This is a genomic window from Rahnella ecdela, assembly GCF_019049625.1.
GTDB classification, from domain to species: Bacteria; Pseudomonadota; Gammaproteobacteria; order Enterobacterales; family Enterobacteriaceae; genus Rahnella; species Rahnella ecdela.
Genome location: NZ_JAFMOY010000108.1, coordinates 1 through 57,671, shown reverse-complemented (window position 1 = coordinate 57,671; position 57,671 = coordinate 1). Strand labels below are relative to the sequence as shown.

The following is a 57,671-nucleotide window of genomic DNA, read 5'->3' as shown; positions in this document are numbered from 1 at the left end:
AGGATGGTTATATGGTTTTCTCAAATCTATCTGACTTTGATATAAATCCTTCTGGTTCTATTCCTGATGATTATGTGGTTGATTATTCATTTACTAAAATATCCGATAGGGAGTTTTTGTTTAAAATGTACCCGGGGGGCCAGGTTCCCTCCTCTCCACAAAAAATGAGGGAGCGTGAAATATTAATAACCCATGAGGACTCTTGGCTTGAGAATAGCTTAAAAAAAAAATTGACTGAAACCATTAAAGCCATACCCTGAGTGAGAGTGATGGGCGCGACACCATCCGGGCAGAATACCTGTATGACGCTCTCGGGGGACGCATCGGAAAACGCACCAGAGGTGACGCAACAGCAGCATCAACTGGAGCAGGATCTGCGTTGAGTCTGCACAGTCAGCAATGGCTGGCGGTCTCACAACTGGCTGCAGAGCGTCTGCTGACACTGTTGAAGTCGCTACCGGAGCCGACAATCCCAACGGTTCACCTGTACCACTGTGACCACCTGGATACCCCGATTGCACTGATAAACGCACAGAGTGGCACCGACTGGCGGGCTGAGTTTGACCCGTGGGGCAGCCAGGTGGACGGCAGTAACCCGCAGCGCCTGTATCTGCCCATTCGCATGCAGGGGCAGCAATTTGATGAAGAATCGGGGCTGCATTACAACCGGCATCGTTATTACGACCCGCCGCAGGGACGGTATATTACGCAGGATCCGATTGGGTTGAGAGGGGGGTGGAATTTATATGCTTATTTAATGAATCCAGTACAAAAAGTTGATCCATTAGTACTGAGTGAGTGGGGTAAATGGGTTGGTTCATCATTTAATCTCCCAAATGATGAGATTGCAGCAGCAATAGAAGCATCAAATGGACCTTATTATGAGCCTCCTTCTGGTTCTATATCTTTTGATGGTGGAGGTTCGGCGGATATTTTTACAGGAGCAAGCAATGCTATAGGGGTGGGTTTGACTACAGATGAAAAATCACCAATCCATATGGATCTTTGTATCTACAACAATCTTTGTGAACATGAAGGAGTTGGGGCTGCAGTAGGGTATGGGGCAACAGGAACAATATCTGAAAGTGAAATGTCCTCTGGAAAATCGGACGCAGCAGGATATATGGCGACAGGTGGGATTTTAGGGAAGTTAACAATTTCAGGAACCAAAGATAGCAGTGGAAAAAAATCAGCTTCAATAGGAATTGACCCAGGTGAAGGAGCATTTGTTGGGGGAATTACGTGCCATCAATCAACTGTCTGTTTGTTTAATTAGAGGCAAAATTAAAAAGCTTAAAATAAATTGTTTATTTATTGTTTTTTTTGGATTTATGCTAGTTGTTGCAGGATGTGATAAAAAATCCGAAAAGCTGATTGTGGTTGAAAATAAAATGATAACTCTTCAGGATGAATATAACTCAGGGGAATATGAATTGATATACAATCAAGCGTCTGTGTCTTTTAAATAAGTAGCATCAAAAGACGGATTTGTTAAATTCATGGCGGAAAAATTTAATCAGTTAGGAAAGCATAAGAGTTCAAAGGTGTTGTTTAGCAAGGAGGTTAATGGGCTGATTGTTAATGTGACGTACATTTCAATATATGAAAAATATACGTTGGCGGAGGATGTAACTTTTAAAAATGAAAGCAATGGCCAGGGTATGAAACTATTCAAATATACAGTCGATACCGGCGGAAAGATAGTTCCTGTGACTAAGACTGAAAGTTCTGTGAGAGTGGATTTATCCCTCAGGTAATTATGATTGTCAAACCTCAGAATGCCCCGAAATAGGATTGCTTCTTTAATATATCATTTGTCTGAATAAGTGCGCATTCACCAGGGGTATATTTAAAATCATAATGTAGCATGTGTTTAAAAATTCATAACAGAGTTTTTAGTTTGTGAGTTTTTCAAATCTAATGGCCTACATTTCTCTTAGAATCGGTATATAAACAGGGAAATACACGCTTAACTATTGGTCAGCTAGAATGTAATAGAAATTAAAAAGGCTCACCGAAGTGAGCCTGACAATTCATACGTTTCTTATGCGGTCAGCAGATTAGGGCAGGCTTTGCCTTTCGCCAGTTGATCAATATTCATCAGCGTAGTTTCTGAAATGCTGGTCAGCGCATCGCTGGTCAGGAACGCCTGATGGCCGGTGAACAGCACGTTGTGACAGGATGAGAGGCGGCGGAACACGTCGTCGAGGATCACTTCGTTGGAGTTATCTTCGAAGAACAGGTCGCGTTCATTTTCGTAAACGTCCATGCCCAGTGCGCCGATTTTTTGCTTTTTCAACGCATCAATGGCAGCGGTGGCATCCAGCAAAGCGCCCCGGCTGGTATTCACGATCATTACGCCATCTTTCATCTTGGCAAAGGCACCGGCGTTGAGCATGTGATGGTTTTCCGGTGTCAGCGGACAGTGTAGCGAAATCACGTCAGATTCGGCATACAGCGTATCCAGATCGACATATTCCGCGCCAAGTTCCAGTGCCAGCGGGCTTGGATACGGATCAAACGCCAGAATGCGCATGCCGAAACCTTTCAGGATCCGCATCGCCGCCACACCGATTTTACCGGTTCCGATAATGCCGGCGGTACGCTGATACATATTAAAGCCGATCAGACCTTCGAGAGAGAAGTTGGCTTCTCGGGTGCGTTGATAAGCACGATGAATGTGACGGTTCAGACACATCATCATACCCACGGCATGTTCGGCTACCGCTTCCGGGGAGTAGGCCGGTACGCGCACCACGGAAATTCCTAACTCTTTCGCGGCGTCTAAGTCGACATTATTAAAGCCCGCACAACGTAGCGCGAGGGTTTTAATGCCGAGGGATGCCAGCTCCTGCAACACTTCGCGGCTGCCATCGTCATTAACGAAAATACAGACTGCATCGGCACCTATCGCTGTTTTCGCCGTTTGCGGGGTCAGCAGAAAATCGAAAAATTCCAGCTCATAGCCATAATGCTGATTGACCAGTTCCAGATATTTCCGGTCGTAATTTTTAGTACTGTAGACAGCCACTTTCATGGTGTTTCTCCGCAGTGAGTTTGAATCTCTGGCGAAACGGCTTCCGACTGTTTTATAAGGTATAAAAAGTTTCAGAAACAATTCGCAATATACGACCAAACTAGCAGAGCGCAGGGGCGCAGACAATTTATCCTGTGCTATTTGGCTCACGCGTTATGGCATTCCGGCCATCAGTTGTTACGCTAATTATGATATCTTGCGGGCGGTTAGGTCATTTAGTGAAGCATAAGACAAGGCAAGTCATGAGGAACGGACTGAAGAGAAGCGCGCAGATACTCCTGAGTATAGTGGTGATTGTCGCATTACTGATGTGGGTGTTATGGAAAACGGTGCCGCGCTGGCTGCCCGTGGTGGCCGGTCACTGGCTCCCGGCTGGAACGCAACTGACACTCAAAGGCGCACCGCGCTGGTCTGATGGTGTGTTGCAAGTGCCGGGCGTGGGTTATACCGCCGGAGACTGCCAGCTTGCCACCGCGCGCAATGCCCGCCTCAGCCGGACGGATGCGCACTGGGCTCTGAAATTGGATGCCCTTAGCGTCGACACTGCCTGTCTGGCTAAAATGCCTAAAAGCGACAATCAGCAGACGCTTTCACTGGCCGATATTCAGCAGATGTTGCCGCCCGGCGATATCAGCATCGATCATCTTTCCGTCACGCCCTGGCAGCGCTATGCCGGTCAATTGCAGATCACTAATTCTGATGGCACGCAGCATCTTTCCTTTAATGGCGAATCGCTGAAACTCGACGCGGTGCTTGACGGTAACCGCCAGCTGGCGATCCACTCTTTCAGCCTGACGCCGCCGGGAAGCGAACAGCCGGTGACGCTGAGCGGCAAACTGCTGTTGCCCGCGACATTTAATTCACTTCCGGAATCCGGCGAATTGCACGCCGAAATGCTGACCGCACAGGTGCCCAATCCGCTGGATATTCAGCTCAGCTGGCAGGCAACTGAAGGCGTGCTGACGTTGGCTGAAAAAGACGCTCAGCAGCCGCTGCTGATGCTGCCGTGGAAACTGAGCAACAATGTTTTACAGATCACACAGGGACAGTGGCGCTGGCCGTATGGCACGCAACCCTTGACCGGTGGCGTGAATCTGACGCTCAGCGACTGGACCCCGACGTTCGACCAAACCAATATCACAGCGCGTCTGAACGTGCTGACGCAGGGTCACAATGGTAAGGCGAACGTGGTGCTGACGATGGGGCCGGGGCGCGTCGGGTTGCTCGACAGTAATCTCGATTTCCGCCTGACCGGCCAGGCCAACTTACAGACCACCTCTCTCAGTGCTTCGCTTCCCGGCCAGCTTAGTGGCTCGGTTCTTAATCCTACGCTTTCACTTCACAGCGGTTCACTGCTGCGCGCGTGGGGGAAACCGACGCCGGAATTGACTATCAGCGATGCGCGCTGGCCGCTGGCAGGAGTAAAAGTGTCTGCAGAAGGCGTCAGCGGGCCTCTCCAGGCCATTCTTAAAGCGCGTCACAGTTTCTGGGGCGCGTTTGATTTACACCTCAGCGGCAAAGCGCTGGCGTTCTGGCCGGATATCGGACAGTGGAATTTCAACTACTGGGGCAATGGTCATCTGCCGCCGCTTAACGGACGCTGGGATATGTCCGGAAAAGGCCAGTGGCATGACAATCTGATCAGCATAAATTCGCTTTCCACCGGTTTTGACCGGTTGCATTACGGTCTGGTGGATGTTGAAGCGCCGCGCCTGACGCTGGAACATCCGTTGATGTGGAAACGTCCGCCGTCTTCCCGTTTTAAACCACAGTACCCTGACTCACCGACGGAATTTAAGGGTGATATCAAGCTGGTGGCGAAGAAAATTGCGCTGGAGAACGGCGGATATCTGCCACCGGCCACGCTGGTGTTGCAGCTCAGCGGTGACAGTCCGGATCGTTTCACGATGCGCGGATTGCTCGATGCTAAACCGATTGGCCCCATCAGGCTTAACGGGCGCTGGGACGGAGAGCGTCTGCGCGGTGAAGGCTGGTGGCCGAAGCAACAACTCACCGCCTTCCAGACGCTGCTGACGCCGGATCTGAACATCAAATTACGTGAAGGATCCTTCTATGCGCAGTCGGCGTTTTCGGCAGCGCGCGGGCAGGGATTTGTCGCGGGTGGCCACTGGGTGGTGAAAAACGGCGGTTTCTGGATGAAAGACGGCGACCTGAGCGGGCTGGATTTCAGTCTGCCTTATCGCCTGAAAAATGCCGTCTGGCAGCTCGGCGTGAAAAAACCGGTCACGCTGCGCATTGGGGAAGTGAATAATCTGGTCAAAATGCAGAACGTGACCGCCGATTTGCAGGGGCATTACCCGTGGAGCGAACAGACTCCGCTGACTCTGAGCAATCTTGGCGTGGACGTCCTGCGCGGGCATCTGAGCCTGTCGGCGCTCAGAATGCCGCAACATGATGCGGCGGTGCTTAAACTCGAAAAAATTAATCTCAGCGAATTGTTTACCGCTCTCAAACCAAAACAACTGGCGATGTCAGGCGTGATTTACGGTGAGCTGCCGCTGTACGTGGAGGATCCGCATTGGATCATTCACAATGGCTGGATCAGAAACGATGGCGGTCTGACGTTGCGCCTCGACCCCCAGTTCGCGGACGCGATGGCCAGCGGGAATTTCGCCAATAACATGGTGATTGGTCTGCTGCGCTATCTGGAAATCAGCCGTTCTGACGCACTTGTCAGCTTGGATAATCTCGGCGTGCTGACCATGAAAGCCAAAGTCGACGGAGTGAATTACACCGATACGACGCACGGCGGTGACAAAGAAAAAAGGGAAATCGTCCTCAATTATACCCACGAGGAAAATATCTATCAGCTTTGGCGCAGCTTGCGCTTTGGCGACAATCTTCAGGAATGGCTGCAACAGCAGATGTCTTTGCCTGCGAATGCGCTGTCGAAAAGCCCGGCGACTAACGGGCAGAAAAAAGATCCAACAGTGAGGAAGGAACAATGAAACTGCAACTTGCAGGGCTGTGCGTCGTTCTCTGCGCCGTGATGCTGAGCGGATGCGTTCCGCGCATCGAACTGGCTGCGCCGAAAGAGCCGATCACCATCAATATGAATGTGAAAATTGAACATGAAATTCATATTAAAGTGGATAAAGATGTCGAAGATCTGCTGAAAAATCAGAGCGACTTGTTTTAGGAGTCAGTATGTCCGGGATTTTTTTTAAAACTATCAGCATTAAAAGAATCAGTCTCTTGATGCTAGCCGGTGGTTTGCTGTTGTGCAGCCAGGCTTTCGCTTTAACACTCAATGAAGCGAAACAGCAGGGACGCGTGGGCGAAACGCTGTCTGGCTATCTGGCACCGTTAAAACAGGATGCTGACAGTCTCGCGCTGGCGAACCGTATAAATGATGCGAGAAAGCAGCAATATCAGCAGGTGGCGCAGGAAAATAACGTCAGCACAGACGACGTCGCAAAACTCGCCGGTCAGAAACTGGTCGCCAGAGCCGGAAAAGGCGAATTCGTGCGCGGTATTAACGGACAGTGGTTGCAGAAATAAAAGTGCGAATACTAGTTAATGGGGCAGGGAATTAATTCCGCCCCATGATTTATCCCTTCTGAATTTTCTTATTCTGATAGTCATATCGCTTTTTAAAAACAGTAAATAGCGCACCTCTTAATTCCCTGATATAAATATCATTAACAGAGTTAATATTCATTAGTGTGATGAATGATATTTCATAACTCAATTCATTAATCAATAAATTAGAAGGAATTTGAGAATGGCAAATCTAATCTACGTCAAGATAATCGGGCAGAAACAGGGTTTAATTTCCGCAGGATGTTCAACCTATGACTCCGTAGGAAACAGATTTCAGAGCGCTCACCGGGATGAAATTATTGTGCTTCATTTTGATCACGAAATTGTGCGAAGTCAGAATGTAAAACACAGACCGGTGAGCTTTATTAAGCTGATTGATAAGTCGACGCCATTAATAGGAATGGCCATCGCCAGTAATGAAAAAATGGATTTGTTTTTTGATTTTTTCAGAACGTCTTCCGTCGGTGCTCAGGAAAAGCATTTTACGGTAGAGGTCAGAGGGGCAACGATTGAACGACACAGCATCCGAGCGCCGCATTTACTGGATGCTCCGGATAAAGAGCCCGAAGAAATGATTTCAGTCGTGTATGAAACCGTCACCTGGAAGCACCACACAGCGGGAACGTCCGGCTACAGCATATGGAGCGACACGATTTAATTCGGAAAAACAGGGAGTGTATTTATGGATGTTGTGGAAAAACCACGGATGAGAGCACTGACCCGTGAAGGGGAGGTTAGAAGATTAACGATGGGCGAGATAGCACTCGCCCGGACAGTCTTTGGCAGTTATATCGACTATTCAAGAGTGTGGGTCCATTTAGGCAGTTATCTGCCATTCGGGTTGCAAAATGAATATGTAGCAATGACACCAGATGGTGAGCTCTATTTTCGAGGGGAGAATTATCAAGATGATTTTTCAACTGCAAGCCCTCCTCTCAGGCACCTATTCATCCATGAAATGACACATGTCTGGCAGTACCAAAATGGCATGTGGGTAAAGCTGAGAGGGAGCATGAGTTGGGCCGTTGATTATCATTATAATTTTGAAGGAAAAACAAGACTGAATGAATACTCAATGGAGCAACAAGCGTCCATAGTTGCCGATTATTTTTTCTGGTGAATTTTGGAGAGTCTAAATGGTATTACAATCCGCATCGAAATTATAAGGGTGATGAATTAGATAGCGTATTATCATATTACAAATTAATCTTAACCGATTTCCCAAGTTACTGAAGGACTCAATAATGATAAAAAAAACTGTTGTTGTTTATTTGGCACTATCACTTTCCGGATGTTTTTTAGGGGACCATTTCACTCCTTCAGCTGATGCGGAGGCATCTTTTGTTGGCGGGGATTTTTGTCTGACGACTCCAGGACGAACAGAAAAACAAAAATTAATCGGTATGTCCGTTGAAAAAGTGGGGGAGTCACCGGGTTCTTCAACGTTTTTTAAAAGCGAAGATGAATATATCACAATAAAAAAAGACACTTGCATACCTACGTTTGGATATAAATTTGAAGTCGGAAGTGCTTATAATGTATCTATATATTTAACTAAAGATCCGGAGCGGGATGAAAGTAATTTTTATACTAATAATTACACCACATCTTTTGTTATCTGGGAAACTACTAAGAAAGATAAACGGATTTCATATCTTTAAATTTGCGTGATGAATTCATCAAAGGAATTGATAATGTTAAGAGTATCATCACTTTTATTTCTCACTCTTTCACTGGTCGGGTGTTTTTCGGGTTACAGACCAATAATGCCAGCGCAAGCAGAAGCCTTTTTTGTGGGGGATACGCTTTGTCTGACGACGCCAGAAAGAACGGAAAAGCAAAAACTGATAGGAATATCTATGGAGAAAAGAGGGGAATCACCCGGATTCCGTAAGTTTTTTAAAAACCAGGATGAATATCTCACTGTAAAAAAAGATACCTGCATCCCTACCTTTGGCTATAAGTTTGAAACAGGAAGTGCTTACAACGTGGTTATATATTTCACCACGGATGCTGAAAGAGTTAAATCGGACGTTTCCCTAAAAAATTATTCAATTTCTTTTGTTATCTGGGAGAAAAGTGACAAGAGCAAACAAATTAGCGTTTATTGAATTTACAGAAACAAATAAAAAAGCGCGCCTCTCGGCGCGCAATCGTTTTATCACAACGTCATCTGAGCAGAACGGACAGATTCTTAAGTGAATGGTTGCTCAGATTGTGATAACTGCAATTATGCGGCAGCCAGTTCTTTGATAGCGGCATCGATTGCTGCTTTCGCATCAGTCTGAGCTTTAGTCGCCACTTCCGGACCGTATGCGATACCTTCAGCATAAACGAATTCTACGTCGCTCATCCCCAGGAAGCCCAGGAACAGAGACAGGTAAGGGGCAACCAGATCGCTTGGGGTGTCTTTATGGATACCACCACGGCTGGTCAGAACGATAACACGTTTGCCTTTCACCAGACCTTCAGGGCCTTTCTCGGTGTATTTGAAGGTCACGCCAGCACGGGCAACCAGGTCAAAATAGGTTTTCAGCTGAGTCGGGATGTTGAAGTTGTACATTGGTGCAGCGATGACGATCACGTCATGCGCCTGCAGTTCGTCGATCAGGGTGTTAGACAGCGCCAGTGCCTCTTCCTGACGTGGCGTGAGCGGAGCATCGGAAGGACGCAGTGCGCCAACCAGCTCGCCATCTAAAACAGGGATCGGGTTCGCAGCCAGGTCACGAACAGTCACGGTAGAACCGCTGTTTGCTGACTGATACTGTGCAACCAGGTAATCAGCCAGCTGGTTAGACTGAGAGAAGTTAGCCAGAATGCTTGATTTCAGAACGAGTACTTTGCTCATTAGTGAGTTCCTTAACTGTGTGGTACATAGGGTGTTGGTTTTTATAACCAGAACGTTCCCCGAATGGAACTTACTTTATTCAGAAAGCTTATACAGTGATAGCGCAATATTTAGAGACCTATCATCGATTTTTTTGAACAACTTGAAAATCCGGTCACTGAATCACCCGTTTTCAGCATCTTTAATACCTTGTGTTAACATAGACGCAAGCAGGCAAGGCATGAACCTTCCTCATCACCCATTCAGATTCAGCTGGCACAGAACGTTTGCCCTCCGGCTGACATGCAACAAGGAATTGTGAACGTGAAATCACCGCTCGCGGCATTATCAGCGCAATTAGACGGGCTGATGCTACGTGACCGGCAACGCCTGCAACGCCGTTTGCAGGGTGCCAGAAAGATTGATAAACCCGAAGCACTCGACGCGTTAAGTGCTGAAATCCAGACAGCCATCACCGAGAGCCTGAAAAAAGTCAGCGCCCGTGAAGCGTCACGGCCAAAAATCAGCTATCCGGTAAACCTGCCGGTCAGCCAGAAGAAAGAAGATATCTTCAACGCCATCCGCGACCACCAGGTGGTGATTGTGGCGGGTGAAACAGGCTCCGGTAAAACCACGCAGATCCCGAAAATCTGTATGGAGCTCGGTCGCGGTATTAAAGGTGTGATTGGTCATACCCAGCCTCGTCGTCTGGCCGCGCGTACCGTTGCCAACCGTATCGCCGATGAGTTGGATACCACGCTCGGTAACACGGTCGGGTATAAAGTCCGTTTTAACGATCAGGTCAGCGAGAACACGCTGGTTAAGCTGATGACCGACGGTATTCTGCTGGCGGAGATCCAGCAGGATCGCATGCTGATGCAGTACGACACGCTGATCATCGATGAAGCGCATGAACGCAGCCTGAATATCGACTTTATCCTCGGCTATTTACGTCAGCTGCTGCCAAAGCGTCCTGACCTGAAAGTCATTATTACCTCGGCGACTATCGATCCGCAGCGCTTCTCGCACCATTTCAATAATGCGCCAATTATCGAAGTATCCGGCCGGACGTATCCGGTTGACGTGCGTTATCGCCCGATTGTGGATGACGCAGATGATGTGGATCGCGATCAGTTGCAGGCGATTTTTGATGCGGTTGATGAACTCGGTCGCGAAAGCATGGGCGATATCCTGATTTTCATGAGCGGTGAGCGTGAAATTCGTGATACCGCCGATGCGCTGAACCGTCTGGATCTGCCGCACACCGAGATTTTGCCGCTGTACGCACGTCTTTCAAACAGCGAACAGAACCGTGTGTTCCAGTCGCATTCTGGCCGTCGTATTGTGCTGGCGACCAACGTTGCCGAAACCTCGCTGACCGTGCCGGGCATTAAATATGTAATTGACCCCGGTACCGCGCGCATAAGCCGTTACAGTTTCCGCACTAAAGTACAGCGTTTGCCGATTGAGCCGGTGTCTCAGGCGTCGGCTAACCAGCGTAAAGGGCGCTGCGGACGTGTGTCCGAAGGTATCTGTATCCGTCTTTATTCGGAACAGGATTTCCTGTCACGTCCGGAATTTACCGATCCTGAAATTCTGCGTACCAATCTGGCTTCCGTTATTTTGCAAATGACGTCACTGGGGCTGGGCGATATCGGCGCATTCCCGTTTGTGGAAGCGCCGGATAAACGTAATATTCAGGATGGCGTACGTCTGCTCGAAGAGCTGAATGCCATTAATAATGCCGTCGATGGGCGCTATACGCTGACGCCGCTGGGTCGTCAGCTGGCGCAGTTGCCGGTGGATCCGCGTCTGGCACGCATGGTGCTGGAAGCGCAGAAAAATGGCTGTGTGCGGGAAGTGATGATCATCACTTCCGCTCTGTCGATTCAGGATCCGCGCGAACGTCCGATGGATAAACAGCAGGCGTCCGATGAAAAACATCGCCGTTTTGCCGACAAAGATTCGGATTTTCTGGCGTTTGTAAACCTGTGGGATCACCTGAAAGTGCAGCAGAAAGAGCTGTCTTCGGCGCAGTTCCGCAAGTTATGCCGCAGTGATTACCTCAATTATCTGCGCGTGCGTGAATGGCAGGATATTTATACCCAGCTGCGTCAGGTGGTGAAAGAACTCGGTCTGCCGGTGAACAGCGAACCGGCTGAATATCGCGAAGTTCACTGCTCGCTGCTGACCGGTTTGCTTTCGCATATCGGCCAGAAAGATGTGGATAAACAGGAGTATACCGGCGCACGTAATGCGCGTTTTGCCGTATTCCCCGGTTCCGGTTTATTTAAAAAGCCGCCGAAATGGGTGATGGTTGCTGAACTGGTGGAAACCAGCCGCCTGTGGGGACGCATTGCCGCGCGTATCGAACCGGAATGGATTGAGCCGCTGGCACAGCATCTGGCGAAAAGCAGTTACAGCGAACCGCACTGGGAAAAAGCGCAGGGCGCCGTGATGGCGACGGAAAAAGTCACACTGTATGGCCTGCCGATTGTGGCGGCGCGTCGGGTCAACTACGGCACGATTGATCCGGTGGTTTCGCGTGAGCTGTTTATCCGCCATGCGCTGGTTGAAGGTGACTGGCAGACGCGCCACGCGTTCTTCCGCGCTAATTTACGTCTTCGTACCGAAGTCGAGGAGCTGGAACACAAATCCCGTCGCCGCGATATTCTGGTCGATGATGAAACGTTGTTCCTGTTCTACGAGCAGCGCATCGGGCAGGAAGTTGTTTCAGCACGTCACTTTGATACCTGGTGGAAAAATCAGCCGCAGGACAGCCTGAACTTTGAAAAAAGCATGCTGATCAAAGAGGGCGCGGGCAATATCAGCGCTCACGATTACCCGAATTTCTGGCACCAGGGCAATCTCAAACTGCGCGTAACTTACCAGTTTGAACCAGGTACCGATGCCGACGGCGTGACAGTGCATATTCCGTTGCCGTTGCTCAATCAGGTGACGGAAGAAGGTTTCGACTGGCAAATACCGGGCATTCGCCGCGAACTGATTATGGCGCTGATTAAATCGCTGCCAAAACCAGTTCGTCGCAATTTTGTGCCTGCGCCGAATTACGCCGATGCTTTACTCGGGCGAATCAAACCGTTCGATATGCCATTACTCGATGCGATGGAAAAAGAGCTGCGTAAAATGAGTGGCGTGACGGTGTCACGCGAAGACTGGCAGCTGGATCAGGTGCCCGATCATCTCAAAATGACCTTCCGTATTGTTGATGACAAAAACAAAACCCTGCGCGAAGGTAAAGACCTGCTGGTGCTGAAATCCGGCCTGAAAGAGCAGGTTCAGCAAACGCTTTCTGCGGTCGCAGATGATGGCATTGAGCAGCGCGATCTGCATGTCTGGAGTTTTGGTACGTTGCCTGAGCGCTACGAGCAAAAGCGCGGCGGCTATGAAGTAAAAGCGTATCCGGCGATTGTCGATGAGAAAGACAGCGTGGCGATCCGCCTGTTTGACAGCGAACTGGAACAACAGCAGGCGATGCTCGGCGGCATGCGGCGTTTGCTGTTGCTGAACATTCCTTCTCCGGTCAAATACCTGCACGAGAAGTTGCCGAATAAAGCCAAGCTGGGGCTGTATTTCAACCCGTACGGCAAAGTGCTGGAATTGATCGACGACTGTATTTCCTGCGGCATCGACAAGCTGATTGCGGAGTCCGGCGGCCTGGTGTGGCGCGAGGAAGATTTTGCCAAATTGCATGAGCATGTGCGCGCCAACCTTAACGATACGGTAGTGCAGATTGCGATTCAGGTGGAGCAAATCCTGACCACTGTTTTCAGCATTAACAAGCGGCTGAAAGGGCGGATTGATATCACGATGGCGCTGGCGCTTTCTGATATTAAAGCGCAAATGTCCGGGCTGATTTATCGCGGATTTGTCACGCAAAACGGCTGGAAACGTCTGCCGGATACCCTGCGGTATTTGCAGGCGATAGAACGCCGGATGGACAAACTGGCGATGGATCCGCACCGAGACCGCGCGCAGATGCTCAAAGTGGAAAACATCCAACAGCAATGGCAGCAGTGGTTTAACAAACTGCCGCCGGTGCGTCAGCAAAGTGAGGATGTAAAAGAGGTGCGCTGGATGATTGAAGAACTGCGCGTCAGCTACTTCGCTCAGCAGCTCGGTACACCGTATCCTATCTCGGATAAACGCATTTTGCAGACCATGGAACAGCTGGTTTAACGGGTTCTGAAAACTAAAAAACCGCCTTTAGACTAAGGCGGTTTTTTTATGCTTTAAAACGGTGATCTGATGGTTTACTGAGCGGGTGCACTGACCGGCGTACTGGCGCTGATCACACCGGAAGACAGCGTATTCAGGGCGTCGCGAATGGCCGGAACGGCGAGCGCACGGTTGTCGGCCAGATACCGGTCCTGCGCGGCAGGCGCGGAACTCTGGATCGCCACCAGCGACCAGCCGTCAGCATTTTTCAGTAACAACGGCGAACCGCTGTCGCCCGGCAGCGTGTCGCAACGGTGTGATAACACGCCCGGTTGCGCCCAGCCGGTCACCAGACAATCCTGATGCACGTATAAATCGTCCAGATGATCTTCCGGATAGCCAGCCTGCGTTACTTTCCGACCTTCCTGCTTGAGAACCGCCGTCAGGTCATCGCGTGAACCTTCCCACAATGGCAGGGGTTTGATTGGCAACGCCAGCTTTTCATCCGTCAGTCGGACCAGCGCGAAATCGAACGGAGCCGCTTTCGGCGGAACAATCCAGCCATCGCCATCGGCTTTCAGTTTCTTACCGAGTTTGGGATCCACCAGCGTTTGCAGGGCCGTTATCTGATAACGCCATTTTTGATTGTGGGAAATAAAACGCAGGGCAATCACTTTGTCGATTTTGCCCGGAGGCGCAAGAACACAGTGACCGGCAGTAAGGACCAGATGTTTGGAAATCAGGGTGGCGGTACATAAATTACCGCTTTCGGTTTCAATCTGTCCGATAGCCTGCCACGGCCAGCGCGCCGCTGCGGCGATCTGAGTGCGCTGATCGTGTCCGAAGAACAGGGCAGTTTTTTCTTTTAAGCTGATTGAAGGTGCGTCGCTGTCTGCGTCATCCGGAGAATCTGCATGAACAAGAGGACTGGCGGTAAAACAGAAAAAGCACAAAAAAAGCGGTAACGCGATGCGCATAACATTCTGACCTTGAAAACAGGGAGAACCCGATAACCAGTTATTATGGAACGATTATAGACGGTTATCTTTCGTGTTGGATAGATTTGTCTGATAACTCAATCTTTTGAGGAGATGACGGACGTCATCCGGGATATTTCAGAAGTAGAAGAACAGGGTGATCAGACCGCAGAGGATCAGAGAGCACAGGGTGATTTCGAACAGGTAGCGGCGCAGCATCTTCCATCAGTACCTCAAGATAAAGAACCGGAGAAAAAAACACCCGGCGAACCGGGTGTTAAATCATCAGTCTTGATAATGGTGAGTAGATACGCTCACAAAGACTTCTTACTGCCTACTTATGCTGCTGGAGTTGCTTTTGCAGCTGGTGCAGCTTTTTTAGCGTGTTTCACGTGTTTTTTAGCAGCCTGCGCTTTCTGAGCTACTGGTGCAGCTTTCTTAGCGTGTTTCACGTGTTTTTTAGCAGCCTGAGCTTTCTGAGCTACCGGTGCAGCTTTCTTAGCGTGTTTCACGTGTTTTTTAGCAGCCTGAGCTTTCTGAGCTACTGGTGCAGCTTTCTTAGCGTGTTTCACATGTTTTTTAGCAGCCTGAGCTTTCTGAGCTACTGGTGCAGCTTTCTTAGCTGCTTTTTTGTGTTTCTTGGCAGCCTGAGCTTTCTGCACAGGTTTTTTATGTGCTTTATGCTTAGTTGCATGAGCCGGAGCAGCGGTAGTTGCTGTTGCAGCGGGTGCCGGAGTTGCAGTGGTTTCAGCAGCGAAAGCAACTGAAGACAGGCCCATTGCAGCGGCTACAACCAGAGCTAATACTTTTTTCATGTGTAATTCCTTAAGAATTTTAGTTTAAGTGTCCACCCCACTGCGGGGCCGGTGAAAGAATAATAGGCGGGACGATCAGCGCTGTCCGTGAGTGATTGGTATCGGCGTGTAACGGAATGTACAAAGAGGGGGATTTTAGGAAAATCAGGGGATTACAGGTTGGGCTGCGTGTGAACGGCCTTTGACTTCAATTGCAACTGCAACTGCAACTTCAAAACCGTGGGCGTCGGCCCACACCGACCAGAGACCCGGTAACGCGCGGGCCTCTGGACTCCGCGCTTTTTTAACTGCGCGCTATCGCGGGCAAAAGGCACATGTCCTGTTACATCAGTGAGTGGCGCAAAATGTCATCGCTGCGCGATCCCCGAATTTCAGGTTTCGAGCCCCAGGTCTCGAACCGTTCACTCGGTGACATTTTTGAGCACGCCAATATGCTTATCTAAAAGATAAATCCATTCCGTTTTTGAATTTAAGATCGTGCGGGCGTTTCAGAAATCTTGCTGAATGAGAGGTTGCAGACTAAAGGCTGCAATCCCGAAATGAAGGCACCGCGCAGCGGCAAGATTTCCAGCCTGTCGCTGTGGTGCCTGAAACATAGCCAGCGAGCGTTAGCGCGCAGTAAAAGAGCCGGAGATTCTTAAGAGGCGCGGCGACAGGCGCCTCTTAAGGCCAGTTTGGGTGGCAACCCAAGGTGTTGACCTTAAGGCCAGTTTGGGTGGCAACCCAAGGTGTTGACTTTGACCTTACGGCTCATGGTTGCCCAACCCCATCCCGTTTGCTTATGCCTAAATCAGCCATCTATATCCTTTTTTGTTAGTGGCACCGTCTTAACCCCCTGTGCAATCCTCTGACTTACAACAGAAAAACAGGTCTGTATTTGCTCTGAACACCCATTTTGAAAAATTAGGGCGCGAGCCCTCTGAAGACTATTCATAAGGAAAAACGATGGCTGTCATTAACGTTAATAAAACCAAAATTGCTGCGGGTCTGTTTCTGGCACTCAGCACAATCTCCACTTTCGCCGCGCACGCTGATCAACTGGCGGACATCAAAAAAGCCGGTGTGGTGAAGGTTGCGACTTTCGATTCCAATCCGCCATTCGGTTCTGTGGATGCCAAAACACATGACATCGTCGGGTATGACGTTGATTTTGCAAAAGCACTGGCGAAAACGCTGGGCGTGAAATTGCAGCTGGTACCGACCAATCCGGCGAACCGAATTCCGTTGTTGCAGTCCGGCAAAGCGGATCTGATCGTGGCTGATATCACCATTACGCCGGAACGCGCAAAAGTCATCGACTTCTCCGTGCCGTATTTCGTCACCGGTCAGCAGTTCCTGGTCCCGGCAAATTCGCCGGATAAACTCGATGCTTACGCCACGGCGCGTATTGGCGCGGTGAAAGGCACCACCGGCGAGCAGGAATTGCATAACCGCTTCCCGCAATCGCGCGTGCTGTCTTATGACGATATTCCGCTGGCGCTTTCTGCGCTGCGCAACGGCAATGTTCAGGCGATTACGCAGGACAGCACCATTCTGGCCGGTCTGCTGGATGGCGCGCCGGACAAAGCGAAATACAAAGTATTGCCGGAATTGCTGAGCAAAGAAGAGATTGGCGTGGGCGTCAAAAAAGGCGAAACCGGTCTGCTGAAAGTGGTTAACGACGAGCTGCTGAATCTGGAGAAAAACGGGCAGGCGGTCAGCATCTATAACGTCTGGTTCGGCCCGCAGACTAAATCTCCGCAGCCGCGTCTTTTCAAAATCGAAGCCAAATAATCTGTTTTTGCAAGGTAATGCACATGCAGCAAGACACTTTCACAACCGCAGCGACGTCTGCGGTTTTTTCACATTCATTGGCCGGTAAAACTGCGGCTGTCGAATTTCGTCAGGTCAGTAAATCCTTTGGTCCGTATGAGGTGATCCGCAGGGTTGATTTGCGTGTGGCCAGTGGCGAAGTGGTGGCAGTATGCGGGCCTTCCGGTTCGGGGAAATCGACGCTGATACGCCTTATTAATCAGCTGGAATCCGTCAGCGACGGCGAGATTCTGATCAACAACCAGCCGACAAGCAACCTCAAAGGCGCAGCATTACGCCAGCTGCGCACGCACATTGGTTTTGTGTTTCAGCAGTTCAATCTTTATGCCCATCTCAGCGCTGAGGACAATGTCAGTCTGGCGCTGATTAAAGTGCATGGCTGGAAAAAAAGTGAAGCGCGGGAAAAGGCGCGGGCATTACTGGCGCGCGTCGGTCTGGGCGATAAAGCGCAGCATTATCCCGAGCAGCTTTCCGGCGGTCAGCAGCAGCGAGTGGCGATTGCCAGAGCGCTGGTGACAGATCCGGGCATCATTTTGTTTGATGAGCCAACGTCTGCGCTGGATCCGGAAATGATCGGCGAAGTCCTGCTGGTGATGCAGGAACTGGCGAAAAGCGGCATCACCATGATTGTGGTCACGCACGAAATGAGTTTTGCCCGTGAAATCGCTGACCGGGTGATTTTCATGGATGGCGGCGAAATTCTTGAACAGGCGCAGCCGGAAGATTTCTTCCTGCGCCCGCAACATCCGCGTGCGCAGCGGTTTCTGCAAAAAGTCCTGTTTCCGCTGCATCCGCAGGCAGGAGCAGGGTTATGATCTGGCATCCCAACTGGGCTGGGGTGCTGACCGGCCAGCCTCTGCAATGGATTATCTCCGGCTTTCTCACCACGCTGTACGTCAGCATTGCGGGGGGGCTCCTTGCCACGTTACTGACCGTGCTGCTGATTGCGCTGCGCCTGAGTTCGTCACGCATTGCCCGTGGTGCGGTGGCGGCGTTTGTTTCGGTTTTCCGCAATACGCCGCTGCTGGTTCAGCTGCTGTTCTGGTATTTTGCCGCGTACGGTGCGCTGCCGCAAAGCTGGCGTTTTTACATCGGCGACAATCATCCGTGGGCGACGTTTCCGGGCAACATTGCATGGCTGACGCCGGAGTTTTTATGTGCCGCATGGGGACTCGCGCTGTTCACGGCGGCGTTTCTGGTGGAAGAAGTGCAGGCCGGGCTGAATTCCGTGCCCAAAGGCCAGACGGAAGCAGCGATTTCGCAGGGGTTTAGCCGTAAAAAGTTGTTGCTATCCATCCTTTTACCACAGGCGCTGACCAACGCATGGCAGCCGATAACCGGTCAGTATCTCAATCTTATGAAGCTTTCTTCGCTGGCGACCGGCATCGGTTTTTCGGAACTGACGTATCAGGTCAGCCAGATTGAAAGTTACAACGCCCACGCATTTGAAGGTTTTGCGATTGGCACGCTGCTGTATCTGGCACTCGGGCTGATTCTCGGTGGGCTGATGACGGCGTTTGGTCCGAAGCGACCGCAGCGCAGGCCGCAGGTGGCGCTGACGGAGGAAAAACGCGATGGAATTTGATTGGTCTGTTTTACACGATAACTTCACCTATCTGCTGTGGGGAAGACTGGCTGACGGCGAACCGGGCGGGGTATTACTCACCCTGATCATGGCGGCTTCAGCAGGGGTTTTGGCGTTGTTGCTGGGTGTCACGATGGCGGCGCTGGCGTGGCGTTTCGGTGGCTGGACGCGGAAAATCCTGTTTGTCTGGGCATCGTTTATCCGCGGCATTCCGCTAATTTTCGTGATTTTCTGGCTGTATTTCCTGCTGCCGGTGGTGTTTGGCGGCTCGATCCCCGGACCGCTGACGGTGATCCTGGCACTGGCCTGGTTTACCTCGGCGGCGGTGATGCATTCGACGCTGGCCGGGCTGGAAGCCTTGCCACGCGGGCAAACCGAAGCGGGAGTTGCTTCGGGGATGAGTTACAGCAAAGTGCTGTTATTCGTGCTGTTGCCACAGGCATGGCCAAATCTGCTGCCGTCATATCTCGGGTTGCTGATTTCGCTGGTCAAAGATACGTCGCTGGCGTTTATCGTCAACGTGCCTGAACTGACCACAGTAGCCGGGCAGGTGAATAACCGGGTACAGATTTACCCGGCGGAAATTTTCCTGCTGGTCGGGCTGATGTATTACCTGCTGTGCGCATCGCTGGCGGCGCTTGCCGGTAAAGCCTTACAGCGCCGCCGCAGTCTGCGAACATAAGGTTTGCGGACGTAAGCTCACTGACGGCAGCGCCTCGATCAACTGCCGCGTCCACGGATGGGCGGGGCGTTGGAACACATCATCGACCTGCCCGTGTTCCACCACGTTGCCGTCTTTCATCACCATCACCCGGTCGGCCAGATGGTGAACAACGCCTAAATCGTGCGAGATAAATAGCAGCGCGGTGCGGTGTTCGGCCTGCATTTTCGCCAGCAAATCCAGCACCTGTGCCTGAATCGACACATCCAGCGCACTTACCGGTTCATCGGCCACCAGCAACGCCGGATTCGGCGCAAAGGCGCGGGCAATCGCCACGCGCTGCCGCTGACCGCCGGACAGTTCGCGCGGATAACGGTGCAGAAAACTTTCGCCCAGCTGCACTTCATCCAGCAACTGACGGACGCGGTGGCGCCGTTCATCGCCAAAAATACCCGCACTGTCGAGGCTTTCGCCAATGATTCGCTCAACGTTATAACGCGGATCAAACGAACTCAGCGGATCCTGCGCAATCAGCTGAATACCACGGCGTTGCAGCCTGCGCTGCGATTCGGGAACCTGACTCCAGCGTTGACCCTGGATGTCGATAGTGCCGGATACCGGTTCGGTCAGCCCCAGAATCATCCGTGCCAGCGTGGTTTTCCCTGAGCCGGATTCGCCGACAATTCCCAGCGTTTCACCGGCAAACAGTTGCAGACTGACGTGATTCACCACGGTTTTTCCGGCGTATACCTTACTGAGATGACGGGCTTCCAGTACCGGATTTGTGATGGAAATATTGCGCGCAGGGAGCGGTTCGCCACGCTTGCCGGCAAGCTTCAGGCCACGCGTCGCCGGACTGGGCACCGCTGCCAGCAGTTGTTGTGTGTACGGATGATCCGGCGCGGTCAGCAGTTTTTCGCCACGGCCTTCTTCGACCACTTTGCCCTGATGCATCACCAGAATACGGTCGGCAAGCTGCCCGACGACCGAGAGATCGTGGCTTATCAGCAGCAGACTTTCACCGTTGTCGCGCCGCTGTTGCAGCAAGTCCAGAATCTGTTTTTGCACCGTCATATCCAGTGCGGTGGTTGGCTCATCGGCAATCAGCAAACCGGGATTTCCGGCCAGTGCGGTGGCAATCAGCACGCGCTGACGCAAACCGCCGGAAAGCTGATGGGGATAAGCGTTCAGGCGGTTTTTCGCATCGGGAAATCCGACCGATTTTAGTGAGAAAATCACCTGTTCGCTGAGTTGCTGAGGACTCCTTTTACGGCTGGCGGTTAGCGCATCGCGCAGCTGCCGTCCGATCTGCCGCAACGGATCGAGCGACACCAGCGCGTCCTGCAAAACATAGCCAATCTGACTGCCGCGAATTTTGCGCCAGCGTCGCTGGCTTGCGCCGAGCATGTCTTCGCCGCCAATCACGAAACGGTCGGCAGTAATTCGCGCTCTGGCATCCTGTAACCCGAGCAGACTGCGGGCTGTCACGGTTTTTCCTGAGCCGGACTCCCCGACAAACGCTACAGATTCCCCGCGACGCAGTTGCAGATTCAGCCCGCTGACGGCGGCTTTTTCACCGCCTGCCGACGGAAAGAAAATCGACAGGTTTTGGATATCAATAAACAGTTCGCCGCTCATGGACGTTTTCCTTCAAAAGTGGCCTGCCAGTAACGCCCGAGGGTGTTAACTGAAATCACGGTCAGGGTGATCGCCATGCCCGGCCAGACACCAATCCACCAGGCATTACGCAAATAATTACGGCCTTCGGCCAGCATCAGCCCCCATTCGGCAGTCGGCGGTTGCGGCCCCATGCCGAGAAAACTCAGCCCGGCGGTGCCGATAATCGCAGTACCCAGCCCGAGCGTCGCCAGTGCGGGAACGTGCGCAATGGCGTGCGGCAGCACATGTCGCCAGACCAGCACGTGACGTTTCAGCCCCAGCGTGCGCGCCTGTTCGACATAACCGGAAGACATGACAACAAAAGTCTGCGCCCGTACGACACGGGTGAAACGCGGCACAGATGCCACGCCCAGCGCGAAAATAAGATTGGTGGTGCCGGGGCCGGTGAAGGCAATCAGCATCAGTGCCAGCAGCAAATCCGGAAAGGCAGACACCACGTCCACCGCGCGGCTGATGAGTTCATCCAGCGGCCCTTTGAACAAGCCCGCCAGCAACCCGAGCAGACTGCCGATACTCACCGCCACTGCCATCGCCGCGAGGCTTATCAGCAGGGAATAGCGGCTGCCATAAATAATGCGCGACAGCACGTCGCGGCCCAGCTGATCTGTGCCCAGCCAGTGACTGGCGGAAGGCGCGAGCTGCGCGTTGACCGGATCGGCATTCAGCGGATCGTAATGGGTGAGCACAGCCGGGAAGACAACCGCCAGCAGAACCAGAAGCAATAATCCGGCAGCCAGCAGAACACCGGCAGATAAACGGCGCGTAATGCGCCCGCAAAGCAGAGTCTGACTCATGAATTTTCTTCTCCGGCGGAGGTTGCGTCGCGCAGACGAGGATCGATAAACAGGTACAAGATATCCACCAGCGTGCTGAGTACCACGTACACCAGCGCCGAGAAAATCGCCACGGCCAGCACCACCGGTAAATCCTTACTCAGCACGGCATCCACGGTGATTTTACCCAGACCCGGACGGCCAAATACCTGTTCGGTGATCACCGCGCCGCTGAGCAGGCCGCCAATTAGCCAGCCGGTGAGGGTGACCGCAGGCAGCGCGGCGTGGCGCAGCGCGTGGCGTAAACGTATGACGGTGTTGCCCAGACCCCAGGCGCGCAAAGTCAGAACAAAAGGTTCATCCAGCGCATCTTCCAGCCCGCGGCGCAGTACCTGCGATACCACCGCACCCTGAGCAAGGCCCAGTGAAAACGCCGGCAGCACCAGCGACGAAAAGCTGCGGTCACCGGCGACAGGAAACCAGCGCAGGGTAAAGCTAAAGATAAACAGCAGCACGATGCCGAGCCAGAAAGAGGGCGTGGACGCCAGAATCAGCTCTATGGAACCGGCAATCCGTTGCCCCCAGCGGCGGTGCGCGGTCGTAACCGCCATCAGCACGGCAAACACCAGACTGACCACCAGCGCCAGTCCGGTGAGCTTCAGCGTCGGCCACAGCTGCGACAACACCAGAGAACTGACGTCAGTATTGAGCATGTACGAACGGCCAAAATCGCCGTGCAGCACGCGCCACAGATAATGCAGATATTGCTGATACAACGGCTGATCCAGTCCCCATTCGGCGCGAATTGCCGCCTCAATCGCCGGCGTGTGTACCTGTTCGCCCATCAGCAAACTGACGATATCCCCCGGCGCGAGGTAAACGCTGATGAACGACAACGTGACTGCCGCCCACAGCACCAGCACGCCGGTGAGTATCCGCCGGGTGATCCGCCCGTGCCATGAAGGTTTGGCCTTAGGCCGACGGGGAGAAATAAATGCAGTTTCAGCCGACATGTTCTGACTCCTTACTTCTGATTAATGCTTGCTCAGCCAGACGTCATAGGCGTTTTCCGGCATCTGTTTAAACGGCCTGAAGCCGACGCCGTGAACGTATGACGCCGCTGCAATCTGGTCTTCCGGCTCATAAAGTGGGATCGCCAGCGCCTGTTGCAACACGGCAAAGTTTTGCAACTGACCGTAGAAGGTTTTGCGCTGTGTGTTATCCAGCGTCAGCGACGCGCCCTTGAGCAGCGGAATAATTTCCGGCGCATCGGTGCGGCTGTAGTTGATCGCACCACCGGCATCCACTGGCAGATAGTGGTTTTCAATATCGATACCATCGGTATCGGTATTCGAGTTAGCAATCGAACCAAACTGACCGGTTTTACGCACTTCGGTATAGGTGCCGGAATCGACGTAACGGATTTTCAAATCCACGCCGAGTCGTTGCCGTGCCTGAGCCTGAATCGCCTGCAGCAGCACGTCGCGCTGGTCACGCACGGTCGCCTGCGCCTGAATAATTTCAATACTCAGTGGCTTTCCGTCTTTGGTGCGGATGCCGTCTGCGCCCTTGGTTTTCCAGCCTGCTTCATCCAGCAGCTGGTTAGCGAGCGCCGGGTTATTGCCGTATTTACCGCTCAGGCTGGCGTCATACAACGGATCGACCGGGGAGGTAATACCCCAGACGCGTGTACGTTCGCCGCGATAAATCGACTGCAAAATCGGTGAAATATCCAGTCCCTGCAAAATCGCCTGACGGACTTTCACTTTCTGCGTCGGGCCATATTTCACATTGAGGAACAGCGAATACGGCGTGCCGGTATTGAGCGCGTGCTGGTACGAAAAGTCAGGATTGTCCTTGAACTCACCGGCATCGTTGCCGGAAACACCTTCAATCACATCCACCTGACCGGAAAGCAGCGCACCGGTGCGCACCGAGGATTCCGGCAGGAAACGGTAGGTTATGCCTTCGAGATACGCCGGGCCCTGATGTTTCGCATTTGCCGACGCCCAGCGGTAATCCGGATTGCGCACATACTCAATCTGCTGGCCTTTTTCATAGCGCTTGAGAATAAACGGGCCGGTGCCTGCGAGGTCGGTACCGCCGGATTTCAGCTGCGGCGACGTCCAGGAGGAAGGCGAAATCAGCTTCAGACCGGAAGCAAAAGACAGGAACGGGCTGTAAACGTCTTTCAGCGTAATGCTGACGGTGTACTCGCCCGGCGTTTCGACGCTGGCAATTCTTCCGGCCAGCGCGCAAATACTCGACCCTGCGCAATACGCCGGATCCTGTGCATGACGGAAGTTTTCGGCGACCGCAGCAGAATTGAATTTCTCGCCGTTGGAGAATTTCACGTCATCGCGCAGGGTAAACGTGTAGGTTTTACCGTCGTCCGACACCTTATACCCGGTCGCCAGCCACGGAATGTACGAGCCGTCCGGCTTGCGTGCTAACAGCGATTCATAGGCAACACGCAGAATAAGTTCGGCTTTTGACTGGCCATTTAACTGCGGATTGAGCGTATTGGGTTCAGTTTCCACGCCCCACGTCAGATTACCGCCTTGCTGCAGTTGTTCAGCGGCATACAGCAACTGGCCGGAAGAGAGCACTAACAGTGCCAGCACAGAAAGAGAACGAACGTAAACAGAGGATTTCATACATTTCCCGTCAGGTAATAAGCCATGAATTATTCGAATGAACTCAATAAATAACGCCGCCTTATTCCGCACGGCTGAAACGATTATTAATGTCAGGTTGCTAAATTGTAAAATCACAATATTTGCTTACCTGCATCAATAAATGACTTAGTCAATTTCTGTGGTTTAAAGAAGGCGGTGTATCCCGGCTTATCTCAATAGAGGGTAATAAAATGCTTTTTTGTTCGTGGTGTAATTAGCGGCGGTCTCTATTTTTAACGCAGGCGGTTTTTTAAACCGAAAGTTTTAACAGATGCAGATAAAGGAGACGAGCTTGACGAATACATCCCGCAGACGCTTAAAAACCCTGGTCGGGGCAGGGAGCGTGATCCACGCATCGAACGATACACGTCGCCAGACGGGTATTTCCCGCGCCATTACGCTGGCCAATATTGCAGAAAGAGAAAAAATAACCGGACTGTTTACCGCCGATTTGCTGCAGGCTGACCCGGACGGGCTTTCCGGTTCGACCGGCAGTCAGGATCCGCTGATCACTCTCGCAGCGCTGAGTCAGGTCACGTCACAAATCGGGCTGATTGCCACGGTGTCCACCACCTATCAGCATCCGTATAATCTGGCGCGGCTGATCGGTACGCTCGACCACGTCAGCGGCGGACGTGCGGGTTGGAACGCGGTAACGTCTTCGGTGGGTGAAGAAAACTTCGGTGATATTCAGCTGCCTGCGCCAGAGGTGCGCTACGCCAGAGCCACTGAGTTTATCGAAGTGATAAACGCCTTATTCGATGCCAATCAGGCAGATGCTGTGGTGCGTAATAAAAACGGTGGTGTGAATATTGATCCGCGCAAATTGCATCCGGTCAACCATCACGGGGACTTTTTCCGCGTTCAGGGCCCGCTGAACGTTCCGCCACCACCACAGCACCGGCCTGTGCAGTTTCAGGCCGGGCAATCGGAAGAAGGGCTGAAACTGGGCGCGAAATATGCGGAAGTGATCTACACCTCGCAGCCCACACTGGAAGATGCGAAGGCTTTTGTTGAACGCGTGCATCATCACGCCGATGCCTTTGGCCGCCATGAAAACCGGCCACTCATCATGAACTCGTTCCATTCGATCATCGGCGAAAGTCCTTCAGATGTGGCACGCCGGTTGTTTGAAAAACACGAACGGATTGACTATCAGCAGGGACGTCTGAAAGTGGCGGACATGCTGGGCGGCGACATTGATTTGCGCGATGCCGCACTGGATCAGCCCATCCCGCTGCGGCTGTTGCCTGACATCGAGCAAATCAACCGTCGTCGCGGTCGTGCGGAAATATTCAAGCGTTTTGCCTTACAGGGGCTGACACTGCGCGAACTGATCGTGCAGGCCCAGGAAACCGGCCACTGGTTTGTCGCCGGTACGCCCGAACAACTCGCCGACGCCATCGAAGAACGCTACCGCGCCGGTGTGCTGGACGTGATTTCCCTGCACGGGCTGGGGCAGGCAGATCAGGAAGATTTGCTGATTAACGGTTTGCTGCCGGAGCTGCGCAAACGCGGGCTGATTGATACCGAGTATGGAGGGGGGGATTTCAGGGAGAATCTTGGATTGGCATCCAAATTGCCGGGGGGGTAATGGTAATACTGTGGGTAAATTCAAGGTCGTGGGCGTCGGCCCACACCGACCAGAGACCCGGTAACGCGCGGCCCTATGGACTCCGCGCTGTCGCAGGCACGACGGACATGTTCCGGCGCATTAGTGGGTGGCGCAAAATGTCAATCCAGCGAGCGTTAGCGCGCAGTAAAAGAGCCGGAGATTCTTAAGAGGCGCGGCGACAGGCGCCTCTTAAGGCCAGTTTGGGTGGCAACCCAAGGTGTTGACCTTAAGGCCAGTTTGGGTGGCAACCCAAGGTGTTGACCTTAACAGGTTGATTTTAGACCGTCAGTGCATCGGAATGCACACCCTTAGCAGTGAACTGATTCTCCGGCTCACCCAACCCCAGATTCCCCCGCAGGGTATCACCCTCATAGTCCGTCCGGTACAAACCGCGCGCCTGCAAAATCGGGATCACGCTGTCGATGAAATCATCGAATGCCGTCGGTGTTCCGCCGCGGACGATAAAGCCGTCGGTGGCGCCGGAGGTGAACCAGTGTTCCAGACCGTCAGCGACATTTTCAGCGGTGCCGGAGAACGTCGGGCGGGGTGTGGCGGCTTCCAGTGAGGCCTGACGCAGGGTCAGTCCGTGCTCGCGGGCGTTGCGTTTGATTTCATCGGTGGTGCTGCGGAAACTGTTTTGGCCCAAATCGCCGATGTCCGGGAACGGCGCATCCGGGTCGTATTGTGCAAAATCGTGATGTTCGAAATAGCGGCCGAGATAGTCCAGCGCGCTTTCCAGCGTCACCAGCTGCGCGGTTTCCTGGTATTTACGTTCGGCATCGGCAGGCGAATCGCCGATGATCACGCTGATGCCCTGGAAGACGCGGATGTCTTCGGCGTCACGCCCGTTTTCCACCAGCTGGCGCTGAACATCGAGACGAAACGCCCGCGCCAGTTCCGGGGTTTCCTGACGGGTGTAAATGGCGTCAGCGGCTTCGGCAGCAAAGGCTTTGCCCTGTTCTGACGCGCCGGCCTGAAAGACAACCGGACGCCCCTGCGGCGAGCGGCCGACGTTCAGCGGGCCCTGTACGGAGAAGTATTTGCCGTGGTGATTGAGCGTGTGCAGTTTCTGTGGCGCAAAGAACTGGCCAGTGTTTTTGTTGCGCACAAACGCGTCTTCTTCCCACGAATCCCACAGACCTTTCACCACACTGACGTATTCGCTGGCGATGCGGTAACGCTCGTCATGTTCAGGATGTTTATCGCGGGAAAAGTTTTTCGCCGAGCCTTCGAGCGGTGAAGTCACCACGTTCCAGCCCGCACGTCCACTGCTCAGATGATCGAGGCTGGCAAACTGACGTGCGACGGTAAAAGGCTCACTGTAAGAGGTCGATAATGTGGCGACCAGTCCGATTTTTTGAGTGACCAGCGATAAGGCGGAAAGCAATGTGATCGGCTCAAAACGATTAAGAAAATGCGGTATGGATTTCTCGGTAATATAAAGTCCGTCGGCGACAAATAAGAAATCAAACTTAGCCTGTTCAGCTCGTTGCGCTAATTGCTGGCAGAACTGAATGTTAATACTGGCATCCGATACGGCATCCGGATGACGCCATGCGGACATATTCCCGGACGCGCCCTGAATAATGGCACCCAGGCGTAATTGTTTTTTCTGACTCATTATTTCATCCTTAAGATTGTATTATTCAGCCGCCGTTAAACCAGCGTGCGTAATTCAGCGATAGAGCGAACCAGCGGAGCCTGCTCTTGCGCGTCGAAAGCCTGCTGATTGAGAATTTTGCGCAGATATACCAGTTCCACTCCCAGCGGATTGGTAGCGATATGAAATGGCTCATAACCGCGCCGCTGATACAACGCAGTCAGCCACGGATGTTTCACCGCCGTCGCCAGATATACCGCCGGAGATTTCAGCGTGTCACGCAGAAACGTTTCTTCGACGTAGCTGATAATTTCTTTACCAAAACCCTGACCTTTGGCGTGTTCTGCCACCGCAAACCAGTGCACAAACGGCCACGGCGCAAGATGATTTTTCGCCGGTGTCCACAGAAAACGTGTGGTCAGGGTGGCGGTCAGAACACCGTCATTTTCCAGCACGTAAGTGGTTTCATTGCGGATAACATCCCGAACATCCTCAACACTGGCGCGGGTGATAGTGAAATGAATGTTATGTTCCAGCAGCGGTTCATAAGCCTTTTGCAACAGGCTGTGCAGCGCTGCGGCTTCTGATTCCAGAGCAAGGCGGATCACGTGGCTCACATTGCGTCCTTAAGCCAGCGCAACGCTGGTTGTGGCTAACAGTTCGAGGGAACGCAGGCGGGCGCGAGGCTGGGATACCGGCGTATCAATGATAAATTCTTCCACACCGTAACGTGCCTGCAAGGCTTCCAGCTGCTGATGAACGTCCTCACCGGTGCCGTAAATCACTTCCGACTGACGTTCTTCGATACGATGGGATTTGGCTTTTGACTGGCGAAGATAAGCTTCCACTTGTTCATGGCTGCCGACGTTGACGCTTTGTCCGTCGCTGGCGATAACGCGATATCGCTGCGTTTTATCCACCAGCCGTGCGGCCTGTTCGGTGGTATCGGCGACAATCACCGGCACAGCCAGAAGAGCGCGTTTGCCGTGGCTGTCGTGCGAATAAGCGGAAAGGGCGCTGGAAATATCACGCTCGTCGGCATTCAGGTGCGCGGCAAAGACGAAATTCCAGCCGAGACTGGCGGCAAGACGGGCGCTTTGTTCGCTGGCACCCAATAAGAAACGAGAGGCTGACTGCGGTGGCTGAGGCGTTGCAGAAAGCGCATCAGCGTCTTTGCCTCTGACGGGCACTGAAAGCCAGTCGTCGAGCTGACGCAGTTGTTCGGCAAAATCGCCCTTACGTGCGGAGTCCACCGCGTATTGCAGTGCATGAGTTGAAAGCGGTAATCCGCCCGGCGCTTTGCCGATACCGATATCCACGCGACCAGGTGCCAGTGACGCCAGCTGATTAAAGTTTTCGGCTACTTTATACGGGCTGTAATGTTGCAACATGACGCCGCCGGAACCGACCTGCAGGCGCTGCGTATGAGCGAGGATCCAGGCGATCACGATTTCCGGAGAAGAGATCGCCAGCTTGTCAGTATTATGATGTTCCGCCAGCCAGAACCGGTGATATCCCCAGTCTTCTGCTTTTCTGGCCAGTTCCAGCGTCCGCCGTAACGCCCCTGCGGCATCTTCATGCTCATCCAGCGGACTTTTTTCAAGCAAACTTAAACGGTATCCCATCGTTTTTCCCTTTAATCGCAACACATCGTTAACAGCGATTATTAAAGTCAGGGACAAACGATGTAAAACAACAATAGTTGCTATGGAGTTGCGGGAGATGGAATAGGAGGTGGGATTGGTGGCCACATGCGGGTTAAGGTCAAATTCAAATTCAAATTCAAATTCAAATTCAATTCAAATTCAAAATCAAGGTCGTGGGTTGCCACCCACACCGGCCTCAAGGGGCGCCTATCGCCGCACCCCTTAAGAATCCCGAGCTCTTTAAACTGCGCGCTGTCGCAGGCCCGACGGACATATTCTGGTGCATCAGTGAGTGGCGCAAAATGTCATCGCTGCGCGATCCCCGAATTCAGGTTTCGAGCCTATAGTCTCGAACCCTTCATTCGGTGCCATTTTTAAGCACGCCAATCCACTTTTCTAAAAGATAAATCTATTCTGCTTATGAATTTATGACAGTGCGGGCGATTCAGAAATCTTGCTGAACGGAGCGGTTTCGAGACCAAAGGCTCGAAGACCGAGATAAGGCACCGCGCAGCGGCAAGATTTCCAGCCTGTCGCAGAGATTCCTGAAACATAGCCAGCGAGCGGAGCGCGCAGTTTAAAAAAACGCAGGATTCCAAAGGGTTTCGTTTAAAACCCTTTGGGCCCGTGCGGGCGGCGAGCCCGCGACCTTGAACTTAAGGCCAGTTTTGGGGGTAACGAAAGGTGTTGTCGGTGTGGGCCAACGCCCACGACCTTGAATTTGATTTTGAATTTAAAAGGCGCTAAACGTCATCCACCGGTCCCTCAATGAAGGGCGCATTTGCTGCGCCCCGGATTAACCCGCTATTCAGGTGTCGACGCTTTCTTATATGCAGGTCGCAATGGCCTTTCAACAAATTCCATTGTGATTGCATTAAAGTAACGACTAGGCCAAATCGTGGAGGGAGGAACTCCAATTGCCTGACCGATCAACAATTCGCCTTTTGGCCACGGGCGGGACAAGGCATTAGACAAAGTGGATGAACCCAGACCTGCCGCACGTGATACCGCGGCCAGAGTGGTCCCTTTTTTGCGCAGTGCCGCAATGATGTCGGCAGGGTGCCAGTCCTGAAAAGGAAAAGATATATTGGGTGGATAGTTTGTGGTCATTTCGCAGTTTCCGTTGCAAAGCGATAAATGGCTATCACGGGAGGTGCAAATCTCTTGGAGATAGCTCAGACGGAGTTTGCACTACCGGTCACAACGGATGCCGGCCAGTCCGAAGACTGCCCCCTCTGAGCCACCATTGAGGCGTGCATATTACACGAAAGAGTAATAAGCAACAGGTGTGCAAAGGCCTCGATATATAACGTAAAGCATATATATCGACGTTGTGATATCCGGGGTGCAAATCCCGGCTACGGATTTTGCCGTAGCAATTCAACTATAGCGTAAATGACTAATGTAAACCAACCGCATAAGAGCCATCAGGAAGATTGATTTACATAGGGTTTTTATGCGTTCGGCTAAAACCAAAAAAAGCCTCCCCGGGCGGAGAGGCTGAAACCCTTGCAATCAGCGGGTCGGGTGGTTCACTTCTACCGGACGCAAATCAAACAGCAACACTTCTGCCTGATCCCCGTCGGTAAAGGTCAGTTTATCTTCCTGACGAACCCGCGCACCGTCGCCGGTTCTGAACTCAATGCCGTTCACTTTGATGCTGCCGCGTGCCACGTGAATATAGGCATAACGGTTCGGGTCAAGGTCTATCGTCGCCTGTTCTGCACCGTCAAAGAAACCGGCGTAAATCTTCATGTCCTGACGAACGGTCAGTGACCCCGCATCACCTTTTGGCGAGACAATCAGGCGGAACTGACCGCGTTTATCCGCTTGGGGGACAGACACCTGCTGGTATCCCGGTTCGGTGCCGTTTTCCGCTGGCACAATCCAGATTTGCAGGAAATGCACGCCTTCATCGCCGGAGTTGTTGAACTCACTGTGTGTCACGCCGGAGCCTGCGCTCATCAGCTGCACATCGCCGGGGACGATCACTGAGCCGGTGCCCATCGAATCTTTATGCGCCAGTGCGCCTTCCAGTACATAAGAAATGATTTCCATGTTGCTGTGCGGATGTGCGCCAAAGCCGCGGCCCGCTGCAACCTGATCATCGTTGATGACCAGCAGGTCTGAGAAACCGACCTGTTTTGGATCCCAGTAACTGGCGAAAGAGAAAGTGTGACGGGAATGCAGCCAGCCGTGGTCACCTAAGCCGCGTTGTTCAGAGAGACGTTGTTCGATCATGGTGTACTCCTCAGTGTGTCAGGGAGGAAGTGCGTTTGCGCTTCCGATGAACAGAGAATACACGTAAACTAATTTGCTCAACAATGCGGTAGGTTGACTATCACTGTCACTTTTTAGTTGACAATAAAGCGGTGTGCAAAAGAGAGAGAAAATGATGCAGATTGAAGATCTTCGTATTTTTGTCGCGGTCATAAAAGCCGGAAGTTTCACCGCTGCTGCTGAACAGCTGTTGTTGTCGAAACAGTACGTCAGCCGCCGTATGGCCGCCCTGGAAGCGGGGCTGAACGCCCGTCTGCTCAACCGCAATACCCGTAAACTCTCGGTCACCGAATCCGGCCAGCTGTTTGCCGGACACGCGCAGCGCATCCTCGACGATATTGAAGAAGCGGAGCGGGCGGTGTCGCAAAAACGCCAGGTATTGCAGGGCTCGTATCGCCTGAGTATTCCGATGTCTTTTGGGATCAGCCATCTTTCTCCGCTGATTGCTGAATTTCTCGGGCAGCATCCGGCGATTCAGTTTCAGGTGGAGCTGGTGGACCGGTATGTCGATCTGGTCGGTGAAGGGTTCGATATCGCACTGCGCATCGGCAATCTGGCGGATTCTTCGCTGGTGGCGCGCCGCCTCGGTGAACTGAAACGGGTGATTTGTTGCAGCCCGCAGTATCTGGAACGCATGGGCACACCGCATACGCCGGAAGATCTGCTGCAACATCAGTGCCTGCGTTATGGCCGTGAAGGGCAGACCGGCTGGGAGCTGGATCATAACGGTAAGCGCCGGTTATTCGAGGTGCGCGGACCGATTGTCAGCAATAACGGCGAAGTGCTGCGCGACGCGGCGGTGGCCGGACTCGGACTGGTGCTGTTACCTGAATTTATCGTCGGACCGGCGTTGCAGTACGGCGCACTGGTGCGGGTGCTGGACGATTTTCACCCCGGCGCGCTGAGCCTGCATGCGATTTATCCGCAGCACCGCCAGCGCAGTGAAGTCACCCGCGTGTTTCTGGATTTTTTACAGGAACGCCTTAAAGCGCAGCGTGTCTCCGCTCAATGAAAAAAGGGGGACCGGAAGTTACGCTGTCTCACACTTTTTTCGCCATCACACAAAAATCCAGTATTTCGTAGGTTTTGCATCGTTTATTCCTATAAAAACTGCCGTACTTTTATGTTACGCAAACGTTAACTGAAAGGGCGAGAAATGAACAATTCATCTGAACAGTACCTTGACGCACTGGGCGCCACACAACCGCTGACACCGGCACAGGCCGATGAGCTGGTGACCCGCGGTTACATTGTTATTCATAATGTTATCGACAAAGACTGGCTGGAAGATATGCGGAGTGCCTTTGATTCACTGGTGGAAAAAGAGGGTGACAATCTGGCTGTTGAACACCATCAGGAAGCGACGGCAACGCGCATCGCCAACATGATTAACAAAGGCACAGTGTGGGAAAAAGTGTGGTCGCATCCGGTTATTCTGTCCGTCTGTCATCATATTTTCCGGAGCCCGTTCAAGGTGTCCAGCCTGAACGGTCGCGAAGCGCTGCATCACGGCGGACATCAGCCGCTGCATGCGGACTGGAAAAAGCCGCGCCCGGATTTTCCGAAGGTGCATCTGGTCAATGCCATCGTGGCGATTGACGATTTAAGCGCAGCCAATGGCGCGCCGCGCATTATTCCGGGCACTCACCATCGGCCGGAATTGCCCGAAGATGTACTGGCCGATGTAGGGCTGCCGCACCCGGATGAAGTGGTGTTTGAAGCACCGGCGGGCAGCGTGATGATCTACAACGCACATGCCTGGCACGGCGGGACAAATAATCAGATCGGCACACGTCGCCGTGTCTTGCACAGCCTGTATATCGACCGTGAAGATGCGCAGCAGCAGGATCAGCGCAAATGGCTGAAGCCAGAAACGGCCAGCCGTCTGACGCAGGCGCAGAAATGGCTGCTTGATGTTCTGTAAGCCAGTTCTCGTCTCAGGAAGCCTGGTCTGCGGATCAGGCTTTTTTTTGTTATTCTGAAAAGAAATGACTGAGACAACGCCATGCTGCCAGACGTGATAGAAACCCTCTTCCGGTCGGTATCCGGCAGTGATGCGTTCGCCATCCGGTTCCCTGATAATTCTCAGCCGCCGCCCGAACTGGCGTTGGTGGTCAGCTTCCCGCGTATTGAATTTGTGATTGAAGGCGAAGTGCGTGACCGCAGTGTGCTGGCCGACAAAGGTCTGTTACGCGAAGGCGACGCCATTTATATTCCCGGCGGAAAATGGAACCTGACGGTCTGGCAGCGGCCAGCCATCTTACTCAGTATTCTGTTCAGCAAAGAAAAGCTCGGGTTCAGTTTGCAGTTCTGGGACGGGGAAAAGTTTACCGGTACGGATAAGCAGAGCGTTCCGCGCCTCGGGCCGCGCGTCGGGTCGTTTCTGTTGCAGGCGATGAATGAAATTGTTGATAATCCTGACGATCAGCAAACCGCCCGCTGTGTGGTAGCGGGGCTGCTGAGCCATTGTCAGGAACAGCTGGCTAACCGTGCGCAGATCCTCACCCGCAGCGGCGCGCTGTTTGAAGTGATCAAAAAATACATCGAAGAGAATGCCTCGCTGCCCCTGACGCGGGAAAACGTCGCGAAGCGTTTTCATATCACGCCCAATTATCTTTCCCATCTGTTTCGTAAATCCGGCGATATCGGTTTCAGCGAATATCTCAACCATGTCCGGCTGGAAAGGGCGAAGCTGTTGCTGAAAGGCTACGAGCTGAAAATCAAAGAAGTGGCGACCAGCTGCGGTTTTGTTGACAGCAACTATTTTTGCCGCGTTTTTCGAAAAAGCACCGCCCGTTCGCCCTCACAATACCGCAGCCAGTGGCTGAGTCAGTTGCCGGAACGTAAATCCTGAACAAGCAGGTTGGCAGGATCAGGCAAGAAATAAAGAGAACTGTGGCTTGTTGCTGCGGGCTTTAAATCTATAGTGAAGGGGTCATTAACGACTCAGGAGCTGACTGATGAAAACTGTTGGATTTGCGGCCTACGATCCTAAAAAACCGCTTGCCCCGTACGCCTTTGAGCGTCGCGGCCTGCGTGATAACGATGTGGCAATGGAAATTCTGTACTGCGGTGTCTGCCATTCAGATTTGCACACGGCGAGAAATGACTGGGGCTGGAGCTATTATCCCATTGTTCCCGGTCATGAAATTGTCGGACGCGTGACGCAGATTGGCAGTCAGGTCAGCCGTTACAAGGTGGGCGATCATGTCGCGGTCGGTTGCATGGTGGACAGCTGTCAGGAATGCGATCAGTGTAAAAAAGGTGAAGAACAGCTGTGTCGTGAAGGGAATACCGGGACTTACGCCGGTTATGACCGTTTCACGAAAGAGCCGACGCAGGGCGGATATTCCAAGCATTTAGTGGTGCGCGAAGAATTCTGTCTGCGTATGCCTGAAGGGTTAGATCTCTCCAAAGCTGCGCCGTTGCTGTGCGCCGGGATCACCACCTGGTCGCCGCTCAAAACCTGGAACGTCAAACCGGGCAGCCGTGTGGGCGTGATTGGTCTGGGCGGTCTGGGCCATATGGCGGTGAAACTGGCGGTCGGACTGGGCGCAGATGTCACCGTGGTCAGCCGTTCGAATGCCAAAGAAGCCGATGCGCTGGCGCTGGGCGCGAACCGTTTGCTGGTCAGCGCAGACAGCGATGCGATGGCGCAGGCACACGATCATTTCGATTTAATCATTGATACCGTGCCGGTAAAACATGACATCACGCCGTACCTGCCGTTGCTGGATGTCGACGGTACCCTGGTGCTGGTCGGACAGGTCGGGCCGATGGATGAATTCAACACCGTTCCGTTGCTGCTGGGCCGCCGCCGCGTGGCCGGTTCGCCAATAGGCGGGATCCGCGAAACTCAGGAAATGCTCGATTTCTGCGCTGAGAAAAATATTCTGCCGGATTGTGAAATGATCCGTATGGATGAAATCAACGAAGCGTTCGGGCGCATGGAAAGAGCGGACGTGCGTTATCGTTTCGTGATTGATATGGCATCTCTGGATGTCCCTGCGGCAGTTTGATCTGCAACAGAAACCACAATGGCTCCTTATTAAGGAGCCATTTTTTTAGACAGAAACCGCCAGCGGCCCGCGTCTTTTCAGCGGCACGGTGATGAAAATCAGGCACAGTACCACCAGCCCGATGCCCGTCCAGCCTAGCGCGGGCAGTCTTTCGCCGACAATCAGCACCGCTAACACCGCCGCCACGGCCGGTTCCAGCAGCGTGATCGTGGTCGCCATGCTGGCCGGGATCCGCGCCAGCGCATAGCCGAAACAGACGTAGCCCACGAACATCGGGATAAGCGCCATATAGGCGCCGACCGCCGCATTATTCAACGACGCCAGCAGCGGGGCGCCGGTGATAAACAGTACCGGCATCAGCAAGATACCGCCGAGCCCGAAAGTGGCGCCCATCGCCGCGCGTGAGCTGATACCGCGCTGCATTAAATGACGTGCCGCCCACGAATAGAGAGCGTAAGTCAGACCGGCAATCAGCCCCAGCCCGATACCGGCAATCACGCCCGACCCCTGACCGGTTGCCGCATGACCGGCGCTTTCAGCCACGCACAGCAAAATCATTCCGGCCACACCAATCGCCGCGCCGGTCATCCAGCGGCGCGACAGGCGTTGACCGTCGAGCGAAAACTCAATCAGCGCCGATAAGAGCGGGGCGGAACCAATGGAAATCACCGTGCCCACCGTCACACCGGCCAGATGCATGGAGGCGTAAAACGCCAGCGGATAGATACCCACCGCCAGCGCGCCGGTCAGTAACATGCGCCAGTGCTGAAGAAACCGGTGGCGGCTGGCAATAATGCCTTTGGCGGAAATCAGCGCCTGCAATAATCCGCCCAGCCCCATCGCCACCGCGCCTATCGCCAGCGGACTAACGTCTGGCGCAAAGGTCGCGGCAGTGCCGGTCGAACCCCATAAAACAGAAGCGAACAGAACGGCGAGGATCCCCAGCATGCGTTCCCTGCGGGCAATCATCATGGTATCTCCATCATTTGTGCCGCCATGTCCATTGCCTGACGAACGCACCTGCCGTTGCCTTCCAGTCCGGCACGCGAAATCGCGCCTTCCAGCAAAAACGAGAAATGACGTGCCATCAGTTGCGCTCTGGCGACATCCGCAGGGAAAAGCTCGCAAAGATGCGCGGTCACAATCGCTTCCACCTGTTCTTTGTGCCCGCGAACCGCAATGCGTCCGGGCGCAACGGCAGGCAGTTCAGCGGCGGCATTGAGTAATCCGCAGCCACGGAATCCGCGTTCGTAGGAAAATTCGGCGTGGTCGTCGTAGGCCTGAAAAACGGCCAGCACTTTCTCTTTTGGCGTGACAGCGCCTTCCAGCCTGCGGGCGTAAAGTTGCAGCCATTCGTCGTGGCGTATTTCAATGTATGTCGCCACCAGTTCGGCCTTGGATTCAAAATTGTTGTAGAGGCTTTTTTTCGCCACACCGGCGCGTTTGATAATGGCGTCGATGCCGGTGGCGGCGATGCCGTCGTTATAAAACAGCACCCGTGCCGCGCCCAGAAGGCGGTCGCGGGCGCTTTGTGGTGAAGAGTCTGATGTGGACATGGGCGGTCTCGGCGCAATGAATTTGCAGTAGGTATACCAGTCTACCTATTACTTGTAAAGGCGGAGGGCGATAAGAAAAAGTGACGATTTTACCCGTGCCTTTATTGTGGGAAAGGGACATAATCCGGCAAAAGCCGTGAAGAGACAGCAGGTTGGACTCATCCGGCGCGCAGCATTGTCGTTAACTTATGGAGAAAAAGATGATTCATGAATGGCTGAACGCCTTACACCTTATTGCAGGCGTGTTGTGGATTGGCGGGTTGCTGTCGCTGGCTCTGGTCAGCGTGGTGTTTCGCAGTGCGGGCGCAGGCGCAAACGACGGCCTGCGGACGCTGGCCGTCACCGTGCAAAAATGGAACCGCTGCATCACCAGTCCTGCGATGATCCTGCTGTGGGTGGCGGGGATCTGGATGATTGTCAGTCACGGCCAGTTCCCGCACGCGTGGCTGCTGATCAAAATAGTGGTGGTGCTGGTGCTTTCCGCGCTGCACGGTCTGCTTTCCGGCAATTTACGCCGTCTTGCGAATGGTCAGCCCGCGAAAGATTTTGCTCTGGTGCGCAAAGCCGGAACGGTGATTGTTATTGGTGTGATCGTCATTGGCATTATGGCCATCATCCGGCCTTTTTAAGCATCTGATTTTAAAAACAGTCAGACAGATGTCAGATTGGTAAATCCACGTGAGAGCGTGGATTTTTTATGTAGCAAGGTACTGATTTTCCAAAGTGATTAATAGTCAGGTATGTTTTGTTACAATCTTGAATCTGGTGCAAGAATTTGCAGCGTATAAAATGGTGCTTTGATAAACGCTGAGCTGTTGATTTAACAATGAAATGGTTAACAAAAAATGCGCTTTTGTTTTCAGTCAAAACCTGTATTGCGGCATTTTTAGCCTTATATATAGCCCTCGAACTCAATCTCGACAAACCGGCCTGGTCAATGGTGTCGGTGTACGTCATTTCACAGCTTTATTCGGCTTCCACGCTTTCCAAAGCCACGTACCGTTTTCTCGGTACCGTGCTCGGGGGCATGTTTATCTTTCTGGTATATCCGTTCACCGTCACCGATCCGGTGCTTTTCAGCCTCAGCGTGTCGCTGTGGGTGGCGTTTTGTTTGTATCTTTCGCTGCATGACCGCACGCCGAAAGGCTACGTTTTTATGCTGGCGGGCTACAGCGCGGCGATCATGGGATTTGCCGACGTCGATACCCCGATGTCGATCACCTATACGGTGATATCGCGTGTCGAAGAAATTACCGTGGCGATTGTGTGCAGCACGCTGATCCACATGCTGGTGTTTCCGGTGCGGATGCGTAATTTGCTGGAGAACAGCGTCAACAACTGGTACGAAAGCGCCAAAAAGCTGTGCAATGAATTGCTCACCGTCACTGCCAAAGATCCGCTGCCGGAGCGCGAGCATATTCTGGTGCAGATGGCGAATTACCCGCTGAATGTGGAAACGCTGATCACCCACTGCGTGTTTGAAGGGGATTCCGCGCGCAGACTGATCCGCCTGGTGATGGCGCAGTATCAGCACCTTTCGTATTTGATCCCCACGCTGACGGCCATTGAAAAGCGCCTGAACCTGCTGGCCGAACAGCAAATTCCGTTTCCTGATTTTGTCTCTGAGACCTTCAGCCAGTTCCTGCTGTGGCTGAACAGTGCAGAACTCAGCGGCAACGCGAAAGGCATTCAGGCAGAAATCCGTGCCTCGCAGGCCCGCATCAAAAATCTTTATGAAAGCGACGAAATGACGCCGGAAGAAGGGCTGCTGTTCACCGGTCTGCTCGAACGTTTGCAAAACTTCGTCCACATCACTGAATCTTATTACGGCGTAACCGAACGGGTGACGCAGTTCAGTAAAGAGAAAAAGCGCGGCAAAATAAAGCTGGGGCTCAGAAAGCATATCGATGAAGGGATGATCCTGCTTTCAGCGTTTTGTGCCTTTACCGCGACGATGATCGGTTGTTTGTTCTGGATAGGCACGGGCTGGCGCGACGGCGCATCTGCACCGATGATGGCGGCGGTTATCTGCTCGTTCTTTGCGTCCCTCGACAGCCCGATTGCCTCAATGAAAGTCTTCCTCAAAGGGGTGCTGATCGCCATTATCATCAGCGTGATTTATGCCGTAATCTTTATCCCGATGGCGAACACCTTTGAGGCATTGATTATCTGTCTGGCGCCCGGCCTGCTGGCGCTTGGGCTGGTAATTGCTAGTCCTTCCACCAATTTCATCGGCCTGATAATTGCCACGCAGATACCCGGTTTTATCGGTATGGGGCATGATTTCAAACCCGATGTGCTGGTCATTGTGAACGCGGCGATTTCGACAATTGTCGGAATTATGATTGCGTTGCTGACCACCGCGCTTATCCGTAACAAACGGCCTTCGTGGACTGCCAAACGTGCGCTGCGTAAAGGCATTAAAGAGCTTTTGCAGTTCACCAGCGAAATTAAAATCAATGCTTCATCGCTGCGCGGACGTCAGCAATATGTCGCCAGTATGCTCGATAAAGTGAACATTATTTTACCGCGTAACAAAGCCGATCCGTCACCCAAAGTGGCGCTGGGCGGGAATCTGATCACCGAAATCTGGCTTGGGGTGAATTGCTATGATTTCTACGCCCGTCATCAGGACGTACTGAAAAATCATAACGTTGAGACCGAAGTGCTGATGTATGAGATTAATAATTACATCAAGAAGCGGCTGAGAAATATCTACATCGGTCCGCCGGATTCGCTGCTCAATGAGCTGAATCAGGCGCTGGTGCGGCTGGAAACGTTATGCCGCGCGGACATCGAACTGTTCACGCCGCTTTTCCACCTGTTCAACATCCGTATGGCGTTGTATCCGACTGCGCGCTGGCCGGAGCTGGCCTAACCGGTAACGAATAAAGCCCGCGCCGCTGTTCATTAACCTGAATCAGCGGCGCGGGCTTTTTTATGCCTCGTTCTGTACCAACGCAATCAGCGTGCAGGGTACCGGCGGGGTATTACCGTCCTTGAGCACTACCAGCGTATCGTTTTCGCGCACGGCAAAAAGGGGCAGCACGCCGCTATTTTTCTCCAGATAATCTATCCAGCCAAAACTTTCACTGAGGTGCGTGGCCTTAATCACCGCGCCTTTGGCCAGTAAAGAGCTGAGTTTTGAATAGGTCGCATCGCTGCTGAACAGAACTTCATGACGCTGAAAACGGCTGTTTTCCTGTGAGCGGGCACCTTTAAGTGCCGGACCGGAGCGCACGGCATACACTTTTTCGCGCCCGAAAATATGGCCAAAATGATAGACCGCCAGCGCGTTCTGATGGCGATTCGGCGAAAGCGCCAGCACCTGCGATACGCCGCTCAGATCGAGAAAATTCTCCGCATGTTCCGACCACGCATTGCCGTAATAAGCCGGAATACCGTCCATCCGCGCCTGCCGGTAATATTCCCAACTGCTGTCGGTGAGGCGCACCGGAATATCCTGCTTCATCAGCACTTTAGCCACCATCCGCGCCACACTGTTTGCGCCGATTATTAGTACGCCACGCGGCGTTTTCTGCTGTACCCGCAGCGCACGGGCAATCCCGCGGCTGGTCAGGCTTTGCAGCACCACCGTGCCGATAATAATCGCAAAAACCACCGTCACCAGTTTGTCGGCCTGCGGATAATTCATGCGCTGTAGCGTCAGGGCGAACAGTGAACTGACTGCCGCCGCCACAATGCCGCGCGGTGAAATCCAGCACAACAGCAGACGGTCGCGCCAGTGCAGGGAAGAGCGCCACGTCGAGACCGCAATACACAGCGGTCGGGCGATAAACTGCACCACTAACAGCAGGCCAATCAGCGGCCAGCCCATTTCAATCAGCGCATGAATATCCAGTCGTGCCGCCAGAATAATGAATAACGCTGAAATCAGGATGGCCGAAAGTTCTTCCTTAAAGGCCAGAATGTCAGTGGTATCGACATCGCGCATGTTCGCCAGCCAGATGCCCATCACGGTGACGGTCAGCATGCCGGATTCATCCGCCAGCGCGTTGGAAAGCCCGAAAGCGGTCAGCATCACCGCCAGTACGCCGAGGTTTTGCAGATAAGCGGGGATCCACACACGGCGCAGTGCGACACCCAGTACGTAACCAAATACTGAGCCGAGGACCAGCCCTGCGGCGGCGGTTTCCCCGAGAGTCCAGAAAAGATGTGTCAGCGATTCGGCGTGTTCACGCAGGGTAATAAATTCAAACACCAGCAGGGTGAAAATCGCACCCACCGGGTCGATCACAATCCCTTCCCAGCGCAGCACCTGGTTAATCGCCGCATTCGGGCGCACCACGCGCATTAACGGCGCAATCACTGTCGGGCCGGTCACGACCGTCACCGCACCGACCAGCGCCGCCAGTTCAGGTTCAAACCCCAACAGCCACCAGCAGGCGAGGCTGATGACAGCGAATGTCACCAGCATCCCGATGGTCACCAGATTTCGCACCACACCGCCGAGCCCGCGCACTTCATCCACGCGCAGCGTCAGAGCGCCTTCAAACAAAATGATGGCGACAGAAATGGATACCAGTGGAAACAGCAGATCCCCAAACAGAGCGTCGGGCTGAATGACGTGTGTCACCGGCCCGAGTACGACGCCCAGCAACAGTAAAGGCAATATGGCCGGGATTTTTAACAACCAGGCCAGCCACTGCGCCAGCAAGGATCCCAGTCCTATGATGACCAGCATCAGCGGGGCGGATAGCAGCATAATTTTTCCCTTTATTCATTTTAAATATGGCGTTCAGGCGCAATGAACGCGAAGTCACTATTTCATCAGTAAAAAGTTGCGTTTTTGTAAGTGTAGCTTACCTTTATGTTAGGAATTCGTAAGTGAAATTTCAGAATATTTAAAATTAAGTTTGAGGTAAGGAAATATTACCTCGCTCCCTTTTGCTCTCTCTTGTTCAACTTGTTTACGTTGCGCCTGACCACAACGGTCGCCTTATAAAATTCTCTTGATGGAACTGACTCATGAATAAGATCTATCGTCTGGTGTGGAGTGAAATCAGGTCTGCGTGGGTTGCCGCGCCTGAAACAACCAAAGGGCATCGCAAAGGAGCAGGACGCACAAAATTAGCGGCGACTCTGGCACTGGCCCTGACGGCAGCGCCCGCTCTGGCGGATGATGTGAACTGGGCAGATGTTTATCCGACCTATAATTTCCCGCCACTGACTAATTATGATGTTTTGCGGGAAACGGGTTTTGCTTTCACCATTGATGGCGATACCGCCACTGCCACGCATTATGCCGCCGGAACGACGCTCAATATTCTGGGACCGATCCCGACGATTGCCGCAGGAACCAATGGCAGCGCCACGCAGTTGCTGGTGCGCAACGGGCTGATTGACAGCACCGGTGCCGATGCGGATCCGGGTCGCATCACCGTTATACAGGCGACGGATTCTAATAATCTGGTCACGCCGATAACCTCCGCCAATATCGATACCTTCAGCTATTCGACCAGTCAGGCGGTTCCGCAGCAAGATCAGGAGCTGAACGTTGTCGTGCCGGGGCTGGATGGCAGTTATGCCGTCATAAAAGTGTATGATTCCACAACGTTTTCCGCGCCCGGCACTTCACTGGTCGGTGATTTGCCGCTGAACGTGTACGACCCGAATTCGTTCCATATTTACAATAATTTCGGTATCGCCAGCGTGGCTTCCACCGGTGGCACCGCCAATATTAATATCGGCGCAGACACCAGCGGCACCACGCCGATAGCCGCTGCGGCGAACACCCTCGAACTGCTGGCGAAAAACTCCACGCTGGCTAAGGCGGATGGCAGTGCCGGTGCTGCCAGCGCCGTGAACTGGCAGTCTGATAACTACGTACATTTCGCACCGGCAGCGGTGATTTCCGGTGACCTGCAAAATGAAACAGCGGTCAGCTCGCAATATAACGATTCGATTACTTTACCGAACTATGTGCTGGTAGCCGGAAGGGTTATACAGGCAGGTTCCAGAACTTTCACCATTAACTCGGCGGCAGATATTGCTGCCGTGAACGATTTCCTGCTGGGGACCAGCCGGGAAAACAGTCAGGTTCAGCTTTGGCTGACCGGCGGAGTGACGCTACCGCCACAAAACGGCGGAGCGGTGATTGATTCGCCGGTCATCGCGCAAAATACCTATAACGCCATCATTCAAAGTTTACTCAGTGCCGAGCAGCAGAACCGTGTGGATCTGACCTATCACGTGTGGTCTGACATGCTTGCCCACACCAATAACGCCACGCTGGGAACCGGCAGCCTGAACGTGATTTATGCCACCGGTGCGGATGCCACCGGCACGGTCACCAGCACCGGCAGTCTGGCGGTGGATGGCGCAACGGCGGTAATGCGTGGCGACAACGGCGCGATACTGACCAACGACGGTAACATCAATATCTGGCGCAGCAACGGCTCAAGCCCGGCGGGCGTCGGGATGATGGCGACCGACGCCACCGCGATTAACAACGGCACGTTAAACGCCGGACTGTTCCTCGAAAAAGACGGCACCAACCAGAATGTCAGTAATCAGGGCAGCATCGCCATGCAGGGGCTGGGCGCGAGTCAACTGTCTAACACCGGTTATATCAACGTTGCGCTGACCGATGGCACCACCGATGGCGCAACCGGTATGCAGGCGCAAGGCACCACCACCGCCACCAACAGCGGCAGCATTGCGGTGACAGGTAATACACATAACACTGACGGGCGCGCGAGCGGCTACGGTGCAGATATCTCCGGCGCGGCGACGTTTACTAACACCACTTCCGGCAATATTTATGTCGGGACGGATCCGGTGACCGCCAGCGCAGCGCCTTCCGCGACCACTATGGTCGGCGGTGCGGTGCAGTCCGCCGGTATCCGCACCAGCAGCACCGGCAATGTGACCAACGACGGCACCATCACGCTGGGTACACTGACGCGAAATGCGGTCGGCATGCTGGTTAATGGCGGCACAGGCGCGGTACTGAACACCGGCACTATTAACGTGCTCGGGCAAATTTTGGCAAACGGTTCGGCGGCTCAGAACTATGGCTTATCCGCTACCGATACCACCAACGTCACCAATACCGGCATTATCCGTGTGTTTGGTGAAAATAACGTGGCGATCAACCTGCTGGCCAGAACGGCAACCGCCACCGTGAATTCCTCCAGTGCAGGAACGATTACTGTCGGGGCGGCAGGCGATAATGGCGGCAGCGACAATAACCCGTATACCTACCGTAACTATGCCGTTTACGCCGAAGGGCTGAACGGCAATCAGGCGACGGCTGCGGTTGATTCGGCGATAAACCTGCTATCTGCCGGGGCGATTGGTGTGCATGCGCGCGGACAGGCGACCATCAACGTAGGCACTAATGCGCTCCTGAATTTCGCTAACACCAATCAGATTGGTTATTACGCCTATGGCGAGAATGCCAAAATCAATCTGGGCAGCGCCATCATCAAAGACAATGAACAGGCGGGGTCTATCCTGTTTGCTATCGACCACGGCGCGCAGTTTGACGGTGATTCCGGTAATGCCGGTCCGTATCAGCTAACAGTGACCGGTACCGGTTCAACCGGTGTATTTGCTAATGGTCTCGATACCGGCGCAGACGGTCAGCCGGGCGGTGGCGATGATTCGCTGACCACGCTCGATACCGGTCAGGCGACCATTCATGTCGGCGGCGAAAATGCGGTCGGGGTAAAAATAACGGGCGGCGCGACCGGCACCATCAATAACGGCGGCATTTTGCTGGAACATAACGACGCCACCGCCGTGGTGGTGGATGGTCGCAACTATGCCATTGACGGCACCAAAGGCGACGGTGCGGATGCGCTGGCAACGAACGTGCTTTCAAAAGTGGATATCGGCACTACCGCCAGCCAAAGCGGCATTAAAGCCTACGATATTTCGTGGCTGGGTAATGTGGATATCGAAAGTGATGGCACTGATCTTGCGGGTAATAACAATATCGGGGTTTACCTCCACGATGGCGGGATAGCCAAAAACAACGCGCCCATCAACGTAAGCGGTACTAACAATATCGGCGTGTACATTCAGGATAAAGGGACGCTGAACAATCTGCGTGATATTACGGTGACAGGTGCGGCTGGCAGTAATAATGTGGGGGTGAAAGTTCAGGGCGCAGGCGCGCAGGTCACGCAACTCGGTAACGTAACGGCCAATGGCGGTCTGGCGGCGGTACAACTGGTCAATGACGGCGCGTCACTGACGATCAGCGGCACGAACAACCATATTACGGCCAGTAACGGAGCAGACGGCATCCTGATGGACGTCGGTTCTTCCTCGCTGACGGCGAGTAATACGCTGATTGATATCAGCGGGACAGGCGCGGGCATCAACAACAAGGCCGACACCTCAAATATTAACCTGACCGGTGTGACCATCAACGCGGCTGACGGCCCGGCAATCCGTACTGCAGTGACCTTTGATGCAGAGGGTTCCGGCAACCAGCTGAACGTGTCCGGCAGCGGTGCAGGCTTTGCGTTTGAACAGGCCGACGGCAGCAATACGACCGGTAATCTGACTATCGGCACCGGTTACACCATTGATGTGACCGGCGCGAACGGCAACGGGATCCTGGCGAAAACCAACGGCAGCGTGACTTCCGGAGCCAACATCACCATGGGTACGACCGGCGGTGCGGCGATATCGGCGGTGGATGCGAGCGCCGTCACCAACAACGGCAACATCCAGACCAGCAGCAACACCAACACGTCGGTTCTCGCTACCAATGCGGGCGCGTTTACCAACAACGGCACGATCAATGCCACCGGTGCGCTCAATCCGCTGGCGCTGATACGCATCAACGGCACGGCGGCGAATCGCACCATTATCAACAGCGGAACGATTACGGATGCCAGCCCGAACTCTGTAGTCATTGATGCCAGCGGCACGGCAAATAACACCGTCACTAACCAGGGCACGCTCAGTGCCGCCAGCAATACCGCCACGGCGTTACTCAGTGGCAGTGGTAGTGACAACGTCACGCTTTCCGGCACCCAAGCGACCACCGGGCTGATCAACCTGGGCTCAGGCAATGATACCTTTACCTGGAACAGCGGCACGCTTGATGGTGCGGTGGATTTCACCGGCGCAGACGGTAACGATCGCGCTAATATCGGCGATGTCGATCTGACGACAACTTCTCATATTCTCAGCGAAGGCGGTAGCAACAGCACGCTGACGTTCACCAATACTCATGCGGGCGCGGGTTCAGCGCAGATTGGCTCGCTGGCGGCCGATGCGCTGCCGGTGACCAATATCGGTACCGGCTGGAGCACGCTGGCGGTGACCGGCACCGACGCGGACGTGCAGGTGGTAGACAATCTGCAACTTTCCGGTACGCCGCTGATTCAGGTCACCGGCGGCGGCACGCTGCGCGGCGGTGACAACGTCACGGATGCCACGCTTTCCAGCATCAACAATTATGACGTCAGTACCGACGGCGCAGACAGTCTGCTGGTGTTTAACGGCCTTTCCGCCACGCAAACCTATTCCGGGATTATCAGCGGCAGCGGCGGACTGGAACGCGCAGGAGGCGGCACCACCATTCTGACCGGTGAAAACACCTACACCGGGAATACGCTGATCGACAATGGCGGCACGCTGCAACTCGGCAACGGCGGTGCGCCGGGCGCATTGTCCGAGCTGACCAATATTACCGATAACGGCGTGCTGAACATCAATCAGTCCGATACCGTTAATCTGGGCGGTGTGATCAGCGGAACCGGTGCGTTCTACCAGACCGGCAGCGGCACCACGCGGTTAAGCGGTGCGAATACCTATCAGGGCGTGACGCAGGTGAACGGCGGCACCTTGCTGGTTAACGGCAATCAATCCGGTGCGACCGGTGCAACAACCGTCGCCAGCGGCACAACGTTAGGCGGGACCGGCACCATTGGCGGCGACGTGACTTTCGGGGCGGATACCACGCTTTCACCAGGTGACGGCGGCGCGGGTACGCTCAATATCAACGGCAGTCTGAATCTTTCACCGACCACCAATAATAAATTCGAGCTGGGGCAGTTCACCACCGCAGGCGGTGCGCTGAATGACTTCGTGAATGTTGCCCAAAACCTGACGCTGGACGGACAACTGAATGTTACGGTTTCCGACGGCGGCAGCTTCCTGCCGGGGCTGTATCGCCTTTATAGCTATGGCGGCACGCTGACGAATAACGGTCTGGAAGTCACGACACTGCCACCGGGCAGCGACAGTACGTATGGCGTGCAGACGTCAATCCCGACTCAAGTCAACCTGGTGTTGAGTTCACCGCAAACCAGCTCAACGCTGCAATTCTGGGACGGCGATCTGCTTGGCAGCAACCACGGCGACGGCACTTCAGGTAACGACGAGGTTGATGGCGGCAATGGCGTCTGGCAATCCCGTGCGGTGGGCGATACCAACAACTGGACCACCTCCACCGGTTTTGGCAACAACCCGTGGAGCCAGGCATCCTTCGCAGTATTCCAGGGCACAGCAGGCACGGTCACCGTCAGTAACTTCTACAATCCGGTCACTGCGGCGGGGATGCAGTTCGACAGCGACGGCTACGTCCTTAACGGCGACCCTCTGACGATGTTCCGTTCCACAAACCTCACACCGGTTTCGGCTTACCGGGATCAGGGCGAAACGGCGGCGGATGCGTACTTCATCATCCGTGTTGGCGCGGGCGGTGCCGGTGCCGGAGATACGGCTACCATCAACGCCAATCTCGTGACCGCCGGGCCGGGCAGTCAGGTTCTGAAACTGTTTAAATCTGATCCGGGCAGGCTGATCCTGACCGGTAATAACGGTTACGCCGGTGGGACTGAAATCTTCGGCGGTACGTTGAATGTTTCCTCCGACCAGAACCTCGGGATAGCGGGCACATCGATACTGATAAACAACAACTCGACGCTACAGATTGGCGATAACTTCACCACCGACCGTCTGATTTTCCTCAGTCGTCTTGGTGGTGGTCAGTTCGATTTGTACGGTCACACCTTCACGCCAACCGGCGTGATCGGCGGGCTGGGACAGCTGACGGTGCTGGATTCTGCCGCCACAGCTAACAGCTTGCTGGAACTGAATCAGGCGAATACGTATCAGGGGCCGACCACCGTTACCGGCACTAACGGCGCAACCACCGTCGCTGTCGATGCCAATACCACCGGCGTGTTCGGCACGGCAAACAGCCTGATCACCGTTAACCAGCAAGGCACCGTCAATTTCAATAACGATGCGAACGCCGAAACCCACAGCTTCGCGCTCGACAGCGGCATTCTCACTTTCAATGACACCGCGTCGGCAGCAGACAGCATTATCAATGCCACCAACGGGGCGGCAGTCCGGCTGAACGATAATGCGAATGGCGGCAACGGGCAGTTTACGCTGGCCTCCGGCACGCAAATGAACCTCAGCGGTCAGGCAGACGGCGGCAGTTCAACCATCGACAACAGCGGGCTGGTAACCTTTGCCGGTCAGGCAACGGCGGCGGGCAGCACTATCGCTAACAACGCGGGTGGCGTGGTGAATATCGCGGACGTCAGCGACAGTACCTCAGTCGGTTCGCTTTCCGGTGCGGGGAATGTGGTGCTGGGTGCGGCGCAACTGATTGAAGGGGCGCTGAATCTCAATGACAGCATCAGCGGCATTATCAGCGGCGTTAACGGCAGCCTTGCCAAAACCGGCACCGGTACTCTGACGCTGACCGGCGACAACAATTACACCGGTGCGACCGGTGTGCAGCAGGGTGTTCTGCTGGTCAATGGCAATCAGCAGGCCGCGACCGGCGCAGTCAGCGTGGCATCAGGTGCCACATTGGGCGGTAACGGCACGCTGGGCGGCAATGTCACCGTGGCAGATAACGGCCATCTGGCGGCGGGGGCTGATCTCAACAGTGTCGGCGTGCTGACCACGGGCGGGCTGACGCTGAATCAGGACTCGCAACTTGATTTCCAGTTCGGGCAGGCCTTTACCGCAGGCGGCAGTCTCAATGACCTGATAAACGTCAACGGTGACCTGAATCTGAACGGCAAACTGAATATCACCCAGACGCCGGGCGGGACGTTTGATGTCGGTATTTATCGCGTCATCAATTACACCGGTGCGCTGACCAACAATACGCTGGATATAGGTACGGCTCCGGCGGCGGCAGATGACATGTATGTACAGACGTCGTTGGCGAATCAGGTCAATCTGGTGAACCGCACCGGCGTTATCCTGCGGTTCTGGGACGGTGCGGACAGCGCCAACAAAAACGACAGTCAGATCAACGGCGGCGACGGAACCTGGCAGAACAGTTCCGGCAATGACAACTGGTCAACAGATGTCACCAATCCGGACGGGCGTTTCAACGCGCCGTTTAGCGATAACTCGTTCGCAGTCTTTGGCGGCGAGAAAGGCAATGTCACGGTGGATAACAGCCTTGGTGCAGTGACGATCAGCGGCGCACAGTTTGCCACCGACGGCTATGTGATTAACGATGGCGTGATCACTACCAGCACTGCGGACACGCAAATCCGCGTCGGCGACGGCACCGCGGAAGGCGCTAAGTATGTGGCGACTATCAATTCGCAAATCGCGGGCAGCGGCGGTATCGACAAAACCGATGCCGGTACCTTAGTCCTTAACGGCGCGAACACTTACAGCGGCGGCACGCAAATCAACGCCGGTACGTTACAGGTTTCTGCCGACAATAACCTTGGACAGTCCGGCACCGGACTGGGCTTTAACGGCGGTACACTGCGTTACGGCAACGCGTTTGATACCCGCCGCGCAGTGAACCTGCAAAGCGGAGGCGGCACGGTGGACACCAACGGCAATAATGTGGCGATGAACGGTGTTCTCAACGGCGACGGCGCGCTGACTAAAACCGGCAGCGGCACCTTATCGCTGAACAGCGACAACACTTATACCGGTGTGACCACCATCAGCGGGGGGAACCTTCAGTTAGGTAACGGTGGCGAACAGGGCAGTATCGTCGGCGATATTGTCGATAACGCCATTTTACAGATTAATCGTTCTAATCTGCTGACGTTGCCGGGCAGCATTTCTGGCACCGGTCAGGTCTGGCAGCAGGGATCCGGCACCACGGTGCTGGGCGGCAGCAATAGCTATTCCGGTATTACGCTGGTGCAAAGCGGCACCTTGCTGGCGAACGGCACCAACACTCTGAGCGCCAAATCGGATCATATTGTCAGCGCCGGTGCGTTGCTCGATACCGGCGGCACCAGCCAGACGGTCGGTTCTGTCATTAACCAGGGCACCATTAACCTGCGTGGCGGCGATGTGGGATCTACGCTCACCGTTAACGGCAATTATGTCGGCATGAACGGTGTGCTGAATATTGCCGCGCAGCAGCACAGTCCGGGTGTGGCTGACCGTCTGGTGATCAACGGCGGGTCGGCGACCGGCGTGACGCGTCTGGATATCGACGTCAGCCAGCTCGGGGAGCAGACCACCGGTGACGGTATTACCGTGGTTGAAGCGCTGAACGGCGCGACCACCACCGCGCAGACCACCAAAGACGCCTTCACGCTGGGTGCCGATCATCTCGATGCGGGCGCATTCCAGTACCGTCTGTTTGCCGCCAACGCACAGGGCGCGGGCGAAGACTGGTTCCTGCGGGCGAGTTATCGTCCTGAAGTGCCGGTGTTTGACGGTCTGGCAAGTATGGCCCGTCAGGCAGACCTCGCGGTGCTTGGCACACTTCATCAGCGCGTCGGTGATGAAAAACCGTATAACGCCAACACGCCGGAAGATCAGGAGGGACGTTTCTGGGCGCGTTATATCGCGCAGTCCACCCATCAGAGTCTTAACGATGCGACGTCTACCCAATCGGATTCGCGGATGAACGGTATGCAGGCTGGTGTCGATTTGTATCAGGATCAGAGCTGGCGGGCAGGGGTTTACACCACGGTGCTGGATATCGATACCAACTATCAGGGCGCGAATTCCGGCGGTTATGGTCCGGCGGGTTACACTTCGGATACTGCGTTCTATCTGGGCGGGTACGCCACCTGGACGGCGGACAACGGTTTCTACGTCGATAACGTGTTCCAGTACGGCAATCACAGCATTGATCTCACCATGCCGGGCAGTCACGATTCGCTGAGTCCCGACGGCAATACCTATATAGCATCGGTCGAAGTGGGTAAACCGTATCAGTTGGGCGACAGCAGCTGGGCGCTGGAACCGCAGGCGCAGCTTATCTGGCAGCACAGTGATTTCGACAGCGTGATTATTCCGGGCGATGCCAAAACCCGTGCCTCAGTCAGTGCGGACGATGCGGTAATTGGCCGTCTCGGCGTGCGTCTGACAACGCAATACGACACCGAACACGGCACAGTGAAGCCGTATGTGCGGGTTAACTTGTGGCAGGTATTGTCAGACGGCAGCGACACCACCACCTACGTGAATACCAGCAACAACGCCGGTGAAACGTCACTGACGTCCGATCAGCGTTACAGCAGTACGGAAGTGGCGCTCGGTGCAACGTGGGCGGCGACCAGTGAAGTGCAGGCGTATACCGAAGTGGGTAAAAGCTACCAGAACGGCGGCTCGAAAAGTCAAATTTCCAATGACGTGAGCGGCACGGTCGGGATAAAAATCCGCTTCTGATGGCAGGGCAAGGATGCCCTTTGATTTTATATTGCGTTGAGGGGACGAAAAAAAGCCCAACAAAAAGCCCGTATCAAAACGGGCTTTTTGTTTAATGCTTAAAGTTACTGCGCAGCGGCAGACTTATTTTTTCTTACTCATTTTTTCTTATAGACGTCAGCAGTGCCGTGGATTTTGTTATTGGTGTTGCCTGAGGTTAATACGAAGACGTCGCCGCCTTTCTTATCAGCCTGCTTGGAAAGATCTTCGATAGCGCCAGACTGAGACGTTTTATTCGAGGTGCTCACAGAGCCGAGTTTGGTGTACTGAGATTCCACTTTTTTAAACTCAGATTTTTTCATCATCTGAGCGGAAAAAGCACTAAAAGAGATCAGGCCGGTCAGAGCTACTGCCACTACTACGCTAATTTTTTTCATGTATGCCTCAAATGTCAGAATGCCCGTAAAGGGAAGAAACTTTGCTTGCCATAAGCGAATTTATAATTACCCTGTTGGCGACAAACCCTGCGGTAAAACAACGATTTATCACTCACGTTAAGTAATAGACAAGGAAGTGAATAATTTCAAGTCTGAAACAAAATATTTAGCGCAAAGTGCGCTTTTAAGCTTTTTATGCTGCCTGAGGAAAGTATGTTTTCACTCGATTCACTGGATGCACTCATCAGAGCGCACGGGTTACTGATCATGACGCCGCTGGCCATCCTGGAAGGGCCGGTAGTGACGGTGATTGCCGGTTATTTTGCGCGTCTCGGTTATTTAAGCTTAACGGGGATTTTTGCTGTGGTGATGGCCGTGGAAGTGTTCGGAGATTTGCTGTTTTACTCACTGGGGCGATGGGTTATCAGGCCGGACGGAACGCCGCCCGGCTGGCTGACGCGCCTCGGGCTGACGCAGGAACGGCTGGAAAAAGTGGTGCGCAGTTTTGACCAGAAAGGCGGGCGCATGTTGGTGCTGGGTAAACTGACGCATTCCGCAGGCGCACTGGTACTGACCGCTGCAGGTATGTCGCGCATGCCGCTGGCGCCGTTCCTGTTCTATAACATTGTGGCGGCCATTCCCAAAACCGGGGTTCTGCTGGGAGTGGGCTGGATGTCCGGCGATATCCTTTCACAGGTGAACGACTGGCTTGCCTATGCCTCCCTCGGGGTTTTCATCCTGCTGGCCGTGCTGGGAGTTATCTGGCTGAAGTCTAAGCAATGATCACGGTAAGGGCGCTGCCACGTTGCAATGAACCCGGGCGTTTAAAAAGGGCAGGCCACAAGGAAGTGGCCGGAATTGCAGAAATTTTCAACTGGTTACAAAAAACGCACTCTTTACTACAAAATGTCATTTCTCACGCAATCTGTTGCAATTCCTCATACTCCATTCCTTCCCTGTGATTCGGCTAACTGATATCAATTATCATTAATGATTTGATAATGCTTCTTGTTGCTGGAGTCACCTTTGTTAGCCACCTTTATTATTGGTCTGCGTGAGGGCCTGGAAGCCGCGCTGATCGTCGGCATTATTGCGGCCTTTTTACGTAAAAACGGCAAAAGTCTTTTTGCGATGTGGGTCGGCGTCGTGCTGGCGCTGGTGCTCTCAGTGATTGTCGGTATTGCGCTGGAGATGACAGAGCGTGCTTTGCCGCAGGCCAGTCAGGAAGGGATGGAGTCGGTGATAGGCGCGGTCGCGGTGTTCTTCGTGACCGGCATGATCATGTGGATGAACACCCACGCGCATAACATGAAAAAGGAGCTGGAAAGCGACGCCGCCGAAGCTATCAGCCAGTCCAGTGCCTGGGCGCTGGCCAGCATGGCGTTTCTGGCGGTGCTGAAAGAAGGCTTTGAAACCAGCGTATTCCTGCTGGCGACGTTCTCCGTGGCGCAGTCCGCGATGTGGGCTGCGGTCGGCGCAGTCATCGGCCTTGTGGTGGCGGTGATCATCGGCTGCGGTATTTATTTTGGCGGCATCCGCATTAATCTGTCGCGCTTTTTCCGCTTTACCGGTCTTTTCCTGATCCTCGTGGCAGGCGGACTCATCATCACTTCACTGCAAACCGCACACGAAGCCGGCTGGCTGAATATCGGCCAGCAGCGTATTGCCGATCTCTCCTGGCTGGTTCCGCCGGGCACCATCCGTTCAGCGCTGATCACCGGCGTGCTGGGTATTCCGCCTGATCCTAATCAGATCCAGACCGTGGCGTGGCTGCTGTATATCGGCATTGTTTCGGTGATGGTTTACTGGCCTGCGCACCGCCGTCCGGCACCCGTAAAAGCGGCGCGTCTGTCGCTGGCTTTCGCCGGTGTGATGGCACTCGCCGCGCTGGCGCTTTTCCTGTTTTATCCCCCGTTTACCCTGCAACTGCCGGGCAGCGCGCCGCTGGTGAGCAGCGCGGAGCAAACGCCTGCCGGTCAGGTGCAACTTCTCGTCACTGCCGGTAACGGCTATCAGCTCAGTGTGCAATCCGCCACGGGCAAGATAACGCAGATAGCGCTTGCGCCCGATGCCGCTATCCCCGGTGAACGCGCGGGTTTGCCAATACGCGAATGGAATATCAAAAAATCCGTGACCCCCTATGGTGCGCCGGACGAAGTGACGCTGGATCAGGTGGTGGCGCTTTACGGGAATCGTATTCCTATCGGCCTGAACCCGGCGATGCATCCGGGGCCGTATCAGGCGCAGTGGACGGTGCATTGCAACGTTCAGGCTTCTGCTGCCGGGGACGCTTTACTTGATGCCAGCGGACAGGCCGAAGAGGTCATTACACTTTCTGGCAGCGGCCTGCAATCGCCGCGCACGGTGACGGTACGCACGCCTGCTGACGATGTTTCTGCCTGCAACTGGCAACTGAGCAGCGCGTATCAGCAGCACGTTTCTGACGTTCTGCAACAGAGACAAACTTATCAGGACACTTATCGTTTCTGGGCTTACATGCTGCCTGCTTTGCTGGCGGCACTGGCCCTGATTTTTGCTGTATCTGCACTGCGGGTTTTACTGCAATTCCGTCACGAACGGTCATCTGTCAGCAGGGAATATGACCTGTCTTTCGGTTCTCAACCACACACCAATTTGCCAAAAAATAAAGGATAAGTAATTCATGCGTAAGAAGAATTTTAAGAAAAAAGAATCGCTGATGACTGCCGCGGGCCTGACAGCATTGCTGATGTTTTCGCTGGATGCGCCAGCCGCTGCCGCTCAGGCGCCGGTGACGAATGGCGTTTCACAGGTGAATATCACCATGACCGGCGACAAGGGCGGCACCTGTGTGGTGGATCATAATTCGGCAAAAGCCGGTCCGGTGACGTTTAACGTGGTCAATAAAACCGCGACGGCAATTACCGAGCTGGAACTGCTGAGCAACAACCGTATTCTGGGCGAAAAAGAGAACCTGGCTCCGGGGCTTCCTGCGGTCAAATTCACCCTGACGCTGGATGGGGGTAAATACCAGATTTTCTGTCCGGGCGCAGAACATGAGATGACAGACTTTACTGTGACCGGTAAAAGCGCCGCGCAACCGGCGGGCAGCACCGCAACTATTCTGGCGCAGGGCACCAAAGATTACGCCACCTACGTCAATGGCGTAGTGGACGCGATGGTCGTGGCGGTTAACCGCCTGAAAGCGGATATCGATGCCGGTGACCTGGCCACGGCCAAAGCCGATTACGCCAAAGCGCGTCCTTTCTACGAGCGTATCGAATCTGACGTTGATGGTTTTGTGCTGCCGGGCTTCAAGGCCACCGATAATTCCGGCAACCTCGATTACCTGATTGACATGCGTGCCTCGAATCTGGATCCGAAAGCGGGCTGGCATGGCTTCCACGCCATCGAGCGTGACCTGTTTGGTCAGGGTAAAATCACCCCTGAAACCAAACAGCTGGCGGCTGAATTGCAGAAAAACGTCGCACAGCTGGATACGCTGACCAAAGCCCTGACGTACAAACCGGAAGATCTGGCGAACGGTGCCGCAGACCTGCTGGAAGAAGTGCAGAACACCAAAATCAACGGCGAAGAAGAAGCGTTCAGCCACTTTGACCTGGTGGATTTCGCTGGTAACGTCGAAGGCGCACAACAGGCGTTCGCCTTCCTGCAACCGGGTCTGGAAAAAATCGATCCGGCGCTCACTAAGCAGGTCGCCGCGCAATTCGCTGCTGTCCATACGCTGCTGGAAACCTACCGTGATACCAGCGTTCCCGGCGGATACAAATATTACACCGCTGAACTCAAAGCCTCTGATGCTGCGAAGCTGAGCCGTTCTATTCAGGCGTTACAGGAACCTCTGTCTAAAATCGGTGAGAAAGTGGCGGCAAATAAGGGAGCCTGATAAATGAGTGAACAACGCGAACCGGCCAGGGAGGCCGGTAAGTTTTCCCGCCGTGATTTACTCAAGGGTGCGGTAGCCGGTGCCAGCGCACTGGCGATCCCGACGGTTGCTCATGCGCACGGTCAGGCGGTGGCGGCACATGACCCGGAAGACCGAATCGACCTGTCGCACCAGTATCCGTTCTACGGTAACGGCGGTCAGGTGGGCGTCACCACGCCGCCACAGCGGCATATCATGTACATGACCTTTGATCTGACCACCACCAGCCGTCAGGATTTACAGGTGTTGCTGGCGCGCTGGTCATCGGCAATTGCGCAGTTAATGAAAGGCGGAATTATCGGTCAGGTGGAACCGGCGCGCGACAGCGGCGTGGGTATGGATACAGGCGAGGCGATGGATCTCGGTCCGGCGTCACTGACCGTTACTGTCGGACTGGGGCCGCGCGTTTTCACTGACGCCTTCGGACTGGCAAAACAAAAACCGCAACTGATGCGCGAACTGATGCAACTGCCGAGTGACGATATGCAGCCGGAACTGACCGGCGGCGATCTCTCTTTGCAGGCTTGTGCTGACGATCCACAGGTGGCGTATCACGCCATCCGCGATTTAGCGCGTATCGCCAAAAGCACCGGCGCAGCAGCAACCCGGTGGACGGTGATGGGCTTTGGCCGCGCGTCTGCCGGTAAAGGGCAGTCCACGCCGCGTAACCTGTTCGGCTTTAAAGACGGTACACGCAACATCACCGAGAAAGCGGATTTTGACAAATATGTCTGGATCAAAGATGGCGGTCCGGCGTGGCAGCAGCAGGGCAGTTATCAGGTGGTGCGGAAAATCAAAATTCACATCGAAAGCTGGGATACTGACCGGGTCAGTGATCAGAACAATGTGTTCGGACGGCATAAGGTTTCCGGTGCGCCGCTGACCGGTACCAAAGAGTTTGATACTCCGCAGTTCACCCAAAAAGATGCCGATGGCAATCTGGTTATTCCGGCGACGGCGCATATCAGCCTGGCAGCGCACGAGAACAACGGCGGGGTTAAAATCCTGCGTCGTTCATATAACTACACCGACGGGCTGAATAACATGGCGCAACTTGACGCCGGACTGTTGTTTATCAGCTACCAAAAAGACCCGGCGCAGTTCGAAGCCTTGCAGACCAAACTCGGCGCATCCGACGCGCTTAACGAATACATCTCCCACATCGGTTCAGGGATCTTCTTCGTGCCACCGGCACCAAAAGAAGGGTCTTATCTCGGGGCGGAAATGTTTGAGGCCTAGCCTTGAAGATATTCGTTTATAGCGGCAAATGTCTGGTATGTGCTGTGAGTTCAACCGATGGATGCAACACATTGGTTAAAACGCTCTGCGGGTGATTCATAGTCTAGCGTTTTTCTTGGCCTCTCGTTGAGCTGCCTGGCAACACTGTTTAGTCTTAGCTGGCTGTGA

General features: G+C 53.9%; 47 protein-coding genes and 1 pseudogene (1 of these 48 running past the window's edge). 28 read left to right on the top strand and 20 right to left on the bottom strand.

Annotated elements, in window-relative coordinates; translation table 11 throughout:
• The 4 genes from J1784_RS03645 to J1784_RS03630 form a co-directional block, all read left to right on the top strand.
• Positions 1-260: the 3' portion of a DUF6258 family protein gene (locus J1784_RS03645; RefSeq protein WP_338019896.1), read on the top strand. Its footprint begins 37 nt before the window's first position; the window shows 260 of its 297 coding nt (coding positions 38-297); its start codon lies beyond the left edge, outside the window; its stop codon occupies positions 258-260.
• Between the two features lie 119 nt (positions 261-379).
• Positions 380-1,276: an RHS repeat-associated core domain-containing protein gene (locus tag J1784_RS26610; protein WP_274387304.1), complete on the top strand. Its 897-nt coding sequence runs from the start codon at positions 380-382 to the stop codon at positions 1,274-1,276.
• A complete protein-coding gene (locus J1784_RS03635; RefSeq protein ID WP_217148061.1) occupies positions 1,230-1,469 on the top strand; it encodes a hypothetical protein in 240 nt (79 codons plus the stop codon). The genes J1784_RS26610 and J1784_RS03635 overlap by 47 nt, the downstream gene beginning before the upstream one ends.
• A 30-nt stretch (positions 1,470-1,499) precedes the next feature.
• Entirely contained in the window at positions 1,500-1,757 is a 258-nt protein-coding gene (locus J1784_RS03630) for a hypothetical protein (protein WP_217148060.1), read from the top strand.
• Between the two features lie 287 nt (positions 1,758-2,044).
• On the opposite strand, the gene J1784_RS03625 is transcribed toward J1784_RS03630, so the two are convergent.
• Complete coding sequence (locus J1784_RS03625) at positions 2,045-3,037, bottom strand: 2-hydroxyacid dehydrogenase (protein ID WP_217148059.1); 993 nt, start codon at positions 3,035-3,037, stop codon at positions 2,045-2,047.
• 242 nt (positions 3,038-3,279) lie between these two features.
• Here J1784_RS03625 and J1784_RS03620 point away from each other — a divergent pair, with 242 nt between their 5' ends.
• The 7 genes from J1784_RS03620 to J1784_RS03590 all read left to right on the top strand — a co-directional run bounded on the left by J1784_RS03620 (position 3,280) and on the right by J1784_RS03590 (position 8,712).
• Positions 3,280-6,006, top strand: a complete 2,727-nt coding sequence (locus J1784_RS03620) for a YdbH family protein (protein ID WP_217148058.1) — start codon at positions 3,280-3,282, stop codon at positions 6,004-6,006.
• Entirely contained in the window at positions 6,003-6,197 is a 195-nt protein-coding gene (locus J1784_RS03615) for a YnbE family lipoprotein (RefSeq protein WP_217148057.1), read from the top strand. Before J1784_RS03620 ends, J1784_RS03615 begins: the two co-directional genes overlap by 4 nt.
• A gap of 59 nt (positions 6,198-6,256) precedes the next feature.
• The gene (locus J1784_RS03610; RefSeq protein ID WP_420803951.1) at positions 6,257-6,559 is read left to right on the top strand and encodes a YdbL family probable chaperone protein; all 303 of its coding nucleotides are present in this window, start codon (positions 6,257-6,259) and stop codon (positions 6,557-6,559) included.
• 223 nt (positions 6,560-6,782) lie between these two features.
• The gene (locus J1784_RS03605) at positions 6,783-7,259 is read left to right on the top strand and encodes an Hcp family type VI secretion system effector (RefSeq protein ID WP_217148055.1); all 477 of its coding nucleotides are present in this window, start codon (positions 6,783-6,785) and stop codon (positions 7,257-7,259) included.
• Between the two features lie 24 nt (positions 7,260-7,283).
• Positions 7,284-7,721 (top strand): type IV secretion protein Rhs, encoded by a 438-nt coding sequence (locus J1784_RS03600; RefSeq protein WP_238485373.1) that lies wholly within the window; start codon positions 7,284-7,286, stop codon positions 7,719-7,721.
• A 124-nt stretch (positions 7,722-7,845) separates the two neighbouring features.
• A complete protein-coding gene (locus J1784_RS03595; RefSeq protein WP_217148054.1) occupies positions 7,846-8,262 on the top strand; it encodes a putative T6SS immunity periplasmic lipoprotein in 417 nt (138 codons plus the stop codon).
• 33 nt (positions 8,263-8,295) lie between these two features.
• Positions 8,296-8,712, top strand: coding sequence for a putative T6SS immunity periplasmic lipoprotein (locus J1784_RS03590; RefSeq protein ID WP_217148053.1), 417 nt, complete (start codon positions 8,296-8,298; stop codon positions 8,710-8,712).
• Between the two features lie 119 nt (positions 8,713-8,831).
• Here J1784_RS03590 and J1784_RS03585 read toward each other — a convergent pair whose 3' ends face one another.
• Positions 8,832-9,449: an FMN-dependent NADH-azoreductase gene (locus tag J1784_RS03585; RefSeq protein ID WP_112287253.1), complete on the bottom strand. Its 618-nt coding sequence runs from the start codon at positions 9,447-9,449 to the stop codon at positions 8,832-8,834.
• Positions 9,450-9,752: 303 nt separating this feature from the next.
• On the opposite strand from J1784_RS03585, the gene hrpA reads away from it, so the two are divergent.
• Positions 9,753-13,628, top strand: a complete 3,876-nt coding sequence (hrpA, locus tag J1784_RS03580; protein ID WP_217148052.1) for an ATP-dependent RNA helicase HrpA — start codon at positions 9,753-9,755, stop codon at positions 13,626-13,628.
• Between the two features lie 74 nt (positions 13,629-13,702).
• Here hrpA and J1784_RS03575 read toward each other — a convergent pair whose 3' ends face one another.
• The 3 genes from J1784_RS03575 to asr all read right to left on the bottom strand — a co-directional run bounded on the left by J1784_RS03575 (position 13,703) and on the right by asr (position 15,399).
• Positions 13,703-14,584, bottom strand: a complete 882-nt coding sequence (locus tag J1784_RS03575; protein WP_217148051.1) for a trypsin-like serine peptidase — start codon at positions 14,582-14,584, stop codon at positions 13,703-13,705.
• A gap of 138 nt (positions 14,585-14,722) precedes the next feature.
• Positions 14,723-14,803 (bottom strand): small membrane protein YdgU, encoded by an 81-nt coding sequence (ydgU, locus tag J1784_RS26980; RefSeq protein ID WP_455567028.1) that lies wholly within the window; start codon positions 14,801-14,803, stop codon positions 14,723-14,725.
• A gap of 119 nt (positions 14,804-14,922) precedes the next feature.
• Positions 14,923-15,399, bottom strand: a complete 477-nt coding sequence (gene asr, locus J1784_RS03570) for an acid resistance repetitive basic protein Asr (protein ID WP_120506535.1) — start codon at positions 15,397-15,399, stop codon at positions 14,923-14,925.
• A gap of 945 nt (positions 15,400-16,344) precedes the next feature.
• Here asr and J1784_RS03565 point away from each other — a divergent pair.
• From J1784_RS03565 to J1784_RS03550, 4 genes are read left to right on the top strand one after another with little or no spacing between them, the layout of a single operon-like run.
• The gene (locus J1784_RS03565; protein ID WP_217148050.1) at positions 16,345-17,172 is read left to right on the top strand and encodes an ABC transporter substrate-binding protein; all 828 of its coding nucleotides are present in this window, start codon (positions 16,345-16,347) and stop codon (positions 17,170-17,172) included.
• A 23-nt stretch (positions 17,173-17,195) separates the two neighbouring features.
• Positions 17,196-18,026 carry an amino acid ABC transporter ATP-binding protein gene (locus tag J1784_RS03560; protein WP_238485372.1) on the top strand — a complete coding sequence of 277 codons (831 nt, stop codon included), beginning with the start codon at positions 17,196-17,198 and terminating at the stop codon, positions 18,024-18,026.
• The gene (locus tag J1784_RS03555) at positions 18,023-18,796 is read left to right on the top strand and encodes an amino acid ABC transporter permease (RefSeq protein WP_217148049.1); all 774 of its coding nucleotides are present in this window, start codon (positions 18,023-18,025) and stop codon (positions 18,794-18,796) included. The genes J1784_RS03560 and J1784_RS03555 overlap by 4 nt, the downstream gene beginning before the upstream one ends.
• Positions 18,786-19,478, top strand: a complete 693-nt coding sequence (locus J1784_RS03550) for an amino acid ABC transporter permease (protein ID WP_217148048.1) — start codon at positions 18,786-18,788, stop codon at positions 19,476-19,478. The genes J1784_RS03555 and J1784_RS03550 overlap by 11 nt, the downstream gene beginning before the upstream one ends.
• Here J1784_RS03550 and J1784_RS03545 read toward each other — a convergent pair.
• From J1784_RS03545 to J1784_RS03530, 4 genes are read right to left on the bottom strand one after another with little or no spacing between them, the layout of a single operon-like run.
• Entirely contained in the window at positions 19,449-21,095 is a 1,647-nt protein-coding gene (locus tag J1784_RS03545) for a dipeptide ABC transporter ATP-binding protein (protein ID WP_217148047.1), read from the bottom strand. The genes J1784_RS03550 and J1784_RS03545 overlap by 30 nt on opposite strands.
• The gene (locus J1784_RS03540; protein WP_217148046.1) at positions 21,092-21,931 is read right to left on the bottom strand and encodes an ABC transporter permease; all 840 of its coding nucleotides are present in this window, start codon (positions 21,929-21,931) and stop codon (positions 21,092-21,094) included. Before J1784_RS03540 ends, J1784_RS03545 begins: the two co-directional genes overlap by 4 nt.
• The gene (locus tag J1784_RS03535) at positions 21,928-22,923 is read right to left on the bottom strand and encodes an ABC transporter permease (RefSeq protein WP_217148045.1); all 996 of its coding nucleotides are present in this window, start codon (positions 22,921-22,923) and stop codon (positions 21,928-21,930) included. The genes J1784_RS03540 and J1784_RS03535 overlap by 4 nt, the downstream gene beginning before the upstream one ends.
• Before the next feature lie 21 nt (positions 22,924-22,944).
• On the bottom strand, positions 22,945-24,567 hold the full coding sequence (locus J1784_RS03530) for an ABC transporter substrate-binding protein (protein ID WP_217148044.1): 1,623 nt from the start codon (positions 24,565-24,567) through the stop codon (positions 22,945-22,947).
• Between the two features lie 313 nt (positions 24,568-24,880).
• Here J1784_RS03530 and J1784_RS03525 point away from each other — a divergent pair, with 313 nt between their 5' ends.
• Entirely contained in the window at positions 24,881-26,182 is a 1,302-nt protein-coding gene (locus tag J1784_RS03525) for an NtaA/DmoA family FMN-dependent monooxygenase (RefSeq protein ID WP_217148043.1), read from the top strand.
• Positions 26,183-26,480: 298 nt separating this feature from the next.
• Here J1784_RS03525 and J1784_RS03520 read toward each other — a convergent pair whose 3' ends face one another.
• The 6 genes from J1784_RS03520 to J1784_RS03495 form a co-directional block, all read right to left on the bottom strand.
• Complete coding sequence (locus J1784_RS03520) at positions 26,481-27,824, bottom strand: LLM class flavin-dependent oxidoreductase (RefSeq protein ID WP_217148042.1); 1,344 nt, start codon at positions 27,822-27,824, stop codon at positions 26,481-26,483.
• 35 nt (positions 27,825-27,859) lie between these two features.
• The gene (locus tag J1784_RS03515; protein ID WP_217148041.1) at positions 27,860-28,420 is read right to left on the bottom strand and encodes a GNAT family N-acetyltransferase; all 561 of its coding nucleotides are present in this window, start codon (positions 28,418-28,420) and stop codon (positions 27,860-27,862) included.
• 9 nt (positions 28,421-28,429) lie between these two features.
• Positions 28,430-29,428, bottom strand: a complete 999-nt coding sequence (locus J1784_RS03510) for an LLM class flavin-dependent oxidoreductase (protein WP_217148040.1) — start codon at positions 29,426-29,428, stop codon at positions 28,430-28,432.
• An 825-nt stretch (positions 29,429-30,253) separates the two neighbouring features.
• A complete protein-coding gene (locus J1784_RS03505) occupies positions 30,254-30,559 on the bottom strand; it encodes a helix-turn-helix domain-containing protein (protein WP_217148039.1) in 306 nt (101 codons plus the stop codon).
• Between the two features lie 65 nt (positions 30,560-30,624).
• Complete coding sequence (locus J1784_RS26860; protein WP_415838463.1) at positions 30,625-30,708, bottom strand: ash family protein; 84 nt, start codon at positions 30,706-30,708, stop codon at positions 30,625-30,627.
• Positions 30,709-30,964: 256 nt separating this feature from the next.
• The gene (locus J1784_RS03495) at positions 30,965-31,690 is read right to left on the bottom strand and encodes a pirin family protein (RefSeq protein ID WP_217148037.1); all 726 of its coding nucleotides are present in this window, start codon (positions 31,688-31,690) and stop codon (positions 30,965-30,967) included.
• A 154-nt stretch (positions 31,691-31,844) separates the two neighbouring features.
• On the opposite strand from J1784_RS03495, the gene J1784_RS03490 reads away from it, so the two are divergent.
• The 4 genes from J1784_RS03490 to J1784_RS03475 all read left to right on the top strand — a co-directional run bounded on the left by J1784_RS03490 (position 31,845) and on the right by J1784_RS03475 (position 35,748).
• The gene (locus tag J1784_RS03490; RefSeq protein WP_217148066.1) at positions 31,845-32,741 is read left to right on the top strand and encodes a LysR family transcriptional regulator; all 897 of its coding nucleotides are present in this window, start codon (positions 31,845-31,847) and stop codon (positions 32,739-32,741) included.
• A gap of 144 nt (positions 32,742-32,885) precedes the next feature.
• Positions 32,886-33,653, top strand: coding sequence for a phytanoyl-CoA dioxygenase family protein (locus J1784_RS03485; protein WP_217148036.1), 768 nt, complete (start codon positions 32,886-32,888; stop codon positions 33,651-33,653).
• An 81-nt stretch (positions 33,654-33,734) separates the two neighbouring features.
• Entirely contained in the window at positions 33,735-34,583 is an 849-nt protein-coding gene (locus J1784_RS03480; protein WP_217148035.1) for an AraC family transcriptional regulator, read from the top strand.
• A 106-nt stretch (positions 34,584-34,689) separates the two neighbouring features.
• A complete protein-coding gene (locus J1784_RS03475) occupies positions 34,690-35,748 on the top strand; it encodes an NAD(P)-dependent alcohol dehydrogenase (RefSeq protein WP_274387303.1) in 1,059 nt (352 codons plus the stop codon).
• A gap of 45 nt (positions 35,749-35,793) precedes the next feature.
• Here J1784_RS03475 and J1784_RS03470 read toward each other — a convergent pair whose 3' ends face one another.
• Both J1784_RS03470 and J1784_RS03465 read right to left on the bottom strand, forming a co-directional pair.
• Positions 35,794-36,720 (bottom strand): DMT family transporter, encoded by a 927-nt coding sequence (locus tag J1784_RS03470; RefSeq protein ID WP_217148034.1) that lies wholly within the window; start codon positions 36,718-36,720, stop codon positions 35,794-35,796.
• Positions 36,717-37,304, bottom strand: a complete 588-nt coding sequence (locus J1784_RS03465) for a TetR/AcrR family transcriptional regulator (RefSeq protein WP_217148033.1) — start codon at positions 37,302-37,304, stop codon at positions 36,717-36,719. The genes J1784_RS03470 and J1784_RS03465 overlap by 4 nt, the downstream gene beginning before the upstream one ends.
• 200 nt (positions 37,305-37,504) lie before the next feature.
• Here J1784_RS03465 and J1784_RS03460 point away from each other — a divergent pair, with 200 nt between their 5' ends.
• Together J1784_RS03460 and J1784_RS03455 are read left to right on the top strand one after the other, a co-directional pair.
• Positions 37,505-37,933: a CopD family protein gene (locus tag J1784_RS03460; protein WP_217148032.1), complete on the top strand. Its 429-nt coding sequence runs from the start codon at positions 37,505-37,507 to the stop codon at positions 37,931-37,933.
• Between the two features lie 197 nt (positions 37,934-38,130).
• A complete protein-coding gene (locus J1784_RS03455; RefSeq protein WP_217148031.1) occupies positions 38,131-40,182 on the top strand; it encodes an FUSC family protein in 2,052 nt (683 codons plus the stop codon).
• 60 nt (positions 40,183-40,242) lie between these two features.
• Here J1784_RS03455 and J1784_RS03450 read toward each other — a convergent pair whose 3' ends face one another.
• Complete coding sequence (locus tag J1784_RS03450; protein ID WP_217148030.1) at positions 40,243-42,030, bottom strand: cation:proton antiporter; 1,788 nt, start codon at positions 42,028-42,030, stop codon at positions 40,243-40,245.
• Positions 42,031-42,293: 263 nt separating this feature from the next.
• On the opposite strand from J1784_RS03450, the gene J1784_RS03445 reads away from it, so the two are divergent.
• Positions 42,294-51,923 (top strand): autotransporter-associated beta strand repeat-containing protein, encoded by a 9,630-nt coding sequence (locus tag J1784_RS03445; protein ID WP_217148029.1) that lies wholly within the window; start codon positions 42,294-42,296, stop codon positions 51,921-51,923.
• A gap of 137 nt (positions 51,924-52,060) precedes the next feature.
• Here J1784_RS03445 and yahO read toward each other — a convergent pair whose 3' ends face one another.
• Entirely contained in the window at positions 52,061-52,339 is a 279-nt protein-coding gene (gene yahO / locus J1784_RS03440; RefSeq protein WP_217148028.1) for a DUF1471 family periplasmic protein YahO, read from the bottom strand.
• Positions 52,340-52,552: 213 nt separating this feature from the next.
• On the opposite strand from yahO, the gene J1784_RS03435 reads away from it, so the two are divergent.
• The 4 genes from J1784_RS03435 (at position 52,553) to efeB (ending at position 57,503) form a co-directional block, all read left to right on the top strand.
• Positions 52,553-53,122, top strand: coding sequence for a DedA family protein (locus tag J1784_RS03435; RefSeq protein ID WP_217148027.1), 570 nt, complete (start codon positions 52,553-52,555; stop codon positions 53,120-53,122).
• A 243-nt stretch (positions 53,123-53,365) separates the two neighbouring features.
• Positions 53,366-54,994 carry an iron uptake transporter permease EfeU gene (efeU, locus tag J1784_RS03430; protein WP_217148026.1) on the top strand — a complete coding sequence of 543 codons (1,629 nt, stop codon included), beginning with the start codon at positions 53,366-53,368 and terminating at the stop codon, positions 54,992-54,994.
• A 7-nt stretch (positions 54,995-55,001) separates the two neighbouring features.
• Positions 55,002-56,225 (top strand): iron uptake system protein EfeO, encoded by a 1,224-nt coding sequence (gene efeO, locus J1784_RS03425; protein WP_217148025.1) that lies wholly within the window; start codon positions 55,002-55,004, stop codon positions 56,223-56,225.
• Between the two features lie 3 nt (positions 56,226-56,228).
• The gene (gene efeB / locus J1784_RS03420; protein WP_217148024.1) at positions 56,229-57,503 is read left to right on the top strand and encodes an iron uptake transporter deferrochelatase/peroxidase subunit; all 1,275 of its coding nucleotides are present in this window, start codon (positions 56,229-56,231) and stop codon (positions 57,501-57,503) included.
• Between the two features lie 50 nt (positions 57,504-57,553).
• On the opposite strand, the pseudogene J1784_RS03415 reads toward efeB, so the two are convergent.
• Positions 57,554-57,671: pseudogene (locus tag J1784_RS03415) on the bottom strand (IS30 family transposase); the annotation flags it as partial.

Coding starts and splice junctions, on each gene's coding strand:
- J1784_RS03630 (WP_217148060.1), top strand. CDS start 1,500: ATGGCGGAAAAATTTAATCAGTTAGGAAAGCATAAGAGTTCAAAGGTG.
- J1784_RS03590 (WP_217148053.1), top strand. CDS start 8,296: ATGTTAAGAGTATCATCACTTTTATTTCTCACTCTTTCACTGGTCGGG.
- J1784_RS03520 (WP_217148042.1), bottom strand. CDS start 27,824: ATGAGTCAGAAAAAACAATTACGCCTGGGTGCCATTATTCAGGGCGCG.
- asr (WP_120506535.1), bottom strand. CDS start 15,399: ATGAAAAAAGTATTAGCTCTGGTTGTAGCCGCTGCAATGGGCCTGTCT.
- J1784_RS03605 (WP_217148055.1), top strand. CDS start 6,783: ATGGCAAATCTAATCTACGTCAAGATAATCGGGCAGAAACAGGGTTTA.
- J1784_RS03540 (WP_217148046.1), bottom strand. CDS start 21,931: ATGAGTCAGACTCTGCTTTGCGGGCGCATTACGCGCCGTTTATCTGCC.
- J1784_RS03455 (WP_217148031.1), top strand. CDS start 38,131: ATGAAATGGTTAACAAAAAATGCGCTTTTGTTTTCAGTCAAAACCTGT.
- J1784_RS03445 (WP_217148029.1), top strand. CDS start 42,294: ATGAATAAGATCTATCGTCTGGTGTGGAGTGAAATCAGGTCTGCGTGG.
- J1784_RS03530 (WP_217148044.1), bottom strand. CDS start 24,567: ATGAAATCCTCTGTTTACGTTCGTTCTCTTTCTGTGCTGGCACTGTTA.
- J1784_RS03495 (WP_217148037.1), bottom strand. CDS start 31,690: ATGATCGAACAACGTCTCTCTGAACAACGCGGCTTAGGTGACCACGGC.
- efeB (WP_217148024.1), top strand. CDS start 56,229: ATGAGTGAACAACGCGAACCGGCCAGGGAGGCCGGTAAGTTTTCCCGC.
- J1784_RS03545 (WP_217148047.1), bottom strand. CDS start 21,095: ATGAGCGGCGAACTGTTTATTGATATCCAAAACCTGTCGATTTTCTTT.
- J1784_RS03615 (WP_217148057.1), top strand. CDS start 6,003: ATGAAACTGCAACTTGCAGGGCTGTGCGTCGTTCTCTGCGCCGTGATG.
- J1784_RS03550 (WP_217148048.1), top strand. CDS start 18,786: ATGGAATTTGATTGGTCTGTTTTACACGATAACTTCACCTATCTGCTG.
- J1784_RS03490 (WP_217148066.1), top strand. CDS start 31,845: ATGCAGATTGAAGATCTTCGTATTTTTGTCGCGGTCATAAAAGCCGGA.
- J1784_RS03470 (WP_217148034.1), bottom strand. CDS start 36,720: ATGATGATTGCCCGCAGGGAACGCATGCTGGGGATCCTCGCCGTTCTG.
- J1784_RS03585 (WP_112287253.1), bottom strand. CDS start 9,449: ATGAGCAAAGTACTCGTTCTGAAATCAAGCATTCTGGCTAACTTCTCT.
- J1784_RS03485 (WP_217148036.1), top strand. CDS start 32,886: ATGAACAATTCATCTGAACAGTACCTTGACGCACTGGGCGCCACACAA.
- J1784_RS03535 (WP_217148045.1), bottom strand. CDS start 22,923: ATGTCGGCTGAAACTGCATTTATTTCTCCCCGTCGGCCTAAGGCCAAA.
- J1784_RS03510 (WP_217148040.1), bottom strand. CDS start 29,428: ATGGGATACCGTTTAAGTTTGCTTGAAAAAAGTCCGCTGGATGAGCAT.
- J1784_RS03610 (WP_420803951.1), top strand. CDS start 6,257: ATGCTAGCCGGTGGTTTGCTGTTGTGCAGCCAGGCTTTCGCTTTAACA.
- ydgU (WP_455567028.1), bottom strand. CDS start 14,803: ATGCTGCGCCGCTACCTGTTCGAAATCACCCTGTGCTCTCTGATCCTC.
- J1784_RS03565 (WP_217148050.1), top strand. CDS start 16,345: ATGGCTGTCATTAACGTTAATAAAACCAAAATTGCTGCGGGTCTGTTT.
- J1784_RS03595 (WP_217148054.1), top strand. CDS start 7,846: ATGATAAAAAAAACTGTTGTTGTTTATTTGGCACTATCACTTTCCGGA.
- J1784_RS03560 (WP_238485372.1), top strand. CDS start 17,196: ATGCAGCAAGACACTTTCACAACCGCAGCGACGTCTGCGGTTTTTTCA.
- J1784_RS26860 (WP_415838463.1), bottom strand. CDS start 30,708: ATGCACGCCTCAATGGTGGCTCAGAGGGGGCAGTCTTCGGACTGGCCG.
- J1784_RS03465 (WP_217148033.1), bottom strand. CDS start 37,304: ATGTCCACATCAGACTCTTCACCACAAAGCGCCCGCGACCGCCTTCTG.
- J1784_RS03475 (WP_274387303.1), top strand. CDS start 34,690: ATGAAAACTGTTGGATTTGCGGCCTACGATCCTAAAAAACCGCTTGCC.
- J1784_RS03620 (WP_217148058.1), top strand. CDS start 3,280: ATGAGGAACGGACTGAAGAGAAGCGCGCAGATACTCCTGAGTATAGTG.
- J1784_RS03460 (WP_217148032.1), top strand. CDS start 37,505: ATGATTCATGAATGGCTGAACGCCTTACACCTTATTGCAGGCGTGTTG.
- J1784_RS03600 (WP_238485373.1), top strand. CDS start 7,284: ATGGATGTTGTGGAAAAACCACGGATGAGAGCACTGACCCGTGAAGGG.
- efeO (WP_217148025.1), top strand. CDS start 55,002: ATGCGTAAGAAGAATTTTAAGAAAAAAGAATCGCTGATGACTGCCGCG.
- yahO (WP_217148028.1), bottom strand. CDS start 52,339: ATGAAAAAAATTAGCGTAGTAGTGGCAGTAGCTCTGACCGGCCTGATC.
- J1784_RS03480 (WP_217148035.1), top strand. CDS start 33,735: ATGCTGCCAGACGTGATAGAAACCCTCTTCCGGTCGGTATCCGGCAGT.
- J1784_RS03450 (WP_217148030.1), bottom strand. CDS start 42,030: ATGCTGCTATCCGCCCCGCTGATGCTGGTCATCATAGGACTGGGATCC.
- J1784_RS03625 (WP_217148059.1), bottom strand. CDS start 3,037: ATGAAAGTGGCTGTCTACAGTACTAAAAATTACGACCGGAAATATCTG.
- J1784_RS03435 (WP_217148027.1), top strand. CDS start 52,553: ATGTTTTCACTCGATTCACTGGATGCACTCATCAGAGCGCACGGGTTA.
- J1784_RS03555 (WP_217148049.1), top strand. CDS start 18,023: ATGATCTGGCATCCCAACTGGGCTGGGGTGCTGACCGGCCAGCCTCTG.
- J1784_RS03505 (WP_217148039.1), bottom strand. CDS start 30,559: ATGACCACAAACTATCCACCCAATATATCTTTTCCTTTTCAGGACTGG.
- J1784_RS03575 (WP_217148051.1), bottom strand. CDS start 14,584: ATGCGCATCGCGTTACCGCTTTTTTTGTGCTTTTTCTGTTTTACCGCC.